The organism is Luteimonas lutimaris (assembly GCF_039537065.1).
Taxonomy (GTDB): domain Bacteria; phylum Pseudomonadota; class Gammaproteobacteria; order Xanthomonadales; family Xanthomonadaceae; genus Luteimonas; species Luteimonas lutimaris.
Map to the genome: position 1 here is coordinate 56868 of NZ_BAAAZU010000006.1, position 54415 is coordinate 111282.

A 54415-nucleotide genomic window follows, 5' to 3' on the forward strand; every position below is an offset into this window, starting at 1 on the left:
GCCACGGCATGCCGAAGCGGATGATCGGGCCATCGACGATCCATGCGTCGGCGGCGATCGGCTTGGGCGTGTTCAGCGGCGGGTAGCAGGCAGCCGGCTTGTGGGGCATCGGCACGTCGCGCGTCGGGGAAGGGGCCATTGTCGCGTCCGTGTCGTGGACGCCGTGTCCCCGCGTCGTCCGTCGCGACGGGACGGAGTGTTCATCGCGCATTCGGCCGCGGCTATCCGCGGACCCTAGACTAGACGGGACCCACACCATCGAGCGTCGCATCGTGAGACCCTCCCGGCTCCGCCCGCTGTCGCAGCGGACCCTGCTGTCCAGCCTCGCCATCGCCTGTCTGCTGCCGGCCGCCTGCCGCAAGGCGCCGGAGCCGGCACCGCAGCCGGAAGTGCCCAGGACGGTGGTGGCCAGCGGCAGCGAGGATGCGGGCGCGGTCAGCAGCGACGCCAAGCCGCCCAGGGCCGCGCAGGCCGACCTGCTCAAGGGCACCCAGTGGCCGCAGCTGCGGCTGGTGTCGGGGCAGGCGTGGATCGACTGCGACCTGCCCGGCGCGCCGCCGCCGGGCACGATGGGCGCCATGTCCGCGACCCCCGCGCCGGCGCGGGATGCCGCCGCGACGCCGGGCCGCGACCTGGCCGCCGCCGCGCTGGGTGTCGCCGACGCCGGGGCGCAATCGCGGGACGCGACGCCGGCGCCGGAAGCCGGCGCGGAAGAAGCGGCCGCGGCCGACGACCGGCGAACCGTCGATGCGGGCGGCGACGCCAGCGACGACGCGGGTGACGAAGCAAACGCCGGCGATGATGCGGCCATATCCACGGACGTGGCCGCGGCGCCGGTCGACGAGCCGCGGGAACTGGTCGACCTGGACTTCGACGACTTCCACAACGCGATGTCGCCGTGCCGCGAACGCGGCGCGATGCGGCTGCGCTACGAGGGCAAGGTCAGCGGCGACTTCACCGCACTGGTGCAGCGCGCCGCGGCGATGGCCGATCGCCTGGAGATCCCGGTGCGCGTGCTGGACATCAACTCGACCGGCGGCCGGGTCGAGGATGCAATGCCGGCCGGCGACTCGATGGCCGGCGCGCACTGGACGATCCGCGTGCGCCCCGATTCGATCTGCCACAGCGCCTGCGTGCTGGTGCTCGCCGCCGGCGACCACCGCGAGATCGCCGGCAAGGTCGGCATCCACCGCATGGTGCGCGTCGGCTCGCAGGCCACCACGCGCGCCGAGCTGAGTCAGGAGCTGCGTGAGGTCTACGGCGAGATCAAGGATTACCTGGAGCGCAACGGCGCATCGGCCGCGGTGGCCGACCTGATGATGACCGTGCCCAACCGCAGCCTGCGCCTGCTCGACAAGGCCGAGCTGCGCGAATACGGGCTGTCCGGCGACAACGCGGTGCAGGACGACCTGGACCGCATCATCCTCGCGCGCAAGTGCGGCGATGATTTCGTCAAGCGCCGCGACGCCTTCCTGCGTGCCTACGCCACCCGCTGCAAGGTCGCCGGCGGCGACCCGCTCGCGGTACACGGCTGCGGGCTGGCGCTGCGCGGGGAATACGGATTCCCGGACGAGAAATGCGAAGCCGACGGTCCGCTGGCGCACATGCCCATGCCGCCGGGGCTGTCAGCGTCCACCCCCGCCGCCACCCCCGCCCCCGCCGCCGGAGAAGCCGCCGCCCCCGCCGCCGGAGGAACTGCCGGGCGGGGTGGCTGACGAGGCGATCTGCGAGGCCAGGTTGTTGCCGATTGCGTGGCTCAGGCTGCCGAGGTCGCTGGCGCTGCCGCCCTGGTACCAGCTGATCGCGGCGGTGGCCGCCGCCGCGGTGGCCGCACCCACGGCAAGGGTGAACTTCTTCGTCCACGCGTCCTCGACGTCCAGCGCCACCGCGTACGGCAGCAGGCGCTCGTAGCGTCCGGCGTCGAGCGCCGGGGGCGCGTCGGGGCCCTGCATGGCGGCCAGCTCGTCGCGCTCGGCCACGCCGAGGTAGCGTCGGAAGCCTTCGATTGCGTCAAGTAGCTGACGGCCTTCCTGCGTCGGCGCCTTGACCACGGTCCCGAACACGATCACCACCAGCAGCATCGCCATCGCGACCGGCAGCACCAGCAGGAAGCCGGCGCCAAGCAGCAGCATGCTGGCGCCCAGTGCTAGCACGATGGTGGCGACCATGATCAGCACCGCGACCACGATGCTGCGGCCGTTGCGCCGGAACATGCGTGGATTGAAGCGGCGCTCCAGCTGCGCGGCGTGGCCGTCGCGCGCCTTGCGGATGGTGGATGCGTTGGACTTGTCCAGCTCCAGCATTTTCCCGTCCGCGAACAGCGCCGACAGCAGCGTGCGCAGGCCGGGCAGCTTCGCGTCGCCCGGGTAGGCCGTGGATTCCAGCCGCCACTTGTCCGACAGCAGGTGCTTGTCGCGGTGGATCCGCACCAGCCCGTCGACTGCGCCGGCCAGCAGGTCCGACGAGAAGCAGCGGTTGCCGTAGTTCATGCGCTCGATGTAGCGCAGGTCGGCCGGCGAGTAGCCCTCGGGCGGGTCGTAGCGCACCACCACCACGCCCGGCGCGGGGTCGCGGCCGACCGCGCGCCAGCGTCGCAGGCAGAACACCAGCAGTACGGCCAGCCCGCACAGCGCGATCCATCCGGGGCTGTTGTCCTTCAGCAGCCACCACAATTTGCGCGTGCCCGCGGGTTCGGCCACGACGCCCTTCGGGAACGAGAGCACCACCGTCATGCCCTCGCCGGGCGCGAGCGGCCGGGTGAGCGTCCAGCGCGCGACACCCGGTGCGGTGGCCTGGGCCTGGAAGTCGCGTGCCTTCGAGCCGTAGCCGCCGGTGTAGGCCTCGGTTTCGAGCTGGCCGGCGGGCACCGGGCTGGGCAGGCGCACCTCGACGCTGTCGCGCTCGACCGCGAAGTCCCAGCCGGTGCCGATGGCGTTGAAGTACAGCTCGTCGTGGTCGTCGAAGAAGCCCAGCTGGCGATCGGTGCGGTAGCGCAGCGTGTAGGTGTAGTCCGCCGGTACGGGCAGGAAGTCGTCGTTGCCGGTGTTGATGCGCACGCCGCCGCCGGGGTGGCCGGTGAACCAGGGCTCCGGCTTGCCGTCGCGCTCCACGCCGAGCACTTCGAACCCGACCATCACGCGGTTGCCGAAGCGGTCCTTGTAGCGGGTCGGGAAGTCCCGGTAGATGCCGCGGCGGATGGCCTTGCCTTCGGCATGCACGCGGATGTGCTCGGTGATGTCGAGGCTGCCGTCGGCCTGGACCTCGATCACGCTGTCGTAGGACAGGATGCGTTCCTGCGCATGGACCGCCGCGAACGCCGGCAACAACAGGAACAGGCAGGCGAACGCGGCGCGGATCATCGCGCCAGCCCCACCTTTACCGCCGGGCGCGCCTCGCCGTCGGCCTGGAAGAATTCCGCGCCATCGAAGCCGAAGCTGCGCGCCACCAGCAGGTCCGGCACGCGCTGCACCGCGTCGTTGTAGTCGCGTACCGCGCCGTTGTAGAAGCGTCGCGCGTACTGCAGCTTTTCCTCCACGTCGACCAGGTCGCGCTGCAGTTGCAGGAAGTTCTGGCTGGCCTTGAGGTCCGGATAGGCTTCCTTGAGCGCGACCAGCCGCCCCAGTGCCTGCTCGAGCTGGCCCTCGACCTCGCCCAGCCGCCCGGGCGTGCGCTCGGCGGTGGCCCGTGCGCGCAGCGTGGTGACCGCTTCGAGCACGCTTTCCTCGTGGCCGGCATAGGCCTTTACCGCGGAGACGAGCGCGGGCACCAGGTCATGGCGGCGGACCAGCTGCACGTCGATGTCGGCCCAGGCGGTACGCACCTGGTTGCGCAGGCGCACCAGGCGGTTGAACAGCATCATCCCCCACAGCAGCAGGGCAACTGCGGGGATCAGCAACAGCAGGATGGATGTCGTCACGCGTGCGGTCCCGGCTGCAGGAAAGCCGACGATACCGCAACGCCGGCGCCGCCCGGTCGTCCCCTCGCGCGCGAGGGTGGCGTCAGCCCGCCACCACGTCGATGCGCACGTCGCCGACCTCCACCCGCTGGCCGGCCCGGATCTTGCAGGTCTTGCGGGTTTCGACCACGCCGTCCACGTGCACGTCGCCACTGGCCACCAGCGCCTTGCCGGCGCCGCCGCTGTCGCACAGACCGGCGAGCTTGAGCAGCTGGTTGAGTTCGACGAAGTCGCGTTCGAGCTGGAAATCGAGTTGTTGCATGGCGGCGGAGGCGGAGGGTGCGTCAGCGTCGCAGCGTCCGCCCGCGGCTGCAAGCGGGTACGCCGCCCTCACCGCGGTGTTCGCCCGAGGTCGTCCCGGGCGGACCGCCGTCTGGCCGCCGCCACGGCGTGCCCGGCCCCGGAATTCCCCGTTCAGCGAACACGCTGCACGGGCGGATGCCCGGCGTGAAGGACGCCCTTGCGGCCCACACCACGGCTTGCCGTAGACTTGGCCGACATCCAATTTCCACCCGAGGAACCCGCATGAACCATCGTCTCCTGCTGTCCGCCGCCCTCCTGGCCGCCATCGGCACCGCCTCGGCGCAGCAGCAACAGGCAAGCCCGTCGCAGCCCGCGCCGCAGCAGCAGGCACAGCAGCAGCAAGCGCAGCCGGTGCAGCAGCAGCTCACCCCGCAGCAGCAGGCGCAGCTGGCCAAGCAGAACGCCGACATGAGCAACGCCGCGCTGCAGGTCATGCAGATGGTCGACGCCAACCAGATCGGCGAGATCTGGGACAACGGCTCGGCGACGATGAAGCGCCTGGTCACGCGCGACGACTTCATCAAGCAGATCACCATCGACCGCAACCGGCTGGGCACCGCCGGCACGCGCGGCAAGCCGGAGGTGAGCCGCTCGCAGTTCCCGGCCGGCGCAGACGTCCCGGAAGGCCTGTACCTCAACGTCGCGGTGCCGACCACGTTCTCCAAGTCGAACGCGCCGGTGCGCGAGCTGGTGTCGTTCCGCCTCGACGAGGACAAGACCTGGCGCGTGTCGGGCTACAGCCTGCGCAGCCCCAACGGCGCCCAGTAAGCCGGGGCCCGAAGCATGACGGGCGGGGCCGGGAAACCGGTCCCGCCTTTTTCATGCCTGCCGCTGGCAGCCGGGGCCGGAGAATGCACCCGCAGGTCGAAGCCGACCGGGGACGCGAGCATCACCAGGGTCACGGGGATCCACAGGATCCACTGCGCCAGGCCGGGCGCGCCACAGCTGCGCGACCTATTCGATCGCGGCCTTGTTCTCGCCGGTCGCCAGCACTTCGGGATGCGCGATCCGCCGCGGCCGGTTGAACAGCGGGTACGCCAGCACCGCGCCGAGGATGATCGCAACGCCGAGGTAGAACTGCCCTGACAGCTCGTGCTGCTCGCCGAGCAGGACGATGGCCAGCACGATCGCGTACACCGGCTCCAGGTTCACCGCCAGCTGCGCGGCGAAGGCGCTCATGTGCCGCAGCGCCACCAGCGACAGCGCGAACGGGAACAGCGTGCAGGCCAGCGCCAGGGCGAGCAGCAGGCCCAGGTCCCGGGAATCGGGAACCGCGAACAGCGTGCCGGAAAAAATCGGGAACAGCAGCGGCATCAGCGGCGCCAGCGCGGTCAGCAGCAGGGTGCCGGCGCCGAGTTCCAGTGCGGTGATCGCCAGCGGTTCGCCGCGGTCGACGAAGCGCTTGTTGAGCGAGCCGAACAGCGCCACCAGCAGCGCCGACAGCGCGCCCACCGCGACTCCCAATTGCATCCCGTCGGGTACGCCGCCGACCACGAGCGCCACGCCCGGCAGCACGGCGATGCCGAGCAGCACGTCGCGCCACGAGAAGCGCCGCCCGGCAAGCCACGGTTCCAGCAGCGCGGTCATCGGCGTGCCCAGCGCGATGCAGGTCGCGCCGACCGAGGCATTGGAGAGCTTGATCGCGCCGTAGAACGTCAGCCAGTGCAGGGCCACCAGCGCGCCGATGCCGGCGTAGGCCAGCAGCAGCCGCGGCGACATCGCGCGCAGCCCGCGCCAGACCTTCGGCACCAGCGCCAGGGTGGCGGTGACCAGCAGCATCCGCCACCACACCAGCGGCAGCGCGGGCAGGGTGATGAGCTTGCCGAGGATGGCGGTGAAGCCCCACAGCGCGACGCAGAGGTGGATCTGCCACTGGGCCTTGGCGGTCGGGGTCATGGGGGTGTGGTGGGGAGGGCTGCGCTGCGCGCATTATCGCCTCGCAGCACCCTGCAGGAGCGGCTTCAGCCGCGAGCGCTTGGAAGGCCGGGACTCGGGACTCGGGACTCGGGACTCGGGGATCGGGACTCGGGACTCGGGGATCGGGGATCGGGACTCGGGAGTCGGGAATCGGGGCTGGGGACCGGGTAGATGCTGCAAGCAGTGCCATGGGTTGTCATCCCGAGCGCAGCGAGGGATCTGCTGGCTGAGTAAAAGCAGATCCCTCGCTGCGCTCGGGATGACGGGCTTTTGGGGTTGCAGGGTCGGTCGTCGGTTGCCGGCAGCCGGCTGCCGGAAACAGTCTTTCGCTTCTTCCCCCTTGAACAAGGGGGTATGGGGGATTTGCGCTTGATCCGACCTTCAGAATCCCGCGGCTGAAGCGGCTCCCACGCGATCGCCGGTGTGCACCCGGCCGGTGTGGCGTCGCCGGTCGCCTCCGGGACAAAATGCCGCATGCACGACGTCGCCAGCGCTTCCGCCGCCCCGCCACGCCCCTTCGACCGCCGCGATGCCAGGACGCTGACGCTGTCGGCGCTGGGCGGTGCGCTGGAGTTCTACGACTTCGTCGTGTTCGTGTTCTTCGCCAAGGTGCTGGGTGCGCTGTTCTTCCCGCCCGACACCGCGCCCTGGCTGGCGCAGCTGCAGGCCTACGGCATCTTCGCCACCGGTTACCTGGCGCGGCCGCTGGGCGGGATCGTGATGGCGCACTTCGGCGACCTGGTCGGGCGCAAGCGTATGTTCACGCTCAGCGTGTTCCTGATGTCGGTGCCGACGCTGCTGATCGGCCTGCTGCCGACCTATGCACAGGCCGGCGCGCTGGCGCCGCTGCTGCTGTTGCTGCTGCGGGTAGTGCAGGGCATCGCGGTTGGCGGCGAGGTGCCGGGGGCGTGGGTGTTCGTGGCCGAGCACGTGCCGCGCGGACGGGTGGGCTTCGCCTGCGGCAGCCTGACCTCGGGGCTGACCGCGGGAATCCTGGTCGGCTCGCTGCTGGCAGCGTGGATCAGCGCGCACTACAGCCAGCAGCAGGTACACGACTGGGTCTGGCGCGCGCCGTTCCTGCTCGGCGGCGTGTTCGGCTTCCTCGCGGTCTGGCTGCGCCGGTGGCTCAGCGAGACCCCGGTGTTCGCCGAACTGCGCGAGCGCAAGGCGCTGGCTGAAGGCTTCCCGGTGCGCCAGGTGCTGGCCGCGCATCGCGGCGCGGTGGTGCTGTCGATGCTGGCGACCTGGATGCTGACCGCGGCGATCCTCGTCGTCGTGCTGATGACGCCCACCCTGGTGCAGGCCTCGTTCGCGATACCGCCGGCGCTGGCCTTCAACGGCAACAGCGTTGCCACGGCGGCGCTGATGCTCGGTTGCCTGGCATTCGGCTGGGGCGCCGACCGGTTCGGCCCGGCGCGGGCGCTGCTGGTGGGCGTGGCGGGGCTGGCGGCGAGCACGTACGCGCTGTACCTGCACCTGGCGTCGGGCGGCACCGCGCACTTCCTGCTGCTGTACGCCGTCGCGGGCGGTTTCACCGGCGTGGTCGGGGTGGTGCCGACGATCATGGTCGCCGCGTTCCCGCCGGTGGTGCGGTTCTCGGGGCTGTCGTTCTCCTACAACATCGCCTACGCGATCTTCGGCGGGATCACGCCGCCGCTGGTGGGCTTTCTGTCGGCGCGCTTCGGCGGACTGGCGCCGGCGCACTACGTGGCGCTGGCCTGCGCGGTGGGAGCGGGCGTCGCGGTGCACCTGCTGCGGCGAGGCGCGGCCGCGCGCCCGGCCTCGCCCTTGTAGGAGCGGCTTCAGCCGCGAGCTTTTGTTCTTCTGCGCCCCGCCGGCAAGAGCTCGCGGCTGAAGCCGCTCCTACAAATTCATGGGGGGATTGCTCAGGCGCCGAGTTCGCGCAGCAGCGCCATCGCCGCCGCCGGGTTGCGTTCCTTCGCCGCGCTGATGAAATAGATGAAAACGTCGCGCCTGGCGGCGGGCTTCGCGGGCGCCGGGCCGATCCGCGGCAGGTCATCGGGCTCCCCGCCGGCTGCCCACTGGCGCCCACGTGCGGCCCACTGCACCAGCTCGTCGCGGGAATAGCCGGTGCCGACCTCGGCGCGTGCGCGCATCAGCCGCGCATAGACGAAATCCGCGGTGACGTCGGCGAACGACGGATGTTCCGGCGAATCGGTGAAAACCGTCGCCATGCCGTGCATGCGCGCGAGCGCGAGGTAGCTTTCGTCGACGAAGTCAGGGTCGCGCACGTCGAGCACGTGCCGCAGCCTGCGTCCGCCTGCCTTCTTCGGCAGCAGGTCGAGGAAGGCGGCGAAGTCGTCGGCATCGATCTTCGTGCCGCGGTCGAACTGCCAGACCAGCGGGCCGAGCCGGTCGCCGAGTTCCGCGATGCCGCCGATGAAGTCCTCGACCTGCGCGCCGGCCTTCGCCAGTACCTTCGAGGCCATGATCCGCTTCGGTGCCTTGGCCGAGAACACGAAGCCTTTCGGCGTCTCGTCGCGCCACTTCGCGTACGTCGCGGGCTTCTGCGTGCCGTAGTAGGTGCCGTTGATCTCGATCGCGCTGAGGTGGCGGCTGGCGTACTCCAGCTCGCGCCGCTGCACCAGCCCGGCCGGATAGAAGTTCTTGCGCCAGGGCGCGTACGTCCAGCCGCCGATGCCGGCGCGGATGCCGTCGACGGCCTGCGGCGGCTGCGCGTCGAACAGGCCGTCAGTCATGGCCCTTCCACGGGTCGTAGCTGCCGAACCACCACAGGTGGCCCTCGATGTCGCGGCATGAATAGCCGCGACCGCCGTAGTCCTGGTCGGCGATGTCCATGACGATGGTCGCGCCGGCGGCCTTCGCCCGCGCGTAGTGCGCGTCGGTGTCGGCAACGATCACGCAGGGACTCTGGGTCTCGCGCATGCCGATCTCGTCGGGCTGGGCGACCTGCCGGCCCCATTCGCTGGCGTTGTCGGCCGAGCCGAGCATGACCATGCCGTTGCCGAAGACCAGTTGCGCGTGGTGCACGATGTCGCCATCGGCGTACACGGCCTGCTTCTCGAAGCCGAAGGCGCGGCACAGCCACTCGATCGCGGCGTGGGCGTCGCGGTAGCGCAGGCAGGGGATGATGGTGGAGATGGTGTCGGCGGCGTCTGTCATCGCGGACTCCGTGGTTCGGGGGAACCCCGAATTTACGACTTCCCGCCGCCTGCGTCGCGTGCCGGCGTCCGCCGCGCGGTCTGTCTACAATGCGGCGGTCACTCCATCGGGGAACCGCATGACCGCCGCCACGACGCGCCTTCGCCGCGCCTGTCTCGTCCTGTCCCTCGCCGCCTGCTGCGGCGCCAGTTTCGCAGAGCCGCCCGCAGTGGCGGATGCACCCGCCGCCGCCGCCGAAGCCACGGCGATCCCTGCCGAGCTGCAGGACCTCGACGCCTACGTCGAAAGCGTGCGCGAGCAGTTCGACGTGCCCGGCATCGCGGTCGCCATCGTCAAGGATGGCGAGGTCGTCCTCGAGCGCGGCTACGGCGTGCGCAAGCTCGGCGAGCCTGCGAAGGTGGATGCGCACACGGCGTTCGCCATCGCGTCGAACACCAAGGCCTTCACCGCGGCCTCGATCTCGATCCTCGCCGACGAAGGCAAGCTCAAGCTCGACGACCGCGTGATCGACCACCTGCCGTGGTTCCGCATGTCCGATGCCTACATCACCCGCGAGATGCGCATCCGCGACCTGCTCGCGCACCGCAGCGGGCTGGGCCTGGGTGCGGGCGACCTGCTGTTCTGGCCCACCACCACCTACAGCGCGCGCGAGGTTGCCGAGCACCTGCGCGACGTGCCGATCAGCGGCGGCTTCCGCGAACGCTACGCCTACGACAACATCCTGTTCGGCGTCGCCCAGCAGGTGATCGAGGCGGCCAGCGGGATGAGCTACGAACAGTTCCTGCGCACCCGCATCTTCGGGCCGCTGGGCATGGCCGAGACGCGCTTCAACGCCGACTCCATCAAGCCCGGCGACAACGTCGCCACCGGCCACGCCAAGTTCGACTTCAAGGACCTGCAACCGGTCGCGCCGCTGACCTGGTCGAACGTCGCCGGCGCCGGCGGCATCTACTCCAGCGTCCACGACCTGTCGAAGTGGATGCGCGTGCAGCTCGCCGGCGGGGTGATGTCGGGCGAGGGCGACGACGCGAAGCGGTTGTTCAGCCAGAAGCGGCAGCAGGAAATGTGGTCGGTGCTGACGCCGATCCCGATTTCCGAGCCGTCGGTGCCGGAGCTGGCGGCGACCAAGCCCAACTTCCTCGGCTACGGCGAGGGCTGGGTGCTGACCGACTACCGCGGCAGCAAGCTCGTCTACCACACCGGCGGCTGGCCGGGCATGGTCTCGCGCCTGACCCTGGTGCCGGAGCAGAAGCTCGGCGTGGTGGTGCTGACCAGTGCCGAGGCCGGTTCGGCGTTCAACGCGATCACCATGCGCGTGCTCGACGCCTACCTCGGCGCACCCCGCACCGACTGGGTGGGCGCTTACGCCGCAGCGGTGGCCAAGTCGCAGGCCAAGGCCGACGAGAGCTGGGACAAGCACGTGGCGGCGCGCGACGTGAACTCGAAGCCATCGCTGCCGCTGGACAAATACGCCGGCACCTATCGCGACCCGTGGTACGGCGATGTCGTGGTCAGCCGCGGCGGCAAGGGCCTGCAGATCCAGTTCTCGAAGACCGCGCAGCTGCTCGGCGACCTGGAGCACTGGCAGCACGACACCTTCATCGTGCGCTGGCGCGACCGCGGCCTGAATGCGGATGCCTTCCTGACGTTCTCGCTGGATCCGGACGGGAAGATCACGCAGGCGCGGATCGTGCCGATCTCGCCGCTGACCGATTTCAGCTTCGACTTCCAGGACCTGCGGCTGGTGCCGGTGGAGGAGGAGTAGCTAGCACCGCCTGTGGGAGCAGCCATGGCTGCGATGGGCCTTGCGGGCCAGTCATCGCGGCCATGGCCGCTCCCACCAGGCTTGGCGGCAAGGCGGTCGCGGCTTCCGCCGCTCCCGCATGGGCACGGATTTACTCGATCGGCTGGTCGAGCATCAGCTGCCGCACGAAGCGCACCGGCGGGGCGCCGTAGGACAGGACCTTGTCGTGGTAGGCCTTGAGGTCGAACTGGTCGCCCAGTTTTTCCTCCACCGCCTTGCGCGTGTCGAAGTGTTCCTGCACGCCGACGAAGTAGGTCGGCAGCTGGGCCGAGGTCAGCTGCGCACGCACCCACTTGCCGGCGGCTTCGCTTTCCTGCTGGAAGGCGTCGTGCGTCATCAGGTGCATGGCCTGCTCGCGGCTCCAGCCGTCGACGTGCACGCCCTGGTCGAGGATCGCGTTGGCGATCGTGCGCAGGTAGAACTTCAGCTGCACGAGGCGGAACAGCGGGTCGCCGTCGAGGTAGCCGGCGTCGGTCATCATCTTTTCGGTGTAGACCGCCCAGCCTTCCGCGAATGGCCCCGAACGCAGCACCGCGCGCAGCGTCGACGGGAACTGCGCCGAGTGCGCGCCCTCCAGGTAGTGGCCGGGCATCGCCTCGTGGATCGCCAGCAGGTCGATCATGCGCGAGTTGTATTCGCGCAGGAACGACGTGGCCTGTTCGTCGCTCCAGTCGTCGGGGATCGGCGAGATCGCGAAGTAGGTGTCCAGGCCCTTGTCGAGCGGGCCGGGCGAGTCGCAGTAGGCGACCGCGACGCCGCGCTGGAACTCGGGCATCAGGATGATCTTGACCGGGTCGTCGGGCACCGTGACCAGGTCCTTCTGCTTCACGAACGCGGTGGCGTCGGCCAGCGCCTGCTTGGCGGCGTCGACCACCTCGCTGCGCGCAGGACGATCTGCGTAGGCCAGCTCCAGCGCGGCCTCGATTGCAGCCTGCCGCTGGTCATCGGTGGGCGCGTCCGGCATCTCCGGTGCATCGGCTTTGTCCTCGAGCACGGTGCGGGCGATGCCGTACATCTCGTCGCGCACGCGCGTGATTTCCGCGCGGGCGCGCTGGCCGATCTCCTCGCGCGACAGCGATGCGTTGAGCGAGAACTTCAGCTTCTGGTCGTACAGCTGCGCGCCGATGCGGAAGTCGCCCTTCGCGTTCGGCACCAGGGTCTTGTCGAGCCATTCCTGCTGTTCGCCCACCGCCTTGCGCAGCGTGGCGACGGCGTCGTCGAGCTGCTTGCGGTCGTCGCCGGACAGCTGGTCGGCATTGGGGGTGATGAACTGGTCCACCAGCTGCAGCAGGCCGGCGTTCTGCCTGGCCACGGTCTCGGCATGGATCTTCGGCACCCGCGCCGGATCGAGGTTCTCGCGCATCTGCGCGAACAGGGCCGGGATCTGCTGCATGCGCGCGGCCGCCGATTTCAGGCGCTCCGGCATCGGCGCGAACTCGCGCGCCATAACGCCGTAGATCGCGCCGCCGGCCAGGCCGCTGTAGGCCTGCGGATCCCAGGCCCAGGACTGCAGGGTCTCGACGTTCCAGATGTCGCCCTCGACCTGGTTGCGCAGGATCAGCGCGTCGACCTGGTTCTCGCGCGAAAGCGTGGACGTATCGATGGCGTCGAGCTTGGCAAGAATCGCCTTGTTGAAGTCGACGGTCGCCTGGCGACCGTCGGCGCCGAGGTCGTCGACCTGGTCGTCGTACTGGTGGTCGCCGATCTGGGTGGCGTAGACCGGGTTGAGCCGCAGCCAGCCGTCGAGCCATTCCTGCGAGAGCGCGGCGAAGGCGGTGTCGGCGGGCGAAGTGGCCTGTCCGGCCGCGGCCTCCGGCGGCGCGGCGGCGTCGGTCACGGGTGCCGGGGACTGCGGCTGGCAGGCGGCAAGGGCGAGGGCGAGGACGGCCAGGGGAAGCTTGCGTTGCATGGCATTCACGTCGATGGGGAAGGAAGGGGTTCGGCTGTACCGGCGGGCGCGGCGGGCGTCGGCTGCGTGCGCGCGGCGGCGTCCGCGGCCAGGTCGGCCAGTCCGTACAGGCGCGCGATCTTGCCCCAGGCCAGGGCCAGGACGATGCCCTGGGTCAGCAGGATGCCGAGCAGGTAGGCACCGGTGCCGGGGCCGTCCAGCCGCAGCCGCAACCAGGCGAACAGCAGCGCCACGAGCAGGCTGAGCACGGTCGCGCCGAGGTAGACGCCCAGCGTCGCCAGCGGGCGCCGCACGAGCAGTTTCAGCCCGCGCCACCAGGCGCGCAGCACCGAACGCAGGCCGGCGTCGGCGCCGAGCCAGCCGCGGCCGGCCTCGACGCTGGCATGGAGCACGACGAAAACCAGTGCAGCCGCGCACAGCGCGAGCCGGAAGGCGCTTTCGACGTCCGCGGCGAGGATCGCGTGTTCGGTGGACTTGGTCGCGAAGCCCGTTACCGCGCCGGCGAAGACCAGCGCGGTGCCCAGCGGCACGATCGACCACAGCAGCATGCGCAGCATCCGCCAGTACTGGCCGCAGCCGCCGGCGACGAGTTCGGCGAAGCCCAGGCGCCGCCCGGCCCGCAGCGAGGCGACGATCATCGCGGGCAGGAAAGGCGCGAGCAGCAGCATGGGCACGCTGGCGGCGAGCAGGCTGGTGAAGACCACGCCGGACGAGTGCTGGCCGATGTTGCCCAGCCCCTGCAGCAACAGGCCCATGCGCTGGCCGCTGGCGATCTCGCCGGCATGGAAGCTGTGGCCGAACTGCGCCTGCAGGGCGTCGCCCAGCGGCAGTACCGCCAGCAGCGCGGGCACCAGTGTCGCGAGCAGCCACAGCAGCAGCAGGCGCCACTGCAGCGCGGCGCCGAGCGCGGCGCCCAGGGCGCGGAATCCGCGGCGTGGCGCGGCCTGGGTTGCGCGGGCGTTGTCGGTCACGGCGTTCATAGGCTCACCAGCAGGCTGTAGAGGGTCTGCAGCAGGCTCGTGGCCTGCCCGGACAGGCGACGCGCCACCGATGCATCCGGTTCCAGCGTGCGGCTGTCATCGAGCTTGTCCGCGTCGAGGTTGATCGCGCCCTGCGGGTCGAGCTCGGCCGACACCGCCTTGCTGTGCAGCGTCCAGGTGAAACGCTGCCACGGACGCGTGCCGGAGAAGCGCACGCTGCGGGTGCTGCCATCGGCGAAGGTCACCTTCAGCACCTGCGGCACGTCGGCGCCGCTGCGCCGCACCAGCACGCGGGTGCGGTACGGGAACGGGCCTTCGCCCGGCTTCGCGTCCGGATGGGCCTTCTTCCAGGCCGCGCGCTTGTCCGAGACCGCCTTGTCGATCGCCGCGGAAGTCAGCTCCACGCGCTTGCCATCGTGGACCACCTGGCCCGGCTGCGGCAGCACCTCGCGGCTGGAGAACGCCTCGATGCGGTCGTTGACCGGCTGCACGCCGTAGACCTGCTGCGCGAACACGCGTCGTACCACGTCCGGCCGGCCCGTGCCCTCGGCCATGGCCTGTTCGAAGTCGGCGATCGAGGGATGCCGGAACTTCCAGCGCGCGTAATAGAGCTTGAACGCGCGCTCCAGCGCCGGCGTGCCGACTTCCGCCTCCAGGTCGTGCATCGTGGTCGCGGTGCGCGAATACACCGTGCCGTAGCTGCCGCCGGACATGCGGTTCCAGGCGTTCTGGCCGAGCGGATCGGCGGGGGTCCGGTTCATCGCCGCCATGCGCTCGTAGTCGAACACCGGTAGGCGCAGGTCGATGCCGAGCTTCTTCAGCAGTGGCGAGGTGAGGTGGATGTCGCGCTTGTGCGAGACCAGCATGCGCTGGTCCCAGAACTCGTTGAGGCCCTCGTCCAGCATCGGTTCCTCGAACTCGTTGGAGGCGAGGATGCCGTAGAAGTAGCCGTGGCCGAACTCGTGGATGGTGACGAAGTCGAGCAGGTCGCGCGTCATCGTGCCTTCATCGACGCGGGCGAAGCTTGAGGCGGTGAAGAACGTCGGGTACTCCATGCCGCCGGCCTCGGCCGCGTTGTGCGGCGGGATCACGACCGTGACGGTGCGGTACGGATACGGCCCCAGCGTGCGCGAGAAGTATTCCAGCGAGTCGATGGTCGCCTGCAGCGCGGGCGCGGCATTGTTCTCGTACTCGGGCGTGTACAGCACGCGCACGGTGACCTTCGGGCTGCCGGGGCCTTCGTAGTAACCGACCAGCGGCTTCGCGTAGCGATTGTCCGCGGTCCAGGCGAAGTCGTGCACGTCGTCCTGCACGAAGCGGTGGGTGACCTTGCCGTCGCGCTTGACCGGTTCGCCGGTCTCTTCGCCGGTCGCCCCCACGGTGTAACCCTCGGGCACGGTGATGCGCACGTCGTACTCGCCGAAGTCGGCATAGAACTCGCTGTGGGCATGGAACTCGTGCGCGTTCCAGCGCGGGGTGGTCGCACCGCGCTCACCGGGCAGCTCCAGCACGCCGATCTTCGGGAACCACTGCCCGACCAGGTGGAAGCTGCCGTAGTAGCCGGTGCGCGCCACCACCCGCGGCAGCTGGCCGAGGAAGTCGATGTCCAGCGTGGTGCTGGCGCCGGGAGCCACCGGCTGCGGCAGGTCCAGGCGGACGACGGTGCGGTCGGTGGACGGGCCGCCGTCGGGCTGCACGAACGTCGATTTCACCGGCGCGCCGCCCTGGGCCACCTTGTCCAGTTTGATGTAGCCCCATTCGCCGTCATGCGAGGCGACATCGCTGCGGAAGCGGTCGCTGTTCTCGCGCAGCTCGGTCATGAACGTGCTGCCCGGACCCTCGAACGCATTGAGGTACAGGTGCAGGTACACGCTGCAGACCGGTTGCGCGCTGCGGTTGCGCCAGGTCAGCCGCTGTTTGCCGGTGACCGTGTGCTTGTCGGGATCGAGGGTGGCGTCGATCTCGTAGCGCACCACGCGATCGGACAGCGATGCCTCGCTGCCCGTGCGCGGGCCGCCCCAGGCGTCCGGCGCGCTGGGCGTGCGCACCGCGGCGGCGTCCGCGCCGGCCAGCGGGATGCTGGCGCAACTGGCGGGCGCCGGGGGCGCATCGGCCCAGGCATTGGCGGTCGCGGCCAACAGCGCCGCCGCCACGAACGTGCGGATGTGAACCATGGCGATCCCTGGGACACGAAAATCCAAGCATGCGTGAAGCAGCGGCGGGCGGCAATCGTGACCCCCGGCGCATGCGCGGCCGCGCGCATCGGGTTATGTTGCGCGGTCACATTCCGAACGGAGCATGGCCATGACCCACCACGGAAGCTGCCACTGCGGCGCGGTTGCCTTCGACCTGGAAGGCGAAGTGACGCAGGCGATCGACTGCAATTGCTCGATGTGCCGCCGCCGCGGCGGCCTGCTCGCGTTCTTCCCGCGCGAGGCGCTCACGCTGAAGACGCCGGAGGCGGACTACGGCACCTATCGTTTCAACAAGGAACAGATCGCGCACCACTTCTGCACCACCTGCGGCATCTCGCCGTTCAGCGAGGGCGCGGACCCGAAGACCGGCGCGAAGATGGTCGCGGTGAACGTGCGCTGCCTGCCGGACGTGGACCTGGCGGCACTGGAAATCTCGCAGGTGGACGGCGCGAGTTTCTGAGCCCGGCAACCCCGCGCGGCGCGCATGGGCGTTGGCCATCCCGCCGCAGCCCCGCGGTGCACGACGGAGTGAAGCGATGACGTACGCAAGCACGCGATGGATGGGCGCCGCCTTGCTGGCGCTGGCGCTGGCGGCCTGCTCGCACCAGGGGCAGCAGGAACCGGCGGCCGGCGGCAGCGGCGCATTCGCGCCTGCGCCGGCGGCGCCGCGCGCGCGTTCCGGCGATGCCGGCGGCGACATGCAGGCGATGCTGGCCTACGAACACCAGGTCGGGGTGGTACTGCCCGCGGACGAAATCGAGCCGCGCATGCAGGCGGCGAAGGCGGCCTGCGAGAACGGCCGCTTCGGCGCCTGCGTGGTCCTCGATGCGCGCACCCGGTCGGGCGACCGGCCCAACGCCAGCCTGGGCATGCGCATCGTGCCGGCGGGCGTGGAGCCGATGATCGCGCTGGCCGCCAGGGACGCGCGGCTGGGCACGCGCAGCACCCACGCCGAGGACCTGGCCGTGCAGGTGCGCGACAACGCGCTGGTGCAGGAGCGGCTGCACAACGAGATGGCGCGGCTGCAGGAATTCCAGCAGCGCCGCGACCTGGCCGTGGCCGACATGATCGCGCTCTCGCGCCAGCTGGCCGAGGCGCAGGCGCAGCTCGACGCCGCCGAACGCGAAGGCGCGCAGCACAAGCGCCGGATCGATACCCAGAAGCTGACCCTGGACTTCAGCCCGCCGTCGGCGGAAAGCGGTCGCGGCGAAATCGGCCAGGCGCTGCGCGACTTCGGCGGCACCCTCGCCAGCGGCCTGGCATGGACGATCCGCGCGCTGGCGTTCCTGCTGCCGGTGCTGGTGGTCGTGGTGGTGCTTGTTGCGCTGTGGCGCAAGATGCGCAGCGGGCGGGCGAAGAAGATCCATTAGAACCCTTCTCCCGCCCCAGCGGAGAAGAGCGAGGGTTCGTCGCAGGACGAAACGCCTTTGCCCGTCATTCCCGCGCAGGCGGGAATCCATGGATGTTCACCGGCTGAAACCAAAGTCACTGGATGATCAGGCGTTCGTCTACGGAAAACTCCGCCTGCGCGGGAATGACGACAAGGTTTCAGCCGCCCTTCCTGGCTGCCTTCCCGCGACCTCCGGACAACACCTGGACCTCCGCCTCTGCAACCGTCATCCCCCGCGCCTCCTCGCGCAACCACTCGATGAACGCCGCCGCCGGCGCCCGCGGCCTGCGATGCGCCGGGTGGACGATGTAGTAGGCAAAGCGCGTTTTCAGCGCCGGTCCCGGCAGGCGCTGCAGTTCGCTCCGCTGCAGCCAGGGCGCGACGATGTGCTGTCGCGCCAGGCCGATGCCGATGCCCACCGCCGCGGCGCGCATGACGTCGGTGCTGTCGTTGAACATGTGCATCTCCGGCAGCCGCTGCCCGCGCAGGCCCGCCGCGCGGAACCACTCCGGCCAGCCCTGCAGCGCGAGGTCGGAGAGCAGCGGGAACGCCAGCAGGTCGCCGGGGCCGGCGATGCCGGCGATACCCGGCAGCAATGGTGCCGCCACCGGGAACAGTGCGTCGTCCATCAGGTGGCGCGCGCGCAGGCCCGGCCAGTGGCCGGCGCCGTGGCGGATGGCCATGTCCGGGCCGCCGTCGTCGAAGCGGGCCAGCGACATGTCGGTGTCGAGGCTGATGCGCAGGTCGGGATGCATCGACAGGAAGCGAGGCAGCCTCGGCAGCAGCCAGCAGTGCGCCAGCGAGTGCAGGGTATTGACGCGCAACCGCTGGCGGTCGTCGTTACGGCCCAGTGACTGCGCCACGGCATCCAGGTCGGAGACCGCGGCCGCCGCGGCGTCGGCCAGCAGCCTGCCTTCGCCGGTCAGCGTGACCCCGCGCGCGTGGCGCCGGAACAGCGCCACGCCGAGGCTCGCTTCCAGCTTGCGCACATGGTGGCTGACCGCGCTGGCGGTCAGGTGCAGCTCGTCCGCGGCGTGGGCGAAGTTCTGGTGCCGGGCCGCGGCGGCGAACACGCCCAGCGACGGCAGCAGGGCGGGGCGCAGGTTCATCGTCGACCTCCTCGAGACACAAGCCAGATTTGTGGCTTGGACGCAAAGTATGCGCTTGCCGGTGCCCCGGTGGCCCGGAGAATACCGGGCAGTCCTTCAACAGGATTGCAGGCATGGCGACACTCGAGTGCACCACGACGACCGCCGACGGGCTGGCACAGGCCACCCCGCGCGACTGGATGACTCCGCTGGAGCTGACCCTCCTCGGCGCGATCTGGGGCGCCTCGTTCCTGTTCATGCGGGTGGCGGCGAACGACTTCGGCGCCGTGCCGCTGGTCGAGATGCGGCTGGCGCTCGGCGCGCTGGTGCTGCTGCCGTTCCTGTGGCGGGCGCGTGCGCGGTTCCCGGCGCGGTTGTGGCCGAAGCTGGCGCTGATCGGCGCGATCAATTCCGCGGTGCCGTTCGTGCTGTTCGCATGGGCGGCGCAGCGCGCGCCGGCCGGCATCGGCGCGATCGCCAACGCGATGACGGTGCTGTTCACCGCGCTGGTCGGCTTCCTGTTCTTCGGCGAGAAGATCGGCGCACGGCGTTCGCTGGCGTTGCTGGCGGGGTTCGCCGGGGTGGTGGTGCTGGCCAGCAGCAAGGTCGCCGGCGCCAGCATCGGCTGGGCCGTGGCCGCCGGTGCGACCGCCGCGTTCCTGTACGGCATCGGCATCAACCTGGTGCGCCGCCACCTGACCGGGCTGCCGCCGGCCGCGGTGGCGGCGGCAACGCTGTCGGCATCGGCGCTGCTGGTGCTGCCGTTCGCGGTCGCGGCCTGGCCGCGGCACGCCATTCCACTGCAGTCGTGGCTGTCCGCATCGACGCTCGGCGTACTGTGCACGGGCATTGCCTTCGTCATGTACTACCGGCTGATCGGTCGCGTCGGAGCCAGCCGTGCCTCCACCGTGACCTACCTGGTGCCGCTGTTCGGCGTGGCCTGGGCGTGGATGCTGCTGGGCGAACCACTGACCTGGCCGATGGCCGTCGCCGGCGCGATGATCCTGGGCAGCGTAGCCATCAGCCAGCGGAGTGCGCGATGAAGCCCGGGTCCGGACACGGCGCGCGACCGTCCGGTCCGACGGGAGAGCAGACGACGCACAGGCTCTTCGTCTATGGAAGCCTCGCTCCGGGACATCCCAACGCCCACGTCCTGGCGGGCGTCCCGGGACGCTGGGAACCGGCGACCGTGACCGGCACGTTGCACGGGGACGGGTGGGGCGCGGCGATGGGTTATCCCGGCATCGTGCCGGGCGCGGCAGGCGGCGACGTCGAGGGCGCGATCTTCAGCTCGCCGTACCTGCCGCTGCACTGGGATGCGCTCGATGCGTTCGAGGGTGAAGGCTACGAGCGCGTGATGACGGACGCACGGCTGGGAGACGGCACGAGCGTGGACGTCCATGTCTACGCGCTTCGCACGACCGCCTGCCATCCGCTGCGCGGGGAGGCCGGCAATGCGTGAGACCGAATACAGGGTGGTCTTCGACTTCGAGATCGAGTTCACCAATGGCGGTAGCCTGCGCGGCCACGACTTCCGCCTCGACATCGACGGCAACGACATCGACGACGCGGCGCTGGTGGAGCACATCGTGCGCGACCTGCGCCTGCTGATGGTCGGGCCGGCGCGGATCAGCAACAAGCGCATCGTCGCCGAACCGCACAGGCGCGGCCGTGCCGGCGATGCATCCGCGGGCGGCGGGCGCGGCGCGGCGTGCGGCTGGGTCGACCTGAGCCACGTCATCGAGGACGGGCTGGTGACGTACCCCGGCCTGCCGGCCGTGCACGTCTGCGACTACCTGGGCCGCGAGCAGTCGCGCGCGCACTACGAGGCGGGCACCGAGTTCCAGATCGCCTCGATCGAGATGGTCGCCAACACCGGCACCTACATCGATTGCCCGTTCCACCGCTATGCCGACGGCGCCGACCTGTCGCAGGTCGGGCCGGCCGCGTTCGCCGACCTCGACGGCCTCGTCGTCCGCGCGGGACACGGCAACGACGGGGCCATCGATGCGTCGTTCTTCCGCGGCCGCGAGCTGCGCGGCCGCGCGGTGCTGGTGCACACCGGCTGGGACGCGCACTGGGCGACGCCGGCCTATGCCGAAGGGCATCCGTACCTCACGGCGGACGCCGCCGACTACCTGCGCGATTGCGGCGTGGCGCTCGTGGGCATCGATTCGATGAACATCGACGACACGCGCGGCAGGGCGCGGCCGGTGCATTCGACCCTGCTCGGCGCCGGCATCCTGATCGTCGAGCACCTGTGCAACCTGGCCGCGCTGCCGGACGAGGGCTTCGACTTCAGCGCGGTGCCGCCGAAGTTCCGCGGCGTGGGCACGTTCCCGGTACGCGCGCTGGCGCGGCTGCGGTAACCCGGCCGCGCGGGACGGACGTCACTCGTCCTCGTCGTCCTCGAATTCCACCAGCGCGTCGAGGTCGAACGCCAGCGCGTCCACTGCCTCGCGCACCTTGCGGCCGGTGGACTCGTTGGGGATGTCGATCTCGATCTCGTGCAGCTGCGGTCCCCCGACGTCGCTCAGGCCGGCGGAACTGGAGTCCGCGTCGTCCATGTGCGACATCAGGTCCCCGACTTCCTCGACGTGCTCGATGCCGTCGAGGCCGAGCAGCAGGTTCATCACCGCGCGGGCGGCATCGTCGCTGCCGGTCAGGCGGATGCGGAGCAGGGCCATGTCGGGGTTCCTTGTGCGCGTTGGGGGACGCGGGCAGGCTAGCCGCGGGAAAGCTAAACGCGCGTGACGGAACGGGTCAGTGCGCCGGTGGTTCGCGGGTGGGGAGGGTGACGTTGCACAGGTCGATGTGGCCGGCCGGGCGCTTGTACCAGTCGTCGCGGCGGTTGCGGCGCGACTCGACCACGGCGTCGAACAGCGGCGTGCCGGTGCGCAGCACTTCCAGCTTCGTGCGCTGCGCCTCGGGCACGTCGGCGGCCAGGCGGATGGCCTTGATCGGCACGCGCTGCGCGGCGTCTTCGTAGAAGCCCAGCGGGCCGGTGCCGCGCGGCAGCACGCTCAGCAGTTCCATGCCCTCGACCACGCGCCCGACCAGGGTGATGTTGCGGTCGAGCTGGCGCGGCGACTGGCCGTCGACGACGTAAAGCTCGGTGCCGTCGCTGGAGTCGGCGGCCACGTCGCGGCCGGCGCCCACCGCGCCGTAGCAGTGGGCCAGCCACGCCTTGCCTTCGGCCGGGTCGCGCGCGGCGGGGAAGCCGTCGGCGAAGCCGACCTCCGGCGCCCAGCCATCCCGGTCCGGCAGGGCGTGGAAGTCGAGGCCGGCGGCGTCGCGCTCGAATTCGGCGGGCAGGTGCGCCTTCGCGTCGCCCAGCGGCTTGCGCGGCTGGCCTTCCTCGGCCGGGTCGCCCCACTGCACGACGAAGTTGTCCTGCGAGCGGTTGATGCTCATGCCGTTCCAGTAGCCCTCGTGGGCGAGGGTGCGGATGTTGGCGACGTGCTGCGGCGCGAAAGCGGGTGCCAGTTCGATCACCACGCGGCCGGTCGCCAGTTCCAGGTACAGCGTGCTGGCCGGGTCGAGCGCACGCCAGTCCGACGGCTGCGAGGCATCGAGCAGCTCCTGCGTGGTCCTGGGCTTCTGCGCCTCGTCGGCGGCGACGGCAAGCGCCGGCAGGGCGGCGGCAACCAGCAGGGCGAGCAGGGCAGGACGCATGCGTGGACCTCGTGCGGATGGAAGATCCGCCGAGTGTAGACGCTGGTGGCCGCGGCCGCCCTAAAGCAGCGCCGGCTGCTCCTGCCGTGCCGGCGTGGCATGCGCGGCGATGAAGTCGCGCACCTGCGGGTAGACCTGCTCGCGCCAGCGGCGGCCGCTGAAGATGCCGTAGTGGCCGGCGCCCGGCACGGTGAGGTGCTGGCGGTCGGCGTCGGCGATGCCGGTGCACAGCTTGTGCGCGGCACGGGTCTGGCCTTCGCCGGAGATGTCGTCGAGTTCGCCCTCGATGGTCATCAGCGCAGTGTCGTGGATCGCCGCCGGCCGGACCCGCTCGCCGGCGACGTCCCACAGGCCGCGCGGCAGCAGGTGTTGCTGGAACGCGACGCGCACGGTGTCGAGGTAGTAGCGCGCGGGCATGTCGAGCACGGCGTTGTACTCGTCGTAGAAGCGGCGGTGCGCTTCGGCGTCTTCGAGGTCGCCCTTGAGCAGGTCCTGGTAGAAGTCCCAGTGCGACTGGAAGTGGCGCTCGGGGTTCATCGCCATGAAGCCCGCGTGCTGCAGGAAGCCCGGGTACACGAGGCGCCCGCTGCCGGGATAGTTGGCCGGCACGGTGTGGATGACGTTGTTCTCGAACCACCACAGCGGCTTCTGGGTGGCCAGGTTGTTGACCGCGGTGGGCGACTCGCGGGTGTCGATGGGCCCGCCCATCATCACCAGCGAGCGCGGCGTGGCCTCGCCGCGCGCGGCCATCAGCGACACCGCGGCCAGCACCGGCACCGTGGGCTGGCAGACGCTGACCACATGCAGGCGCCCGGCGCCGATCAGGCGGATGAAGTCCTCGATGTAGCCGACGTAGTCGTCGAGCGTGAACGTGCCCTGTTCCTTCGGCACCATGCGCGCGTCGATCCAGTCGGTGACGTAGACCTTGTGGTCGGGCAGCAGGGTGCGCACGGTGTCGCGCAGCAGGGTGGCGTGGTGGCCGGACAGCGGCGCGACCACCAGCACCGTGGGGTCGGACTTCATGTCCTTGATGTTGGCCACGTCGTCAGCGTAGCGCTTGAAGCGCAGCAGCCTGCAGAACGGCTTTTCGGCGACGACCTTCTCGACCACCGGCACGTCGTGGCCGGAGACCTTGACCGCGTGGATGCCGAATTCCGGCTTCTCGTAGTCCTTGCCGATTCGGTACAGCAGCTCGTTGCCCGCCGCCAGGCGCGCGGCGCCGGGGACCGCGGACAGCCAGCTGTCGCGCGCGGAGAACATGCGGGCGTTGGCCTCGGCCCAGTAGGTGAGCGGCGCCATCCAGGCGCGGCCGAGTTCGTGCATCTGGTAGAGCAGCATTGGGAAGCCGGTAGCGGTGCTGCGGCGCAGCATAGCGGATGACGGGAAGGGACCGTGAACGACCCTCGCGGAACCCCCGCAGGAGCGGCGGAAGCCGCGATCGCGGCAAGGTTGGACGGCGGGTCGCGGCTTCCGCCGCTCCTACGAAGCTTCCAGGGCCGTCGCGGCGGGGGCGATTGCCGGCGACAGCCAGCAGTGCGAGCCGAGCTGACGGAAGCCGGCGGCCTCGAAGCGGCGCCGGTAGAACGTCGCCGGCCGTTGCTTGAAGTCGTGCTCGTCGCCCTCGGCCTGGTCCTCGCGGCCGAAGGTCTCGAGGAAGGCGACCCCGCCGCACAGTTCGGCCAGGCCCGGCAGGCCACGGTCGAGTTCGCGCGCGGGCAGGTAGTGCAGCACGTCGCTGCACACCAGCAGGTCGACCGGCGGGCACGGACGCAGCTGCTCGAAGTCGGCGAAGCGCGCGAAGTGCAGGTTGCGGCTGCGGCCGTAACGCGTGATCGCGTACTCGCTGCTGTCGAAGCCGAGGTACTGCAGCTTCGGCCGCAGCTTCAGCAGCGGCGCGCGCCACGCGCCCTCGCCGCAGCCGACGTCGAGCACGCTGCGCAGCGGGCGCTCGAGGTGGTATTCGGCGGTGGCCACGGCCAGCGCCACCTTGCGCGCCAGGCGTTGCCTGCCGCCGATGTCGCCGTGGCGGTACCAGCGGTCGAAGTATTCGCGGTCGTATCGCTTCTCCATGCGCGGCACGATACCCGCCCATGCCACGTACACCAACGATTGCGACGTGGGACTCAGTTGCGTTCGGCGGCGAACACGGGCCGCAGCAGCACCGCGAACACGATCATGGCGACCGCCGCGAATGCCGTGGGGATTGCGGCGGCGGTCCAGCCCGAGGCCTGGACCACGCTGCCATACAGGGCCGGGCCCGCCACCTGTCCCAGGTAGCTGCCCTGCATGAGCAGCCCCATGGCGATCGCGAGCAGTCGAGGGTCGGCCACGATGCCGGCCACCCCGCCGATCGCGGCAGCGGGGATGAGGCCGCCGGCGGCATAGAACAGCAGGCAGAGCGCCAGCAGCAAGGGCAGGGGCAGCGAAGACGCCAGCACCAGCGATGCGCAGGCGCCGGTTGCCGCGCTTGCCGCGGCGACCAGCATCCAGCGCGGCACGCCGCGCGAGAGCAGTGGCGTGCTGGCGAGGTTGCCGATGACGTTGCAACCGATCGCCAGTGCGACCAGCAGGCCGGCCGCGGCCGGGGCCAGATGCATGCGTTCGCCCAGCAGCGTCGGCAGGAAGCTCGACAGCGCATAGAACTGGAGCGCGTACATCGCGAACGCCAGGGCCAGCAGCAGTGGTCCCCGCGAGCGCGCAACCGACAGTGCATCGCGGGCAATTGCGCGCCAGCGGGCCGCGGTCGCGGATCGCGTTCCGCCCGGCACGCAACGGAACACCGCCGCCGCCGCTCCCAGGCACAACACGGCATTGGCGGCCCAGAACCCGCGCCAGTTCGGGAACACGGGGCCGATCGCCAGCGCGATCGCCATTCCCGCCGGCAGGTAGCAGCTCAGCGCGGAGAACACGAGGTTGCGGTGGCGGGCCAGCACGAGCCGCTGCACCACGCTTGCGGCGGAAACGGCGAACAGTAGGAAGCCGGCGCCTTCGAGCACGCGCGTGGCCAGCAGCCCCGACGCGCTTCCGGCAAGCGCGCCCAGCCCGCTGCCCGCGGCCATCGCCGCCAGGCCCGCAAGTTGCAGCCTGCGGTCGCCGAAACGCGACACCAGGGCGCCGGCCGGCACGCTGGCGAGCACGCCCAGTATCCCGAATACCGCGATCAGCCAGCCGCCGGCCCGCAGGTCGAGGGCGAGGTCGGCACGGATTTCACCGAGCACCGGTGCGACCTTGCCGATCTGCAGTGCGGCCACGAGGCCGGCGGTGAGCACCGCGACGATGCCGGGCCAGTGCGTCGCGGCACCGGTCGCTGCGTGCGGGTGCACGGCCGGACCCGAGGCGGTGGGTGCCGTGGAAGGCGCCATCGTGCATCTCCATGACCGAAGTTGCCCGGCATGGTGGAACCTCGACATTGCTTGAGGTCAACCTGGCCGACCTGCAACGCTGCATTCCAGGGCAATCGTGCGTGCCGTCGCGCGCAGGGATCTGCTACGGCGTCCCGATCAGCAGCGAAGTCATCGCCATCGAGCCGCGCACGTCGTCGTTGAAGAAGGCGACGACGTCTCCCTCGCGGGCGTTCGCCAGCGCATACAGCAGCGGGATGTAGTGTTCGGGCGTGGGGACCGCCAGCGCTGCATCCGGCAGCGACGGCCAGTCGGCGACGGCGGCGTGGCGGCCGGCACGGATGTGGTCGGTGACGAGGTCGCGGAAGCGGACCGCCCACGGCTCGCCGACCGTGGCGTGGTAGTCGAACAGGCGCAGGTTGTGGACGATGTTGCCGCTGCCCACGACCAGCACGCCCTCGTCGCGCAGCGGCGCCAGCCGGCGGGCCAGCGCGTAGTGCCAGTCTCCGGGGCGCCGGGTATCGATGCCCAACTGGACGATGGGGATGTCGGCATCGGGATACATCGGCAGCAGCACGCTCCAGGCGCCGTGGTCGAGCCCGCGCCGGGGATCGATGCGCGCGCCGGCGTCCTCGCCGAGCAGTTCCGCCGCGCGCCCGGCCAGGGCGTGGTCGCCGGGCGCGCGGTACTGCACGTCGAACAGCGCCTGCGGGAAGCCGTAGAAGTCGTGGATCGTCTCCGGCTTGCCGTTGCCGGTGAGCTTGGGGCCGGCGGTTTCCCAGTGCGCGGAGATGCACAGGATCGCGCGCGGGCGGCGCAGCCTCTGGCCGAGCTCGCGCCAGGTGCGCGACCAGGGGTTGTCCTCGATCGCGTTCATCGGCGAACCGTGGCCGAGGAACACGACCGGCATCGGCAGGCTGGACATGGCGCGTGCTCCACGGTGGCGACCGTGCGATCCTACCGCGAGCCCGCGCAACGCCGCGCAACGGAGTCGCCAGCCGCATGCAAGCCTACCTGTGGACCAAGACCGCGCACATCGTGTTCGTGGTCGCGTGGATGGCGTCCGTGTTCTACCTGCCGAGGATCCTGGTCAACATCGGCGAGGTCGGCGACGCGCCGGCGGTGCGCGCGCGGCTGGTGCTGATGGGGCGGCGCCTGTACCGCTTCGGCCACATGATGTTCGGCTTTGCCGTGGTACTGGGCCTGGTGCTGTGGCTGCATTTCGGCATTGCCGGCGCGTGGCTGCACGCCAAGCTGGCGCTGGTCGTGCTGCTGCTGGCGCACTTCACCGTCGCCGGGCGCTGGCTGAAGGGCGTGGACAAGGGGCGCGCGCTGCCGTCGTCGAAGGCGTTGCGCTGGTTCAACGAGGCGCCGGTGCTGCTGCTGGTCGGCGTGGTGTACCTGGTGCTGGCGAAGCCGTTCTAGGGCACGTAGGGCAGCCTTGTGGGAGCAGCTTCAGCCGCGAGATTTTGGCAAGAGGGTCAGTCGTTTCAAAAGCTCGCGGCTGAAGCCGCTCCCACAAGATCGTGGTTGGCCGCCCTACTGCATGAACCAGCCGTGGCTCACGACCAGGCTCTGCCCGGTCAGCGCGTTGGTTTCGAACGCGGCGAGCGTCAGCGCGACGTTGGCCACGTCGTCGACGGTGGTGAACTCGCCGTCCACGGTGTCCTTGAGCATCACGTTCTTTACCACCTCGTCCTCGCTGATGCCCAGTTCCTTCGCCTGCTCCGGGATCTGCTTCTCCACCAGCGGCGTGCGTACGAAGCCGGGGCAGATCACGTTGGCGCGGATGCCGTGCTCGCCGCCCTCCTTGGCCACCGTGCGGCACAGGCCGAGCAGGCCGTGCTTGGCGGTGACGTAGGGCGCCTTGAGCTTCGAGGCCAGGTGCGAGTGCACCGAGCCCATGTAGATGACCGCGCCACCCTCGCCGCGGGCCAGCATGTCCTTCATGCATTCGCGGGTGGTGAGGAAGGCGCCGTCGAGGTGGATCGCCAGCATCTTCTTCCAGTCGGCGAACGCGAAGTCGGTGACGCGGTTGACGATCTGGATGCCGGCGTTGGAGACCAGCACGTCGACCTTGCCGTAGTGCGCGATGGCCTTCGCCACGCCATCGACGACCTGGCCCTCGTCGGTCACGTCCATCGCCACGGCCAGCGCGTCGCCGCCGCGTTCGCGGATCGCATGCGCGGCGGCCTCGGCTGCGTCGAGACGCAGGTCGGCGACCACCACCTTGCCGCCCTGCGCCGCGTAGACCTCGGCGATGCGCTTGCCCAGGCCGCTGGCTGCGCCGGTGACCAGGCAGACCTTGTTGTCGAGTCGGTTCATCGAGGGTTCCTTGCGGGAAACGGGGACATCATCGCCCGCGGCGGGCGGCTGCGGCATTGTCTGTTCGTCCGATGCCGGGCCGGGCTTACTTCCCCGGCACGAACGCGTCGATCGACGGCAGCTCCACCGGCACGCCGTCGGCGTTGCAGGTGCCGGCCGCGCACAGACGTTCGCGCAGCTTCGGCGTGGCCTGCACGATGACGTGGTAGATGACGTTCTGCTCCACCGAACCGCGCACCGCTTCGCTGCCCGGGCCCAGCGCCCAGATGCCGACGTCCTCGCCGCCGTGGCTCTCGCTGGACATCGGCACTGTGGACTCCTGCATGTAGTCGGGGTCGGCGGTGTCGACGTCGGTCAGGTCGGGGCGTCCGGTCGCCGGCTTGTAGCCCTTGCCCATGTGCGGGAAGCGCTTGCTGCCGGCCGGCTGTTCACTGCTGGCGCCGGTGTAGCCGGGGCCGTTGGCGTAGCCCAGCGTGGTGTAGGGCAGGCCCAGGCCGTCCTTCGCCAGTTCGCCGGGCTTGCCGTCGAATTCGCTCTTGCCGCGCACCTTGCCCAGGATCGGATTGCCGCGCACCGGGTAGCCGACGAAGTTGAGCGTGTGCGAGTGGTCGGCGGTGACCAGGATCAGCGTGTCGTCGGCCGAGGTCATGTCCATTGCCGCCTGCACCGCGCGCGACATCGCGATGGTTTCGTCCAGCGCGCGGAAGGCGTTGCCGTAGTGGTTGGCCATGTCGATGCGCGCGCCCTCGACCAGCAGCACATAGCCGTCCGGATCGCGGGACAGGGTGTGGATCGCGGCGCGGGTCATCTCCTCCAACGACGGCTGGCCCTGCGGCGAGGTGTCGCGGTCGTGGTCGAATTCCATGTGGCTGCGGTCGAACAGGCCGAACAGGCGCGGCGCGTCGGCGGCATCGCGCAGCTGCTGCGCATTCCACACGAACGCACCCTGTGGATGTGCCGCGCGCCACTCGGCGGTGAGGTCGCGTCCGTCGCCGCGGCTGCCGTGCTCGTCGGCGTCGACGGGATCGGCGGTGGTTTGCGGCATGAACTCCGCGCGTCCGCCGCCTAGCGCGACGATCGGTCCGCCGAACGGCGTCTCCACGAACTGCCGGGCGATGTCGCGGCAGCCCTGCTGCACGGCCTCGGCGGGCAGGTCGGTGTCGTTCTCCCAGCCGCGGGTGGGCACGTGTGCATAGGTCGCGGCGGGCGTGGCGTGGGTCAGGCGCGCGGTACTGACGACGCCGGTGGCCATGCCCGCGCTCTGCGCCAGTTCCAGCCAGGTCAGGTTGCGGTTGTCGAGGCTGCCGGCGCAGTCGTCGTTGCGCGAGGCCGGTCCAACCGAGATCGAGCCCATGAACGTCTTCACCCCGGTGGCGATCGCGCTCATGGTGCCGGCCGAATCGGGCGTCTGCGCGTCGGTGTTGTAGGTGCGGCTCAGCGCGGTGGCGGGAAAGGTTTCCCAGGCCAGCCGGTTGCCTTCGCCGGGACCGCCCTTGCGCTGGCCGTCGAGGATGCGCGCGGCGGCGACGGTGGTCAGGCTCATGCCGTCGCCGAGGAACACGATCACGTTCTTCGCTTTCCCGCCCATCGCGCCGTTGGCGGCCGCGCGCGCGGCGCCACTGCGGTACCACCAGCCTGCGGTTTCGCCCTGTGGGTGGGCCACTTCCGGCACGGCGATGGGTGCAACCCGTGTCGTCGTGCCGGCGGGCGCCGCGTCGCGGACGTTGGTGCTGCAGGCGGCGAGCAGGGTGGCGAGGCAGGCGATCGGCAGGCAGGCGGGGGGGGGCACGCGCATTCGTGGGCTCCAGGGCGGAAAGCGCGCATTATGCCGCGACGCTTCGAATGGAATGTTGCGTCGCGCCGATGGTGCCGGGGTGGAGCGCGCGTCGCGTTATCGTCGCCGGAATGGGCGTTGCATCGCGCGGCGCCGGCAAGCGGAGCAGGCGATGAAGGATGCCAGCGGATACGAACTGGTCGAACGCTTCCCCGGCGTCGACGACTACCGGCGCCTGCGGGTCGCGACTGGCCTGTCGGCGAAGTCGGTCGAAGCCGCCGCGCGCGGGCTCGGCAACACGCTGCATGGCGTCAGCGTGCTCGACGAAGGATGCGTGGTCGGCATGGGCCGCATCGTCGGCGACGGCGGCTGCTTCTTCCTGGTCGTGGACATCGCGGTCGACCCGGGATACCAGGGGCGCGGCCTGGGCAAGCGCATCATGGCCGCGCTCGACGCCTGGCTGCGCGCGAACGCACCGGCCTCCGCGCATGTGGCGCTGTTCGCCGACGGCGCCGCGAAGCACCTGTATGCGAAGTACGGATTCGTCGAGACCGGACCGGTTTCGGTAGGGATGTGCTACGTGGTGCGCGCCTAGGCGCGCGAGTAGCGCCACGATTGCATGCGCCCGTCGCGATACGGCATCACGCCGTGGAACGGGCGCGGGTCGTCGTCGAATACCAGCGGCAGGAATTCGCGGTCGCCCTCCCACATCGGCAGCTCGTGCAGGCGGTCGATGGCGACCCATTCCAGCGTGCCTTCCGGGTTGCGCTCCAGCGGCGTGCCGGTGAACGCGGTCACCACGAACACGAAGCCCAGCCAGTCCTCGCCGTGCTTGCCGAAGCCGGGCCAGCTGATCGTGCCGCGCAGCGACAGCGCGGTGCATTCGATGCCGGCTTCCTCGGCGATCTCGCGCTGCATGCCGGCAAGCACGTCCTCGTCCGGTTCGATCTTGCCGCCCAGGCCGTTGTACTTGCCCAGGTGATGGTCGTCGGCGCGGGTGTTGCGGTGGAGCATCAGCACCTGGCGGCCGTCGGGCGAGAGCACGTAGCCCAGGGTGGCGACGATCGGCGTGTACGGCATCAGCGCGCGTCCTGCTGCTCGGCGAGTTGCGCATCGAGGGCGCGCTCGGACGCGTCGGCGTACTCGCGGCAGGTCAGCGGCGTGCCGTCGTCTTCATGCCTGCCGGCGCCGACGTGCGGGACCAGCAGCAGGTCGCAGGGCAGGGCGCGGACGACGTCGAAGCTGCGGCGGTAGTCGTCGACCAGGTGCGGGATGCGGGGGTTGCCTGCGAGCCGGTATCCGGGCGCGCTCAGGCTGTCGGCGTAGGCGACGTGCAGCGGCTGGCCGTCGCGGGTGTCGGTCCACGTCCACGCCATGCTGCCGGGCGTGTGGCCGGGCATGAAGTGGACGGTGAAGCGCATTCCGCCCAGTTCGACGACTTCGCCGTCGTGGACGATGCGGTCGGCGTGCACCGGCGGGTAGAGGATCTCGTCGCCGAAGTGGATGTCGTTGCTGCCGCCGGCGGCGAGCAGCAGCGCGGACTCGGCATTGCTCACCAGCGTGGCGCCGGTGGCGCGCCGGACGGCGGCCAGCGGGCCGGCGTGGTCGCCGTGGGCGTGGCTGTGCAGGATCAGTTTCAGGTCGCCGGGCTGCACGCCGAGTTCGCGCATGTGCGCGAGCAGCATGTCGGCCGTCTGCGGCATGCCGCCGTCGATCAGCACCGCGCCGTCGCCGGTCTTCACCAGCAGCGCGTTGATGCCCTGCGTGCCGATGCGCCAGGTGTGATCGGCGACCTGTTGCGGTGCAACAGGCTGCAGCCAGCTCTCGTCGGTCGTGTAGGCCTTGAGCTGGGGCAGGACGGGTTCGGCGGCCGTCGCGGCGGTGGCGAGCAGCAGCGAGCAGGCGAGGGCAGGCAGGCGCAGTGCGGTCATGGAAGCAGAGAGTGGGGTGGGTGCGACAGTGTCGGCGAACGGCGCCCGCGTCGCCAGAGCGGAGCGGCGCGGCATGACTTCTGGCCCGTCTGGCGCCGCGCCGGCGGCGCTACCGTGGCGGCTTCGAACGGGGAAAAGGAGACGGCCATGCGCGCGCGACACCTGTTGCTGCTCGCCGGACTTCTGCTGGCATCGGCCGCGCAGGCCGCCGGCACGGATGCGTGGGAGCTGCCCATCGCGACCAAGACGCTCGACAACGGCCTGACCGTGGTCGTGTCCGAGGACCACAGTGCGCCGGTGGTCGGCGTGAGCGTGGTCTACCACGTCGGCATGCGGCTGGAGCCGCGCGACCGCACCGGCTTCGCGCACCTGTTCGAGCACCTGATGTTCGAGGGCACGCCGAACGCGAAGGAAGGCGTGTTCGACCGCGTGATCAGCGGTGGTGGCGGCCGCAACAACGGCTCCACGCGGCCGGACTTCACCAACTACATCGAAACCGCGCCGGTGTCCGCGCTGGAGCCGATCCTGTGGCTCGAGGCCGACCGCATGAAGACCCTGGACTTCAATCCCGTCACGCTGAAGAACCAGCAGGACGTGGTGAAGGAGGAGATCCGCGTCAACGTGAAGAACCAGCCCTACGGCGGCTTCATGTGGATCGACATCGGCCAGCAGGCCTTCCAGAAGTGGGAGAATAATCACGACGGCTACGGCAGCTTCGAGGACCTGGAAACCGCCAGCCTCGAGGACGTGGCCGCGTTCCACCGCGACTACTACGGCCCCAACAACGCGGTGCTGGGCATCGCCGGCGACGTCACGCCGGAGCAGGCGTTCGCGATGGCCGAGAAGTATTTCGGCGGCATCCCCGCGCGCAAGACCCCGGCCGCGCCGGACTACCGCGAGGGCCTGAACACCGAAGAGAAGCGCGTGCAGCAGTCCGACGCGCTGGCGCAGGTGCCGGCGATCGCCGCGGCCTGGAAGATGCCCGAGCGCGGCAGCCAGGACCAGGCGCCAATGGCGGTGCTGGGCGCGCTGCTCGCCAACGGCGACGCCTCGCGCCTGTACCAGGGCCTGGTCAAGGGTCGCGAGCTGGCGCTCAACGTCGAGTCGCTGTACGGCCTGACCAGCGAATGGGAGTACGACGGCCCGACCCTGTTCACCGTGTTCGCGCTGTACAAGCCGACCACCGACGCCGATGCCGTGCTCGCCGCGATCGACGAGGAGATCGCCCGCATCGAGCGCGAGGGCGTCGACGATGCCACCCTGGCGCGGGTCAAGACCGCGATGCTGGCCGACTGGTACGACGGGCTGGAGATGTTCCTCTCCCGCGCCGACACGCTGGCCAAGCTGCAGACGATCTGGGGCGATGCCAACGTCGCCAACCAGATCCCCGGCTGGATCGAAGGCGTGACCAGCGACGACATCAGGCGCGTCGCCGCGACCTACCTGACCGATGCCAACCGCACCGTCATCGACCGAAAGCCGGCCGCCATGCTGCAGCAGCAGCCCGCCGCGCCCGCGGCGAAGAACTGAGGAGCACGGACATGAACCTCATGCACAAGACCCTGCTCGCCGCTGCCGTCTGCGCGCTGCTGCCCGCCGCCGCGCTGGCCAGGGACGTGGTGATGCCGAAGGACCTGCCGGCCTACGGTGCCGACAAGCCGCTGCCGGTGCCGGAGATCGACAAGAAGACGCTGGCCAACGGCCTGGAGGTGTGGGTGCTGCCGCGCGACGGCGTACCGCGCGTGGACTACGTGCTGGCCGTGCGCGGCGCGGGCTACGCCGCCGACGATGCGCCGGGCTTCGCCTCGCTGCTCGCCGGCCTGCTCGCCGAAGGCAGCGACCGCCACGACTCGAAGCAGATCGCCGAAACCGCGCAGGGCTACGGCGGCGGTATCGGCGCCAGCGCCAGCAGCGACGGCATCACGGTCTACGGCAACGCGCTGGCCTCGAACGCCGGCGGCATGCTGCAGCTGCTGGCCGAGGTGGCGCGCTCGCCGACGTTCCCCGACAGCGAGGTCAAGCTGGCGCAGGCCAATGCGCTGCAGGGCCTGATGGCCGCCGAGGCGCAGCCGGGCTTCAAGGCCGAGCGCGCGCTGGCGCAGGCGGTCTATGGCGACCATCCCTACGGCCATACCCAGCCGACCGAGGAGGCGATCAAGTCGGTCACGCCGCAGCAGTTCCGCGACGCCCACGCCCGCCGCTTCCGCCCCGACCACGCGCTGCTGGTGGTGGCCGGGCGGATCGAGCCGGCGAAGGCGTTCGAACTGGCGCAGGCCGCGTTCGGCGACTGGCAGAACCGCGGCGAGCCGGTGCCCGACACCCCGGAGGCCCCGGCCACGGCGACGCCGAAGTTCGTGCTGGTGCAGCGCGACGGCAGCGTGCAGTCCGCGGTGCGGCTGGGCCGGCCGGCGGTCGCCGCCACCAGCCCGGACGCCATCCCGCTGCAACTGGCGAACGCCGTGGTGGGCGGCGGCTTCAGCAGCCGCCTGATGCAGAACCTGCGCGAGGAAAAGGGCTACACCTACGGCGCGCGTTCGAGCGTGAGCACGCTGCGCGAAGGCGGCCGGATCACTGCCAGCGCCGACGTGCGCAACGAGGTCACCGGCGCGTCGCTGAAGGAATTCGTCGCCGAGTACGCGCGCCTGGGCAGCGAGCCGGTGCCGGCGCGCGAACTCGACGACACCAAGCGCTACGTCGCCGGCGGTTACCTGATCAGCAACCAGATGCAGGCCGCCGTGGCCTCGATGCTGGCCGGCAACTGGCTGGTCGGCCTGCCGCCGGAGTACCTGGGCGAATACGTGCCGAAGATCCGTGCGGTCGACGCCGCCCAGGTGCAGGCGATGGCGAAGAAGTACTACGACCCGGAGGACCAGTCGATCGTGGTCGTCGGCGACGCCGCCGAAGTCGGCGAACAGCTCGAGCCCTACGGGAAGTTCGAGGTGCGGGAGAAGTAGCCCCGCTTCAAAAGCCCTCCCCTGCAAGGGGGGGAAGCGGGCGCGCTTGCGAGCCACTGGCTCGCGCGCCCGCTGAACACCACGCGCGCTGCGCGTGGCCGGACGGGTTGGGTGGGATGGGTTTTCCCACCCGCCGCCGCAAGCAATGGTCCGCCGCAGAAGCCGGCAAGAACACCGACAAGACAATCGTGCGCGCGCGACGAGGCCCGGCCGTGCTCCCGCGAATGCAGCCCACCGCCCCCACCAACATGCACAATGCTCCCAAAAAGGGACATCGCATGAGCGGACAGCAGCGCGAACTCGAATTCCGGTTCCTCGCCGAACCCACCGACGTCAACTACGGCGGCAAGGTGCACGGCGGGGTGGTGATGAAGTGGATCGACCAGGCCGGCTACGCCGCCGCGCTCGGCTGGAGCGGCCGCTACAGCGTCACCGTGGCGGTGGGCGGCATCCGCTTCGTCGCGCCGGTGCGGATCGGCGACCTGGTGACCGTCTCGGCCAAGCTGGTCCATACCGGCACCACGTCGATGCATTTCTCCGTCGACGTGCATGCGCGCGACCCGATGGGCGGCGGCGAGCGGCTGTGCACGCACTGCGTGATCGTGTTCGTGGCCATGGACGAGGCCGAGGGCGCGCCGGTGCCGGTGCCGTCGTGGGTACCGCAGAGCGACGACGACCGCCGGCTGTCCGAGTACGCGACCCAGGTGATGGCGCTGAGCAAGGGGATCGAGCAGACCGTGGCGCGCTACCGCGACCCCGCCTGAGCCGGGCGACGGGGCCGGGATACGAGAAAGGCCGCTTGCGCGGCCTTTTATTCGTCCCGGTGGCGGCGATCAGCTGCCGGTGACGCGCCGGGCCTGCATGAACTTGTGGCTCCAGTAGCCCTCGGACAGGCTGGACACCATCACGTCCTTGCCGGTGCGCGGGGCGTGCACGAAGCGGCCGTTGCCCAGGTAGATACCGACGTGGTCGACGCGCTTGCCGCGGCGGCTGAAGAACACCAGGTCGCCGGCGCTGAGCGCGTTGCGGTCGACCTTCTCGCCGCTGTTGGCCATCTGGCGCGAGACGCGCGGCAGCTCGATGCCCAGCGCGCTGCGGAACACATAGCCGACCAGTCCGCTGCAGTCGAAGCCTTCGGTGGAGCTGCCGCCCCAGCGATACGGGGTGCCGAGCAGGGCCAGCGCGCGCTTGAGCAGCGTCTGGACGCGGCCGTCGACATCCGCCGGCAGTTCCACCTGGCCGGTGGTGCCTGCATCGATCAGCTTGTTGACGTCGTTGGCGAACAGCATGTCGCGCTGCTCGGCGGCGCCGGTGGCCGGGCCGACGGCGCTCTCGCTGAGCGGGCTGCTGGTGTGCAGCTGGTCGGCCGAATCGGCCGCCAGGCCCGTGATCGCGAACGCCGGCGAAGCGGCGGCGAGCAGGACCAGGGAGAAGATGACGGAAGACGCCGCAAGCTTGCGGCGGCGGGCGGCGGGGCGGCCTTGTCGGGCTGGATCAGGTGTCGTCACGCGGCTTTCACGACTGTCAACAGCGCGTGATGGTGCCGGACCCATCCGCCGGGATTGTTAAATCATCGTTATTCATCGCTGAATGCGGGGCCGGCCGTTGCCCGGATTTCAGTGCAGGACCCGTTTGGCGCCGCTGTAATGATCACGCCAGTAGGGGCCGTCGAGGCGGTCCAGCCGGACGGTGCCGCCGCTGCTCGGGGCGTGCACGAAGCGCCCCTCGCCGACATAGATGCCGACGTGGCTGACGTGGCCGCCGCTGCCGAAGAACACCAGGTCGGCCGTGGTGAGCCGTTCCGGTGCGATGCGCGGCCCCTGCCAGGCGGCGAGGTCGCGGGAAGTGCGCGGCAGCTTCAGGTCGAGCATGTCGCTGTAGACATAGTTGACCAGGCCGCTGCAGTCGAAACCGCCGTCGGGCGTGTTGCCGCCGTAGCGGTAGGGCGTGCCGACCAGGCTGATGGCGCGCATCAGCACGGCATTGGCGGCGGCGGGATTGGCCGGCTCGTTGTTCGGCCAGACGCGCGGCGCGACCACCGATGCCTGCGGCCGCGATGGCCGGGCCGGTTCGTGGCCGCAGCCCGACAGCAGCCCGGCGAGCAGCGCCAGTGCGGCGGCCGGGAGGCGCCAGGTTGGCGCGGCGGCGGGCGAGCCGGGATAATGCGCAGCTTCCATCACGGCTGCATCTTGGCCGAATCCCCGCAAGGCTGACAAGCGACCGCCCGTCGCGCGTCCGCTCGCCTGCCCGCAACGAGAGCCCCATGAGCACCGAAGCCCTGAAGATCGAGAAAGACCGCGTCGTCCGCTTCCACTACACCGTGTCCGAGCAGGGCCAGGAACCGCTGGAGACCTCGAAGGAGCGCGACCCGCTGGCGATCCTCGCCGGCCACGGCAACATCATCCCGGGCCTGGACAAGGCGCTCGAAGGCCACGTCGCCGGCGACAGCTTCGGAGTGGACGTGGCCGCGGCAGACGCCTACGGCGAGCGCCGCGACGGCCTGACCCAGCGCGTGCCCAAGAAGCACTTCAACGAGCAGAAGCTGGCGCCGGGCATGCAGGTGGTGCTCAACACCAACTTCGGCCCGCGCGCGGTGACCATCCAGAAGGTGGGCATGAGCGTGGTCGACGTCGACCTCAACCACCCGATGGCCGGCAAGGACCTGCACTTCGACATCGAAGTGGTCGACGTGCGCGAAGCCAGCAAGGAAGAGATCGAGCACGGCCACGTCCACGGCGACGGCGGCCACGAGCACTGATCGCGCGCACTGTTCGCACACCGGCCGCGGGCGCGCCCGGGGCCTTCGGTTTCCTGTTGCAGGGGCATAGACTTTCGCCATGAGCGAACGCGTTGATGTGCTGGTGGTCGGTGGCGGGGTGATCGGGCTGGCCAGCGCATTGGCGCTGCTGGAGGCCGGGCGCAGCGTATGCGTGCTGGAGGCCGGCACCGCCGGCTGCGGCAGTTCGCACGGCAACTGCGGGACCATCACCCCCAGCCACGCCGCGCCGCTGGCGGCGCCCGGGAAGGTCGCCAAGGCCCTGCACTGGATGCTGACGCCGGACGCGCCGTTCTACGTCAAGCCGAGCTTCGATCCTGCGCTGTGGCAGTGGCTGCTGCGCTTCGCCTCGCGCTGCAACGTGCGCGACTGGCGCGCGGCGATGGCGGTGCGCGCGCAAATCCTGCTCGAATCGCGCGCGCAGTTGCCGCAGTGGGTCGAGCGTTATGGCCTGCAGTGCGAATACGCCGAGCAGGGCGTGGACTACGTGTTCCGCACCCGGCGCGAACTCGACCACATCGCCGCCGAACTGCCGCCGCTGGCGGAAGTGGGCGTGGCGGGCGAGGTCATCGACGGCGCCACCTACCTGCGCAACGAACCGGCCCTGCGCGAAGGCGTGGTCGGGGCGGTGCGCTTCCCCGGCGACGCGCGCCTGCGCCCGGACCGCTACGTGGCCGAACTTGCGCGCGTGGTGCGCGAGGCCGGCGGCCGGATCGAGGAGCAATGCGAGGTACGGGGCCTGCAGGAAGACGGCGACGGCGTGCGCGCGGCGACGTCGCGCGGCGAATACCTGGGCCGCGACGTGGTGGTCGCCACCGGCGCGTGGTCGCCGCTGCTGGCCAAAAGTGCGGGGCTGTCGAAGCTGCCGATCCAGCCCGGCAAGGGCTACTCGATCACCTACGACCGCCCGGCACTGGCGCCGAAGCAGCCGGTGGTGCTGTACGAGCGCAGCGTCTGCGTTACCACCTGGGACAGCGGCTTCCGGCTCGGCAGCACGATGGAATTCTCCGGTTACGACACCTCGCTCAACCGGCGCCGGCTCGACGCGCTGGAGCGCGGCGCGGCCGAGTACCTGCACGAACCGGTGGGGCCGGTGAAGCGCGAGGAGTGGTTCGGCTGGCGCCCGATCTGCGTCGACGACCTCCCGGTCATCGGCCGCGCGCCGGACCGCCACCACACCTGGCTGGCCACCGGCCATGGCATGCTCGGTGTCAGCATGAGCGTCGCCACCGCACAACTGGTCGCCGATTTGGTCTGCGCGCGCAAGCCGCGGATCGACCCCGCGCCCTATTCGCCGCAGCGGTTCGCCTAGGCATGGCGGGCGACGGACAGGAACTCGACTTCGACCTGGTCGTCATCGGTGGCGGCTCCGGCGGGCTGGCCGCGGCTTTCCGCGCCGCCGAACACGGTGCGCGCGTCGCCATGCTGGAACCCGGCGAACTCGGCGGCACCTGCGTCAACGCCGGCTGCGTGCCGAAAAAGGCGATGTGGCTGGCCGCGCGCATCGCCGGCGACATCGGGCTGGCCGCGCAGCTGGGCTTCGCTGCCGGCGCGCCGACGCTGGACTGGTGCGAATTCATCACCCACCGCCAGCGCTACATCGCCAACATCCACGCCAGCTACCGCCGCCGGCTCGATGCCGCAGGCATCGTCGCGGTTTCTTCGCGCGGCCGGCTGGTCGACGCGCACACGGTCGAATGCGTCGACGGCGTGCGCCTGCGCGCCGCGCACGTGGTGCTCGCCACCGGCGGGCGCCCGCGGCGGCCGTCGATCCCGGGCGCGGAGCTGGGCCTGGTGTCGGACGACTTCTTCCAATTCACGGCCGCGCCCGCGCGCGTGGCGATCATCGGCGGCGGCTACATCGGCGTCGAGCTGGCCGGCCTGCTGGGGATGCTCGGCAGCGAGGTCACCATGTTCGTGCGCGGTCCGCGCGTCCTGCACCATTTCGACGCCGAACTGGCCGGGCGGCTGCAGGAGAACTACCGGCAGTCCGGCATCGCGTTGCACCTGGATCGCGACGTGCGCGCGCTGTCGCGCGGACCGGGCGACAGCGTGTGCGTGGACGGCGACGGCGAAGGATTCGACGCGGTGCTCTTCGCCACCGGGCGCCGGCCCAACACCGACGGCCTGGGCCTGGAGGCGGCGGGCGTGGAGACCGACGCCGGCGGCCACGTCTGCATCGATGCCTGGCAGGACACCGGCGTCGAAGGCGTGCATGCCGTGGGCGACGTCACCGACCGCGTCGCACTGACGCCGGTCGCGATCGCCGCGGCGCGGCGGCTGGCAGACCGCCTGTTCGGCGGCGTGGCCGACGCGAAGCTCGACTACGAGGACATTCCCACCGTCGTGTTCTCGCATCCGCCGCTGGCGACCGTCGGCCTGACCGCCGACCGCGCCCGCGAACTGCACGGCAGCGACGCCGTGCACGAATACCGCGCCGACTTCCGCGACATGCTCCACGCCCTGGCCGACGTGCCGCAGCGCAGCCTGTTCAAGCTGGTCTGCGTGGGAGCCGAGCGCCGGGTGGCGGGCATCCACCTGCTGGGCGAAGGCGTCGACGAAATCCTGCAAGGCTTCGCGGTGGCGCTGAAGAAGGGCATTACCCTGGACGACCTGCGCGACACGGTGGCGATCCACCCCACCAGCGCCGAGGAAGTGGTGCTGATGCGGTAGGACCGTGGCGCGGTTAGGATTCGCCCATGGACATCTTCACCCTGCACCGCGGCACCGCACCGCTGCTGGTCAGCGTGCCGCACGAGGGCACCCGCATCCCGGCCGACATCGCCTCGCGGCTGAGCGAGTCCGCGCGCCGCGTGCCCGACACCGACTGGCACATCGCCAGGCTCTATGCCTTCGCGCGGGGGCTGGGCGCATCGATGATCGTGCCGACGCATTCGCGCTACGTGGTCGACCTCAACCGCTCCGAGGACGACGTCTCGCTGTATCCCGGCCAGAACACCACCGGCCTGTGCCCGGTCGTGCAGTTCACCGGCGAGCCGGTGTACCTCAAGGGCGGCGAGCCGGACGAGGCCGAAGTGCGCGCGCGCGTGGATCGTTACTGGCGGCCCTACCACGCGGCGTTGCGCGAAGAACTCGACCGCATCCGCGCCGAACACGGCCGCGCCGTGCTGTGGGAAGGCCACTCGATCCGCGGCGAACTGCCGTTCCTGTTCGAGGGTCGCCTGCCGGACCTCAACCTCGGCACAGCGGCCGGCGCGAGCTGCTCGCCGGCGCTGCAGGCGCGGCTGGAAGGCGTGTTGGCCGCACAGGACGACTATGGTTTCGTCGTCAACGGCCGTTTCAAGGGTGGCCACATCACCCGCCACTACGGCGACCCGGGCAATGGCATCGAGGCGGTGCAGCTGGAGACCAGCCAGCGGACCTACATGGACGAGGACAGCTACGTCTACGACAACGCCCGCGCCACGCGCGTGCAGGGGGTCATCCGGCAGTTGCTGGAGGCGACATTGCAGGCCGCTTGAGGTCCACGAAAGGCGGCGACTGTCACGACCGCCGCCGGGCGGCACCGCCGGTGCTCAGACTTCCAGCGTCGCCAGGTCGCCCTTCTCCTCCAGCCACGCCCTGCGGTCGCCCGACCGCTTCTTCGCCAGCAGCATGTCCATCAGCGAGCGCGTCTGCTCGGCGTCGTCGACGGTCAGCTGCACCAGGCGGCGGGTGTCGGGGTGGATGGTCGATTCGCGCAACTGCGAGGGGTTCATCTCGCCCAGGCCCTTGAAGCGGGTGACGCTGACCTGGCCCTTGATCTTCTCGCGCTCGACCTTTTCCAGCAGCAGGCGCTTTTCCTCCTCGTCCAGCGCGTAGAACACCTGCTTGCCCACGTCGACGCGGAACAGCGGCGGCATCGCCACGAACACGTGGCCGGCCGACACCAGCGTCGGGAAGTGCTTCAGGAACAGCGCCGAAAGCAGGGTGGCGATGTGCAGGCCGTCGGAGTCGGCGTCGGCGAGGATGATGATCTTGCCGTAGCGCAATCCCGAGATGTCGTCCTTGCCCGGGTCGCAGCCGATCGCCACGGCCAGATCGTGCACCTCGTTCGAGGCCAGCACGCCGCCGGAGGCCACTTCCCAGGTGTTGAGGATCTTGCCGCGCAGGGGAAGGATCGCCTGGAAGTCCTTGTCGCGCGCCTGGCGCGCGCTGCCGCCGGCCGAGTCGCCTTCCACCAGGAACAGCTCGGTGCGCGACAGGTCCTGGCTGATGCAGTCGGCCAGCTTGCCGGGCAGGGCCGGGCCCTGGGTGACCTTCTTGCGGGTGACCTGCTTTTCGGTCTTGAGCCGCGCGCTGGCGCGCTCGATCGCCAGCTGCGCGATCGCCTCGCCCATGCCGACGTTCTGGTTCAGCCACAGGCTGAAGGCGTCGTGGGCGGCGTTCTCGACGAACCCGGCGGCCTGGCGCGAGGACAGCCGCTCCTTGGTCTGGCCGCTGAACTGCGGGTCGGTCATCTTGATGCTGAGCACGAAGGCGACGCGGTCCCACACGTCCTCCGGTGCCAGCTTCACGCCGCGCGGCAGCAGGTTGCGGAAGTCGCAGAACTCGCGCAGCGCATCGGTGAAGCCGGTGCGCAGGCCGTTGACGTGGGTGCCATGCTGGGCGGTGGGGATCAGGTTGACGTAGCTTTCCTGCACCAGCTCACCGTCGGGCACCCAGGCCACTGCCCATTCGGCGATCTCGGTTTCCTTCTTCAACTGGCCGACGAACAGCGACGGCGGCAGCAGTTCGCGGTCCACCAGCTCGCCGCGCAGGTAGTCGCTCAGGCCGTCCTCGTAGTGCCACTCGTTCTTCTCGCCGCTGGCCTCGTCGCGCAGGCGCACGGTCAGGCCGGGGCAGAGCACCGCCTTGGCGCGCAGCAGGTGGCGCAGGGCGCGCAGATTGAACTTGGCCGTGTCGAAATATTTCGGGTCCGGCCAGAAGCGCAGCCGGGTGCCGGTGTTGCGCTTGCCGACGCTGCCCACTTCCTCGAGCTTCGAGGCGCGGTCGCCGTCCGCGAACGACATCCTGTATTCGCTGCCGTCGCGCTTGATGTACACGTCCAGCCGCTTCGACAGCGCGTTGACCACGCTGACGCCGACGCCGTGCAGGCCGCCGCTGAAGGTGTAGTTCTTGTTGCTGAACTTGCCGCCAGCGTGCAGCCGGGTGAGGATCAGTTCGACGCCGGGGATCTTCTCCTCGGGATGGATGTCCACCGGCATGCCGCGGCCGTCGTCGGCCACCTCGCAGCTGCCGTCCGGATGCAGCACCACGTCGATCTCGCGCGCATGCCCGGCCAGGGCTTCGTCCACGGCGTTGTCGACGACTTCCTGCGCCAGATGGTTGGGGCGCGTGGTGTCGGTGTACATGCCGGGGCGGCGCTTGACCGGGTCCAGCCCCGACAGGACTTCGATGTCGGCGGCGTTGTAGCGTGCATTCATGCGTATTCGGCGCGTGGCGTAGGGGGGACGCAATAGCTTACCGGGGTGGAAGGGTTAAGACTTCGTTGTTCAGTGGCCGGCAGGGGTCGGCAGGCTAGTTTCCGAAGTTCGCTGTGGGGGGCGAATGACTGGTACCACCATCTATTCCAATGGAGAAACCCATGACGAAGTCCACGATCCTGATCGCCGCCATTGCCGCGGCCCTTGCCGCCCCGGCGGCTTTCGCACAGTCGCAGACCGACGCCGCGCAGGCCGAACAGGCCGCGCAGCAGGCGCAGGAATCGGCCCAGGCCGCCGAGGCAGCTGCCACCGCCGCTGAGGCGCAGGCCGAGGCCGCGGAGTCCCAGGCGACCACCGCCATGGATGCGAGCGACGCCGCGGCCGATGCTGCCGCAGTCGACGACTCCGCGCAGCAGGCGGACGAGCCGGAGGAAGAGGAAGAGGCGAACGACCAGTAATCACCGGTCGAATCCGCGCGCAGCGCCCCGGCTTTTGCCGGGGCGCTGTCGTTTGGGCGCCCGGTCCCGGCGCCCCCGGCCGCGGCGGGGCGCGCTTTGGAGCGGATTGCCGCATGCCGGCGGGGTGATTCCGGCCCGCTCCATTCACGCGGCCATGAACTACCGGTAAAATGCCGTTTTCCAGCGCCATGGCCGCCATGACCTCCACCGGTTCCACGCCTTCCCTCGTTTTCGTCACCGGCGGGGTGGTCTCGTCCCTCGGCAAGGGCATCGCCGCCGCCTCGCTGGCGGCCATCCTCGAGGCGCGCGGGCTGCGCGTGACGATGATGAAGCTGGACCCGTACATCAACGTCGACCCGGGCACGATGAGCCCGTTCCAGCACGGCGAGGTCTACGTCACCGACGACGGCGCCGAGACCGACCTGGACCTCGGCCACTACGAGCGCTTCGTCAACACGCGTCTGTCGGGCAAGAACTCGATCACCACCGGCAAGATCTACGAGAACGTGATCCGCAAGGAGCGCGCCGGCGACTACCTGGGCGCGACCGTGCAGGTGATCCCGCACATCACCGATGAGATCAAGCGCTGCATCGACACCGCGACCAACGGCTTCGACGTGGGGCTGGTGGAAATCGGCGGCACCGTCGGCGACATCGAATCGCTGCCGTTCCTGGAGGCGATCCGCCAGATCCGCACCGAGCGCGGGCAGGACAAGGCGCTGTTCATGCACCTGACCCTGGTGCCGTTCATCGCCGCCGCCGGCGAACTCAAGACCAAGCCCACCCAGCACTCGGTCAAGGAACTGCGCTCGATCGGCATCCAGCCCGACGTGCTGCTGTGCCGCAGCGAGCAGCCGCTGCCCGACAGCGAACGCCGCAAGATCGCCTCGTTCACCAACGTGTCCGAGAAGGCCGTGATCTCGGTCATGGACCTGGACAACATCCACAAGATCCCGATGTGGCTGCACGCGCAGGGGCTGGACCAGATCGTGGTCGAGCGCCTGGGCCTTTCCGATCGCGCGGCGCCGTCGGCCGACCTGTCCGAGTGGCTGGACGTGGTCGAGGCCGCCGAATACCCGATCGACGAGGTCACCATCGGCATCGTCGGCAAGTACGTCGACCACAAGGACGCCTACAAGTCGGTCGGCGAGGCGCTCAGGCACGGCGGCATCCGCCAGCGCACCCGCGTGGACCTGAAGTGGATCGAGTCGCAGGACATCGAGCGCGATGGCGCCGAGAAGGTGCTGGCCGGGCTCGACGGCCTGCTGGTGCCGGGCGGCTTCGGCGACCGTGGCTTCGAGGGCAAGGTACTCACCGCGCAGTACGCGCGTGAAAACGGCATCCCGTACTTCGGCATCTGCTACGGCATGCAGGCCGCGGTGGTGGATGTGGCCCGTCACCTGGCCGGGCTGGAAGACGCCAACAGCACCGAGAACGACAAGCGTACGCCGCATCCGGTAATCGGCCTGATCACCGAATGGCGCACCCAGTCCGGCGAGATCGAGCGCCGCAGCGAGGACAGCGACCTGGGCGGCACCATGCGCCTGGGCCTGCAGGAGCAGCGCCTGAAGCCGGGCAGCAAGGCGCGCGAAATCTACGGCAGGGACGTGGTCGCCGAGCGCCACCGCCACCGCTACGAGTTCAACAACCGCTACCGCACCCAGCTCGAGGAAGCGGGTCTTCTGATCAGCGCCAAGTCGATGGACGACCTGCTGGTGGAAATGGTCGAGCTGCCGGAGCATCCGTGGTTCATCGCCTGCCAGGCGCACCCGGAATTCCTGTCCACGCCGCGCCACGGGCATCCGCTGTTCATCGGCTTCGTGCGCGCCGCACGTGAGCACAAGGCCGGCGGGCGATTGCTCAAGGACGCGTCGGCATGAACATCCGTATCCCGTGCAGGAGCGGCTTCAGCCGCGGGCTCCTGATTCACACAAGCGACAACGAAAAGCTCGCGGCTGAAGCCGCTCCTGCAGGAGAGCGAACATGAAGCTTTGCGGGTTCGACGTCGGCCTCGACCAGCCGATCTTCCTGATCGCCGGTCCCTGCGTGATCGAATCGATGCAACTGCAACTCGACGTTGCCGGCCAGCTCAAGGAGATCACCTCGGCGCTCGGCATCCACTTCATCTTCAAGTCCAGCTTCGACAAGGCCAATCGCACCTCCGGCACCAGCTTCCGCGGCCCCGGCCTGGAAGAGGGCCTGAAGGTGCTGGCCGAGGTGAAGAAGCAGATCGGCGTGCCGGTACTGACCGACGTGCACGAGTACACGCCGATGGACGAGGTGGCCAGCGTCGTCGACGTGCTGCAGACGCCGGCCTTCCTGGTGCGCCAGACCGACTTCATCAGGAAGGTCTGCGCGGCCGGCAAGCCGGTCAACATCAAAAAGGGCCAGTTCCTGTCGCCGTGGGAAATGAAACCGGTGGTCGACAAGGCGAAGTCCACCGGCAATGCCGACATCATGGTCTGCGAGCGCGGCGCCAGCTTCGGCTACAACAACCTGGTCAGCGACATGCGTTCGCTGGCGGTGATGCGCGACACCGGCTGCCCGGTGGTGTTCGACGCCACCCACTCGGTGCAGCTGCCGGGCGGGCAGGGCGGCAGCAGCGGCGGCCAGCGCGAGTTCATCCCGGTGCTGGCGCGCGCCGCGGTGGCGGTCGGGGTCAGCGGCCTGTTCATGGAAACCCATCCGCGCCCGGAAGAAGCGCTCAGCGACGGCCCCAACGCCTGGCCGCTGCCGAAGATGCGCGCGCTGCTCGAAACCCTGCTTGAACTCGACCGCACTACCAAGCAGAGCGGATTCATCGAGATGGCATAGCAGCCCCGGCCGTCATTCCGGCCAGATCGACACGGTTTTTTTGCCCCGGATCAACGCGGATCACACGGATGCGGCAAAACCACTATAAGAAACATTATCCGCGCTCATCCGCGAACTTCACGGCCAGGACTTCTTTCCAACCCAAGTGATACGACCAGACATGACCAGCATCGCCAGGATCCACGCCCGCGAAATCCTCGACTCCCGTGGCAATCCCACGCTCGAAGCCGAAGTCACGCTCGACGATGGCAGCTTCGGCCGTGCGATGGTGCCGTCAGGCGCTTCGACCGGTTCCAAGGAGGCGGTCGAGCTGCGCGACGGAGACAAGACCCGCTACCTCGGCAAGGGCGTGCTCAAGGCCGTGGAGAACGTCAACACCACCATCGCGCAGGCGCTGCAGGGGTTCGACGCCGCCGACCAGACCGCGCTCGACAAGCGCCTGATCGACCTCGACGGCACCGAGAACAAGGGCCGCCTGGGCGCGAATGCGCTGCTGGGCGTGTCGCTGGCGAACGCGCACGCGGTGGCCGCATCGAAGAAGGTCCCGCTGTGGCAACTGCTCGCCGGCGATCGCGCACCGGTGCTGCCGGTGCCGATGATGAACATCATCAACGGCGGCGCGCACGCCGACAACAACGTCGACCTGCAGGAGTTCATGGTCCTGCCGGTGGGCTTCGACTCGTTCTCCGAGGCCCTGCGCGCAGGCGCCGAGATCTTCCATGCGCTCAAGTCCGTGCTCAAGGGACATGGCCTGTCGACCGCAGTTGGTGACGAGGGCGGCTTCGCACCCGACCTGCGCAGCAACGTGGAAGCGCTCGACACCATCCTGGAAGCCATCGGCAGGGCCGGCTACCACGCAGGCGAGGACATCCTGCTCGGGCTCGACGTGGCCTCCAGCGAGTTCCACGACAACGGCAAGTACCACCTGGTTGGCGAGGGCAAGCGCCTGACCAGCGAACAGCTCGTCGACTTCCTCGCCGGCTGGTGCGACGAGTACCCGATCATCACCATCGAGGACGGCATGGGTGAGGACGACTGGGACGGCTGGCAGGGGCTGACCGAACGCCTCGGCGGCAAGGTGCAGCTGGTCGGCGACGACCTGTTCGTCACCAACCCGCGCATCTTCAAGGAAGGCATCGAGCGCGGCGTGGGCAACGCGATCCTCATCAAGGTCAACCAGATCGGCACCCTGAGCGAAACCCTGGAAGCCATCGCGATGGCCGATGCGGCCAACTACGCGGCGGTGATCTCGCATCGCTCCGGCGAAACCGAGGACACCACCATTGCCGACATCGCCGTGGCCACCACCGCCACCCAGATCAAGACCGGCTCGCTGAGCCGCAGCGACCGCGTGGCCAAGTACAACCAGCTGCTGCGCATCGAACAGGCGCTGGGTGCGGGTGCGCGCTACGCCGGCCGCGATGCGTTCGTGTCGCTGAAGCGCTGACGGGCTCCCGCCGATGCGCATGCTGCGGATCACGGCGCTGGTACTGATCGCGCTGCTGGCGTGGCTGCAGTACCGCCTGTGGTTCGGGCACGGCGGCGCCGGCGACGTGCGCGTGCTGTCGCAGCAGGTCCACGGCCAGGAGCGCGACAACGAAGGGTTGAAGCAGCGCAACGACGCGCTGGCCGCGGAAGTGGCCGAACTCAAGAGCGAGGACGGTGGCGCCGCCGTCGAGGAAAGAGCGCGCAGCGAGCTGGGCATGATCAAGCCGGGCGAGACGTTCTACCGCGTCGTCGAGACGCAGCCCGCGCCGCCGCCGGCCACGCCGGACGCGCCGGCGCCGGAGGGCGGCCAGTGACGCCGGACCAGGTCCGCGGCCTCTGGGCCGTGGTTCCCGCCGCCGGGCGCGGCGCGCGCTTCGGCGGCGACGTGCCCAAGCAGTACCTGGAAGTCGGCGGCGAACCGCTGCTGGCGCACGCCCTGCGCGCCCTGTTCGCACATGCCGCGGTAAGCGGCGCGGTGGTGGTGCTGGCCGAAGGCGACGGACGCTGGCCCGGCTGGAACGAGTTCGCCGGCAAGCCGCTGCGCACCTGCGCGGGCGGCGACTCGCGCGCGGACTCGGTGCTGGCGGGCCTTGCGGCACTGCCCGACGACGTGCGCGCGGACGACTTCGTGCTGGTGCACGATGCGGCGCGCCCGAACCTCGGGGTCGACGACCTCGGCCAGCTGCTCGAGCGCGGCCGCAACGATCCGGTCGGCGCAATCCTCGCCGCGCCGGTGCGCGACACCCTCAAGCGCGCCGGTGACGACGGTGGCATCGACCGCACCGAACCGCGCGAGCGCCTGTGGCGCGCGCTGACGCCACAGCTGTTCCGTCGCCTGCAGCTGTCGCGCGCGCTGGAAAATGCGCGCGACGCCGGTATCGCGATCACCGACGAGTCGATGGCGATGGAGCGCCAGGGCCTGCGTCCGCTGCTGGTCGAGGGCGCGGAGGACAACATCAAGGTCACGACGCCGGCGGACCTGGCGTATTTCGAGTTCCTGCTGCAGCGCAAGGAGCGGCATCCGGCATGAGTATCCGCATCGGCCTCGGCTACGATGTCCACGCATTCGGCGATGGCGACCACGTCATGCTCGGCGGCGTGCGCGTGGCGCACGATCGCGGCGTGCTGGCGCACAGCGACGGCGACGTGGTGCTGCACGCGCTGTGCGATGCGATGCTCGGCGCGCTGGCGCTGGGCGACATCGGCCGCCACTTCCCGCCGTCGGATCCGCGCTGGAAGGATGCCGACAGCCGCGCCTTCGTCCGCCACTGTGCCGACCTGCTGCGCGAACGCGGCTGGAAGCTCGGCAATGCCGACGTCACCGTGGTCTGCGAACGCCCGAAGGTCGGTCCGCACGCGGACGCGATGCGCAGGCTGATCGCGCAGGACACCGGCGTCGAAGTCGATGCGGTCAGCGTCAAGGCCACCACCAGCGAGACGCTGGGCTTCACCGGCCGCGGTGAGGGCATCGCCGCGCAGGCCGCCTGCCTGCTCGTACGCGATGCGCCCTGAGGGCGCAGGCGCGCGGGACCGCGCGTGACTGCCATCGACCTGCCGCGCGCGCACGGCCCGGCGGTGCTGTCGGCCACGATCCGCGGCGTGCCCGAGGATTTCCAGGTCGAGGAAATCGACGCCTTCGCACCGAGCGGCGCCGGCGAGCACCTGCTGCTGACGATCGAGAAGCGCGGCATGAACACCGCCTTCGCCGCCAGGCTGCTCGCGCAGTGGGCCGGTGTTGGCGAGGCGGCGATCGGCTACGCCGGTCTCAAGGACCGCCACGCCCTGACCCGGCAGCGCTTCAGCGTGCAGCTGCCCGGGCGCGACGCACCCGATACCGCAGCACTGGAGGCCGCGGCGGCCGCATCCGGAGCGGGGCAGGCGCTGCGCGTGCTCGACCAGGCGCGCCACGCAAGGAAACTGCCGCGCGGGGCACTGGCCGGCAACCGCTTCCGGCTGGTGCTGCGCGAGGTGCTGGGCGGGCGTGACGCGATCGACGCGCGCCTGCGCGACATCGCCGGCCACGGCGTGCCGAACTATTTCGGCGAACAGCGCTTCGGCCGCGACGGCGCGAACGTCGCCAACGCGCTGGCGATGTTCGGCGGCCGGCGCGTCGCCCGTACCCAGCGCACCCACCTGCTGTCCGCCGCGCGTTCGGCACTGTTCAACCGGGTGCTGGCCGCGCGCGTGCGCGACGGCTCGTGGAACCGGGGGCTGGAAGGCGAGGTCTGGATGCTGGATGGCAGTCGCAGCGTGTTCGGTCCGGAGGACTGGAGCGAGGCGCTGGGCGAACGCCTGGACCGCTTCGACATCCATCCCACCGGTCCGCTGTGGGGACGCGGTGCGCTGCGTTCGACCGGTGACGCGCGGCGGGTGGAGGAAGACGCGCTCGCAGATGAGCAGTCATCGGCCCTGCGCGCCGGGCTTGAGGCGGCCGGCCTGCGCCAGGAGCGCCGTGCGACGCGGCTGCGCCCCGATGGGCTCGGGTGGGAGTGGATGGACGGCGACGCGCTGGTGCTCGAATTCAGCCTGCCGCCCGGCGCCTACGCGACCACCGTGCTCGCGGCGCTGGGCGAGGTGCGCGAGCCTGCCTGAGCCCGCCCGGCGACCGTTCGTCGGAAATGCAATGCCTGCACTGGCAGCCCCGATGCCGCGGGTATACACCCGACGTGGGTGCCCGGCATGGTGCCGGTGTCGCCCGCGACAACCATCAGGAGACCGCCATGAACGCCAGTCTTCGGATCTTCATCCTCGCCCTGTGCGCTTTCGGCCTGGCCGCCTGTGCGGGCACGCAGGATCGTACGGCTTACGCGCCGCCCGGGCAGGTCGGATCCGCCCCGGTCAATACCGGCTACGTAAGCAACGTCGAGCGGATGGCCCGCGCGCAGGGGATCAAGGTCACCTGGGTCAACATGCCGGTGAAGCGGTCCGCGCAGGCGGACACCAGCACTGACGACCTCTAGCCCCGCGGCCTAGCGCTGGCGGCCGGCCGACGCCAGCAGCACGAGCACCGCGCCGCCGCCGCCCTGCGCGGCGGGCGCGGAATGGAACGCCAGTACGTCCGCGCGCTGGCGCAGCCGCCGGTCGACCAGGTTCTTCAGCGGCGGGATGCGGCTGTCCGAGTGCAGCCCCTTGCCGTGGATGACACGCACGCAGGCCAGGCCGGCGTCGCGTGCCTCCTTCAGGAATCCGCGCAGCAGCGCCTCGGCCTGGGCGCTGTCGGCATGGTGCAGGTCGAGTTCCTCCTGCACCGCGTACTCGCCGCGCGCCAGCCGCCGCAGCACCCGCGGCGGCACTTCGTCGCGGCGGTAGCGCAGCACGTCCCCGGTTTCCAGCGCCCCCGCGTCGAGCATGCGCTGGAATTCGCTGCGTGCCTCGTCCTCGTCGCGCCGGGCCATGCGCGGCACCGGGCGCGGCTTCGGCGCGGCGGGCGGCGGCGGGGCCGCGGGCAGTTCGCGCACCGGGCCAACCGCGCTGCGGAACAGCGCGGCATCGTCGTCCGGCGGCGGGCTTGCAGGCGGTTCGCGGCGCTTGCTCATCGGCCAAGCCTAGCGTCGCATCGCGCGGCCTGCACGGCCGGCCGGTGGCCCGTGTGCATCCGCTATCATGGTGCGCATTGCACGGCGACGGGGCACGGAAAGAGGTTCATGCGCGTACTGGTGAGCAACGATGATGGCGTGGATGCGCCCGGCATCCGGATCCTGGCCGAAGGGTTGCGCGCAGCGGGCCATGAAGTGCTGATCGTCGCCCCGGACCGCGACCGGTCCGGCGCCAGCAACTCGCTGACGCTCGACGCGCCGGTGCGGGTGGTTCAGGTCGACGACGCCACCTGGCGCGTCCACGGCACGCCCACCGACTGCGTCCACGTCGCCATCACCGGGATGCTGGAGGACGAGCCGGACATCGTGGTCTCGGGCATCAACAACGCCGCCAACCTCGGCGACGACGTGATCTATTCCGGCACCGTGGCCGCGGCGATGGAGGGGCGCTTCCTCGGCCTGCCCGCGGTGGCGGTGTCGCTGGTCACCGCCGACCACGCTGGCCGCCACTACGAAACCGCCGCGCGTGCCGCGGTGGAGATCGTCGCGCGGCTGGCCGCCGACCCGCTGCCGGCCGATACCATCCTCAACGTCAACGTGCCGGACCTGCCGTGGGAAGAGGTGGCCGGGTTCGAGGTCGCGCGCCTGGGCAACCGCCACCGCTCCGAGCCCTGCGTGCCGCAGCAGGACCCGCGTGGCCGCGACTGGTGGTGGATCGGCCCGGCCGGCCCGGAGCTCGACAGTGGCGCCGGCACCGATTTCCACGCCGTGCGCACCGGCCACATCTCGATCACGCCGATCAACGTCGATCTCACGCGCTACCAGGCGCTGGAGCAGGTCGCCAGCTGGGTCGATGGCCTGGCCAGCGAACTGCGCGGGGAAGCGGCATGACCGCGCGCATGCGCTTGCATCCGGAGGCGATCGGGGTCGGCATGACCTCGCAGCGGGTGCGCGACCGCCTGATCGGCCGCCTGCGCGACAACGGCATCGTCGACGAGCGCGTGCTCAACGCCATCCGCACCGTGCCGCGGCACCTGTTCGTCGACGAGGCACTGGCGACCCGCGCCTACGAGGACACCGCGCTGCCGATCGGCCACGGGCAGACGATCTCCCAGCCCTGGGTGGTGGCGAAGATGACCGAGGCGCTGTTCGCCAACGGCGCGCAGCCGAAGAAGGTGCTGGAGGTGGGCACCGGTTCCGGCTACCAGGCCACGATCCTGGCCGCGCTGGGGTTGGAGGTGCACACGGTCGAGCGCATCGGCGAACTGCTGCGCACAGCGCGCAAGCGATTCCGCGCGCTGGGGTTCAACGTCCGCAGCAAACACGACGACGGCCGCATCGGCTGGCCGGAAAACGGCCCCTTCGATGGCATCGTGGTCACCGCCGGCGCGCCGGCGCTGGTCGACGCATTGACCGACCAGCTCGCCCCCGGTGGCACGCTGGTGGCGCCGGTCGGCGCCAGTGGCGCGCAGTCGCTGCTGTGCCTGCGCAGGGAGGCGGACGGGACGCTCAGCCGGGCCGAACTGGGGCCGGTGGTGTTCGTGCCGCTGCTGTCCGGCATGATCGACTGACGATGCCACCGCCCCTTTCCGGATCCGCGCGTGCCTGCACCGCGTCCGCCTGCCGCAAGCGGGCAGGGGCGGGCGGGCGCCGTGCAGTCGCTGCCCCAGCGATGGCGCTCCATCGCCGGGGGGCGTTTTCTTGAAGCTGTTCGCACCGCTCTACGAGCGCACGCTCGAACTCGCGCGCCATCGCCGTGCGCCGGCGATGCTCACCGGGCTGAGCTTCATCGAGGCGATCTTCTTCCCGGTGATGCCGGAGGTAATGCTGGCGCCCATGTGCCTGTCGCAGCCGCGGCGCGGGTTCTGGTTCGCCACGCTGAGCCTGGCCGGGTCGCTGGCCGGGGCGCTGGTGGGCTACATGCTCGGCCACTACGCCTATGAACTGGTCCGCCCGCTGCTGGCCGCGCTGGGCTGGATCGACCGCATCGACGCCGAGGTCGCGGCGTTGCGCGAGGTGGTGGCGCACTCGCCATGGAAGGCCTTCTGGCTGCTGGTGCTGGCGGGCTTTTCGCCCATCCCGCTGAAGATCTTCACCTGGGCTTCGGGCGTGGTCGGCGTGCCCTTGCTACCCTTTGTCGCGAGCATGGCGGTCGGGCGCGGCAAGCGCGTGTACCTGGTCGCGCTGGCCATCCGCCTGGGCGGCGAGCGCGCCGAACGCGCGCTGCACCGCTACATCGAGCCGGTTGGCTGGGCCGCCCTGGTCCTGCTCGTGGCCGGCATCGGCTACGTTGCGTTCAGGGCCCATGCGGCATGAAGCATTTGGAGATGGACATCGGAAACTGCGGGAAACAGATGATGTTGCGTGCAATCCTGATCACGGCCTGCGCCTGCCTGCTGGCCGCCTGTTCCAGTACCGTCGTGCGCGAAGGCGGCACGCGGGCGTCGACCCCGAAGTACGGCGCCACCGTCGTGGTCAAGCGCGGCGACAACCTGTACCGGATCGCGACCAACAACGGCATCAGCACGCTGGACCTGGCGACCTGGAACAACATCCCGCCGCCGTACACCATCTACCCGGGCCAGCGCCTGCGGCTGTACCCGGCGGACGGGCGCCGCACGGCTTCGACGTCGTCGCGCCCCGCTGCCGGCGCCTCCGGTCCGAAGACGACGACTTCCACCAGGCCTGCGGCCACGACGACACCCGCGCCGGCCGCGTCGAAGCCCGCCGCCAGCCCGTTCACCTGGCGCTGGCCCACCGACGGCCAGCTGGTGGGCACCTATGCCGCCGGCGACCCGACCCGGCAAGGCATCGACATTGCCGGCAAGCTCGGCCAGCCGGTGCGCGCGGTGGCGGACGGGGTCGTGGTGTATTCGGGCTCCGGCCTGGTAGGCTACGGCGAGCTGGTCATCGTCAAGCACAACGACGAATGGCTCTCGGCCTACGGCCACAACCGGGCGCGGCTGGTCAACGAGGGCCAGGTGGTGAAGGCCGGCCAGCAGATCGCCGAGATGGGCCACAGCGGCGCCTCGCGCGACATGCTGCACTTCGAGATCCGTTACAACGGCAAGCCCGTCGACCCCTTGGCATATTTGCCCAGGCGCTGAAGAGCAGGGCCGGCGCCTGCGACCTCGCAGGCGCGGCTCCAGTCGCGAGCTCCTGGGCTTTGCGCCCGCCCGCGAACGCGGAAAAGACCGCGGCTCGCAGTGATGCCGACGCTCGGACCTGTCCC

The 54415-nt window shown here is 70.3% G+C and carries 56 protein-coding genes (1 of these 56 running past the window's edge); 31 read left to right on the plus strand and 25 right to left on the minus strand.

Annotation, left to right across the window (positions count from 1 at the left end; all coding sequences use genetic code 11):
- Positions 1-139, minus strand: partial view of a DUF4336 domain-containing protein gene (locus ABD679_RS06720; protein ID WP_344759199.1) — the start only. 641 nt of this gene lie to the left of the window's left edge; only the first 139 of its 780 coding nucleotides appear in the window; the start codon lies at positions 137-139; its stop codon lies off the left edge, out of view.
- Positions 140-272: 133 nt separating this feature from the next.
- Here ABD679_RS06720 and ABD679_RS06725 point away from each other — a divergent pair, with 133 nt between their 5' ends.
- On the plus strand, positions 273-1715 hold the full coding sequence (locus ABD679_RS06725) for a hypothetical protein (RefSeq protein WP_344759200.1): 1443 nt from the start codon (positions 273-275) through the stop codon (positions 1713-1715).
- On the opposite strand, the gene ABD679_RS06730 is transcribed toward ABD679_RS06725, so the two are convergent.
- The 3 genes from ABD679_RS06730 to ABD679_RS06740 all read right to left on the minus strand — a co-directional run bounded on the left by ABD679_RS06730 (position 1626) and on the right by ABD679_RS06740 (position 4217).
- Positions 1626-3359, minus strand: coding sequence for a DUF2207 domain-containing protein (locus ABD679_RS06730; protein WP_344759201.1), 1734 nt, complete (start codon positions 3357-3359; stop codon positions 1626-1628). The genes ABD679_RS06725 and ABD679_RS06730 overlap by 90 nt on opposite strands.
- A complete protein-coding gene (locus tag ABD679_RS06735; RefSeq protein ID WP_344759202.1) occupies positions 3356-3916 on the minus strand; it encodes a LemA family protein in 561 nt (186 codons plus the stop codon). Before ABD679_RS06735 ends, ABD679_RS06730 begins: the two co-directional genes overlap by 4 nt.
- Positions 3917-3998: 82 nt before the next feature.
- On the minus strand, positions 3999-4217 hold the full coding sequence (locus tag ABD679_RS06740) for an RNA-binding S4 domain-containing protein (protein WP_344759203.1): 219 nt from the start codon (positions 4215-4217) through the stop codon (positions 3999-4001).
- Between the two features lie 263 nt (positions 4218-4480).
- Here ABD679_RS06740 and ABD679_RS06745 point away from each other — a divergent pair, with 263 nt between their 5' ends.
- Positions 4481-5026 carry a DUF4019 domain-containing protein gene (locus ABD679_RS06745; RefSeq protein ID WP_344759204.1) on the plus strand — a complete coding sequence of 182 codons (546 nt, stop codon included), beginning with the start codon at positions 4481-4483 and terminating at the stop codon, positions 5024-5026.
- A 186-nt stretch (positions 5027-5212) separates the two neighbouring features.
- Here ABD679_RS06745 and ABD679_RS06750 read toward each other — a convergent pair whose 3' ends face one another.
- Complete coding sequence (locus ABD679_RS06750) at positions 5213-6154, minus strand: DMT family transporter (RefSeq protein WP_344759205.1); 942 nt, start codon at positions 6152-6154, stop codon at positions 5213-5215.
- Positions 6155-6649: 495 nt separating this feature from the next.
- Between ABD679_RS06750 and ABD679_RS06755 the strand changes: the two genes are divergently transcribed.
- Positions 6650-7969: an MFS transporter gene (locus ABD679_RS06755; RefSeq protein WP_344759206.1), complete on the plus strand. Its 1320-nt coding sequence runs from the start codon at positions 6650-6652 to the stop codon at positions 7967-7969.
- A 92-nt stretch (positions 7970-8061) separates the two neighbouring features.
- On the opposite strand, the gene ABD679_RS06760 is transcribed toward ABD679_RS06755, so the two are convergent.
- Positions 8062-8895: a DUF72 domain-containing protein gene (locus ABD679_RS06760; protein ID WP_344759207.1), complete on the minus strand. Its 834-nt coding sequence runs from the start codon at positions 8893-8895 to the stop codon at positions 8062-8064.
- Complete coding sequence (locus ABD679_RS06765; RefSeq protein ID WP_344759208.1) at positions 8888-9319, minus strand: VOC family protein; 432 nt, start codon at positions 9317-9319, stop codon at positions 8888-8890. Before ABD679_RS06765 ends, ABD679_RS06760 begins: the two co-directional genes overlap by 8 nt.
- Positions 9320-9437: 118 nt before the next feature.
- On the opposite strand from ABD679_RS06765, the gene ABD679_RS06770 reads away from it, so the two are divergent.
- On the plus strand, positions 9438-11084 hold the full coding sequence (locus ABD679_RS06770) for a serine hydrolase (RefSeq protein WP_344759209.1): 1647 nt from the start codon (positions 9438-9440) through the stop codon (positions 11082-11084).
- 130 nt (positions 11085-11214) lie between these two features.
- Here ABD679_RS06770 and ABD679_RS06775 read toward each other — a convergent pair whose 3' ends face one another.
- The 3 genes from ABD679_RS06775 to ABD679_RS06785 are packed head-to-tail and all read right to left on the minus strand — an operon-like array spanning position 11215 to position 16186.
- The gene (locus ABD679_RS06775; protein WP_344759210.1) at positions 11215-13032 is read right to left on the minus strand and encodes a DUF885 domain-containing protein; all 1818 of its coding nucleotides are present in this window, start codon (positions 13030-13032) and stop codon (positions 11215-11217) included.
- Between the two features lie 5 nt (positions 13033-13037).
- Positions 13038-14003: a hypothetical protein gene (locus ABD679_RS06780; protein WP_344759211.1), complete on the minus strand. Its 966-nt coding sequence runs from the start codon at positions 14001-14003 to the stop codon at positions 13038-13040.
- 5 nt (positions 14004-14008) lie between these two features.
- Positions 14009-16186 carry a M1 family metallopeptidase gene (locus ABD679_RS06785; protein WP_344759212.1) on the minus strand — a complete coding sequence of 726 codons (2178 nt, stop codon included), beginning with the start codon at positions 16184-16186 and terminating at the stop codon, positions 14009-14011.
- A 130-nt stretch (positions 16187-16316) separates the two neighbouring features.
- On the opposite strand from ABD679_RS06785, the gene ABD679_RS06790 reads away from it, so the two are divergent.
- Positions 16317-16667, plus strand: a complete 351-nt coding sequence (locus ABD679_RS06790; RefSeq protein ID WP_344759213.1) for a GFA family protein — start codon at positions 16317-16319, stop codon at positions 16665-16667.
- Between the two features lie 76 nt (positions 16668-16743).
- Positions 16744-17577, plus strand: coding sequence for a DUF4349 domain-containing protein (locus ABD679_RS06795; RefSeq protein ID WP_344759214.1), 834 nt, complete (start codon positions 16744-16746; stop codon positions 17575-17577).
- 178 nt (positions 17578-17755) lie between these two features.
- Here the strand turns inward: ABD679_RS06795 and ABD679_RS06800 are convergent, their stop codons facing one another.
- A complete protein-coding gene (locus ABD679_RS06800) occupies positions 17756-18706 on the minus strand; it encodes a LysR substrate-binding domain-containing protein (protein ID WP_344759215.1) in 951 nt (316 codons plus the stop codon).
- A 113-nt stretch (positions 18707-18819) separates the two neighbouring features.
- Between ABD679_RS06800 and ABD679_RS06805 the strand changes: the two genes are divergently transcribed.
- Genes ABD679_RS06805 through ABD679_RS06815 form a run of 3 tightly spaced genes read left to right on the plus strand, consistent with a single transcriptional unit; the run spans position 18820 to position 21054 of the window.
- Entirely contained in the window at positions 18820-19728 is a 909-nt protein-coding gene (locus ABD679_RS06805; RefSeq protein WP_344759216.1) for a DMT family transporter, read from the plus strand.
- Entirely contained in the window at positions 19725-20147 is a 423-nt protein-coding gene (locus ABD679_RS06810) for a gamma-glutamylcyclotransferase family protein (protein ID WP_344759217.1), read from the plus strand. Before ABD679_RS06805 ends, ABD679_RS06810 begins: the two co-directional genes overlap by 4 nt.
- Positions 20140-21054 carry a cyclase family protein gene (locus ABD679_RS06815; RefSeq protein ID WP_344759218.1) on the plus strand — a complete coding sequence of 305 codons (915 nt, stop codon included), beginning with the start codon at positions 20140-20142 and terminating at the stop codon, positions 21052-21054. The genes ABD679_RS06810 and ABD679_RS06815 overlap by 8 nt, the downstream gene beginning before the upstream one ends.
- Positions 21055-21075: 21 nt before the next feature.
- Here ABD679_RS06815 and ABD679_RS06820 read toward each other — a convergent pair whose 3' ends face one another.
- From ABD679_RS06820 to ygiD, 6 genes are all read right to left on the minus strand, one after another.
- Complete coding sequence (locus tag ABD679_RS06820; protein WP_344759219.1) at positions 21076-21372, minus strand: hypothetical protein; 297 nt, start codon at positions 21370-21372, stop codon at positions 21076-21078.
- A gap of 76 nt (positions 21373-21448) precedes the next feature.
- Positions 21449-22360: a peptidylprolyl isomerase gene (locus ABD679_RS06825; protein ID WP_344759220.1), complete on the minus strand. Its 912-nt coding sequence runs from the start codon at positions 22358-22360 to the stop codon at positions 21449-21451.
- Between the two features lie 60 nt (positions 22361-22420).
- On the minus strand, positions 22421-23695 hold the full coding sequence (locus ABD679_RS06830) for a polyhydroxyalkanoate depolymerase (protein WP_344759546.1): 1275 nt from the start codon (positions 23693-23695) through the stop codon (positions 22421-22423).
- A 144-nt stretch (positions 23696-23839) separates the two neighbouring features.
- Positions 23840-24430 (minus strand): class I SAM-dependent methyltransferase, encoded by a 591-nt coding sequence (locus ABD679_RS06835; protein ID WP_344759221.1) that lies wholly within the window; start codon positions 24428-24430, stop codon positions 23840-23842.
- 53 nt (positions 24431-24483) lie between these two features.
- Positions 24484-25722 (minus strand): MFS transporter, encoded by a 1239-nt coding sequence (locus ABD679_RS06840; RefSeq protein ID WP_344759222.1) that lies wholly within the window; start codon positions 25720-25722, stop codon positions 24484-24486.
- A gap of 124 nt (positions 25723-25846) precedes the next feature.
- Positions 25847-26626: a 4,5-DOPA-extradiol-dioxygenase gene (gene ygiD, locus ABD679_RS06845; RefSeq protein WP_344759223.1), complete on the minus strand. Its 780-nt coding sequence runs from the start codon at positions 26624-26626 to the stop codon at positions 25847-25849.
- A gap of 77 nt (positions 26627-26703) precedes the next feature.
- Between ygiD and ABD679_RS06850 the strand changes: the two genes are divergently transcribed.
- Entirely contained in the window at positions 26704-27126 is a 423-nt protein-coding gene (locus tag ABD679_RS06850; protein WP_344759224.1) for a CopD family protein, read from the plus strand.
- 114 nt (positions 27127-27240) lie between these two features.
- Here the strand turns inward: ABD679_RS06850 and ABD679_RS06855 are convergent, their stop codons facing one another.
- Together ABD679_RS06855 and ABD679_RS06860 are read right to left on the minus strand one after the other, a co-directional pair.
- Entirely contained in the window at positions 27241-28026 is a 786-nt protein-coding gene (locus ABD679_RS06855) for a 3-hydroxybutyrate dehydrogenase (RefSeq protein ID WP_344759225.1), read from the minus strand.
- Positions 28027-28111: 85 nt separating this feature from the next.
- Positions 28112-29821 carry an alkaline phosphatase gene (locus tag ABD679_RS06860; RefSeq protein WP_344759226.1) on the minus strand — a complete coding sequence of 570 codons (1710 nt, stop codon included), beginning with the start codon at positions 29819-29821 and terminating at the stop codon, positions 28112-28114.
- Positions 29822-29972: 151 nt separating this feature from the next.
- On the opposite strand from ABD679_RS06860, the gene ABD679_RS06865 reads away from it, so the two are divergent.
- Positions 29973-30395 (plus strand): GNAT family N-acetyltransferase, encoded by a 423-nt coding sequence (locus ABD679_RS06865; RefSeq protein WP_344759227.1) that lies wholly within the window; start codon positions 29973-29975, stop codon positions 30393-30395.
- On the opposite strand, the gene ABD679_RS06870 is transcribed toward ABD679_RS06865, so the two are convergent.
- Together ABD679_RS06870 and bla are read right to left on the minus strand one after the other, a co-directional pair.
- The gene (locus ABD679_RS06870; protein ID WP_344759228.1) at positions 30392-30880 is read right to left on the minus strand and encodes an NUDIX hydrolase; all 489 of its coding nucleotides are present in this window, start codon (positions 30878-30880) and stop codon (positions 30392-30394) included. The genes ABD679_RS06865 and ABD679_RS06870 overlap by 4 nt on opposite strands.
- Entirely contained in the window at positions 30880-31722 is an 843-nt protein-coding gene (gene bla / locus ABD679_RS06875) for a subclass B3 metallo-beta-lactamase (RefSeq protein WP_425561869.1), read from the minus strand. The genes ABD679_RS06870 and bla overlap by 1 nt, the downstream gene beginning before the upstream one ends.
- Positions 31723-31878: 156 nt before the next feature.
- Between bla and ABD679_RS06880 the strand changes: the two genes are divergently transcribed.
- The 3 genes from ABD679_RS06880 (at position 31879) to ABD679_RS06890 (ending at position 35449) form a co-directional block, all read left to right on the plus strand.
- Positions 31879-33261 (plus strand): M16 family metallopeptidase, encoded by a 1383-nt coding sequence (locus ABD679_RS06880; protein WP_344759230.1) that lies wholly within the window; start codon positions 31879-31881, stop codon positions 33259-33261.
- A gap of 11 nt (positions 33262-33272) precedes the next feature.
- On the plus strand, positions 33273-34685 hold the full coding sequence (locus ABD679_RS06885; protein WP_344759231.1) for a M16 family metallopeptidase: 1413 nt from the start codon (positions 33273-33275) through the stop codon (positions 34683-34685).
- 278 nt (positions 34686-34963) lie between these two features.
- Positions 34964-35449, plus strand: coding sequence for an acyl-CoA thioesterase (locus ABD679_RS06890; protein WP_344759232.1), 486 nt, complete (start codon positions 34964-34966; stop codon positions 35447-35449).
- Between the two features lie 69 nt (positions 35450-35518).
- On the opposite strand, the gene ABD679_RS06895 is transcribed toward ABD679_RS06890, so the two are convergent.
- Positions 35519-36238 carry a C40 family peptidase gene (locus ABD679_RS06895; protein ID WP_425561858.1) on the minus strand — a complete coding sequence of 240 codons (720 nt, stop codon included), beginning with the start codon at positions 36236-36238 and terminating at the stop codon, positions 35519-35521.
- A gap of 63 nt (positions 36239-36301) precedes the next feature.
- Positions 36302-36862 (minus strand): C40 family peptidase, encoded by a 561-nt coding sequence (locus tag ABD679_RS06900; RefSeq protein WP_344759234.1) that lies wholly within the window; start codon positions 36860-36862, stop codon positions 36302-36304.
- A gap of 101 nt (positions 36863-36963) precedes the next feature.
- Here ABD679_RS06900 and ABD679_RS06905 point away from each other — a divergent pair, with 101 nt between their 5' ends.
- The 4 genes from ABD679_RS06905 to hutG all read left to right on the plus strand — a co-directional run bounded on the left by ABD679_RS06905 (position 36964) and on the right by hutG (position 40943).
- The gene (locus ABD679_RS06905; RefSeq protein WP_344759547.1) at positions 36964-37443 is read left to right on the plus strand and encodes an FKBP-type peptidyl-prolyl cis-trans isomerase; all 480 of its coding nucleotides are present in this window, start codon (positions 36964-36966) and stop codon (positions 37441-37443) included.
- A gap of 79 nt (positions 37444-37522) precedes the next feature.
- Positions 37523-38773 carry an NAD(P)/FAD-dependent oxidoreductase gene (locus ABD679_RS06910; protein WP_344759235.1) on the plus strand — a complete coding sequence of 417 codons (1251 nt, stop codon included), beginning with the start codon at positions 37523-37525 and terminating at the stop codon, positions 38771-38773.
- Between the two features lie 2 nt (positions 38774-38775).
- Positions 38776-40134 (plus strand): glutathione-disulfide reductase, encoded by a 1359-nt coding sequence (gorA, locus tag ABD679_RS06915; protein ID WP_344759236.1) that lies wholly within the window; start codon positions 38776-38778, stop codon positions 40132-40134.
- A 26-nt stretch (positions 40135-40160) separates the two neighbouring features.
- Positions 40161-40943: an N-formylglutamate deformylase gene (gene hutG, locus ABD679_RS06920; protein ID WP_344759237.1), complete on the plus strand. Its 783-nt coding sequence runs from the start codon at positions 40161-40163 to the stop codon at positions 40941-40943.
- Positions 40944-40997: 54 nt separating this feature from the next.
- Here hutG and parE read toward each other — a convergent pair whose 3' ends face one another.
- Entirely contained in the window at positions 40998-42887 is a 1890-nt protein-coding gene (gene parE / locus ABD679_RS06925; protein ID WP_344759238.1) for a DNA topoisomerase IV subunit B, read from the minus strand.
- Positions 42888-43048: 161 nt separating this feature from the next.
- Between parE and ABD679_RS06930 the strand changes: the two genes are divergently transcribed.
- From ABD679_RS06930 to ABD679_RS06970, 9 genes are all read left to right on the plus strand, one after another.
- Entirely contained in the window at positions 43049-43345 is a 297-nt protein-coding gene (locus ABD679_RS06930) for a hypothetical protein (protein WP_344759239.1), read from the plus strand.
- Positions 43346-43542: 197 nt separating this feature from the next.
- A complete protein-coding gene (gene pyrG, locus ABD679_RS06935; protein WP_344759548.1) occupies positions 43543-45225 on the plus strand; it encodes a CTP synthase in 1683 nt (560 codons plus the stop codon).
- A 103-nt stretch (positions 45226-45328) separates the two neighbouring features.
- Positions 45329-46159: a 3-deoxy-8-phosphooctulonate synthase gene (kdsA, locus tag ABD679_RS06940; RefSeq protein WP_344759240.1), complete on the plus strand. Its 831-nt coding sequence runs from the start codon at positions 45329-45331 to the stop codon at positions 46157-46159.
- Positions 46160-46319: 160 nt separating this feature from the next.
- A complete protein-coding gene (eno, locus tag ABD679_RS06945) occupies positions 46320-47606 on the plus strand; it encodes a phosphopyruvate hydratase (protein ID WP_344759241.1) in 1287 nt (428 codons plus the stop codon).
- A 13-nt stretch (positions 47607-47619) separates the two neighbouring features.
- A complete protein-coding gene (ftsB, locus tag ABD679_RS06950; protein ID WP_344759242.1) occupies positions 47620-47961 on the plus strand; it encodes a cell division protein FtsB in 342 nt (113 codons plus the stop codon).
- Complete coding sequence (gene ispD, locus ABD679_RS06955; RefSeq protein ID WP_344759243.1) at positions 47958-48677, plus strand: 2-C-methyl-D-erythritol 4-phosphate cytidylyltransferase; 720 nt, start codon at positions 47958-47960, stop codon at positions 48675-48677. The genes ftsB and ispD overlap by 4 nt, the downstream gene beginning before the upstream one ends.
- On the plus strand, positions 48674-49159 hold the full coding sequence (gene ispF / locus ABD679_RS06960) for a 2-C-methyl-D-erythritol 2,4-cyclodiphosphate synthase (protein ID WP_344759244.1): 486 nt from the start codon (positions 48674-48676) through the stop codon (positions 49157-49159). The genes ispD and ispF overlap by 4 nt, the downstream gene beginning before the upstream one ends.
- A 24-nt stretch (positions 49160-49183) precedes the next feature.
- Complete coding sequence (gene truD / locus ABD679_RS06965; RefSeq protein ID WP_344759245.1) at positions 49184-50239, plus strand: tRNA pseudouridine(13) synthase TruD; 1056 nt, start codon at positions 49184-49186, stop codon at positions 50237-50239.
- Between the two features lie 128 nt (positions 50240-50367).
- Positions 50368-50607: a hypothetical protein gene (locus ABD679_RS06970; RefSeq protein WP_344759246.1), complete on the plus strand. Its 240-nt coding sequence runs from the start codon at positions 50368-50370 to the stop codon at positions 50605-50607.
- 9 nt (positions 50608-50616) lie between these two features.
- Here the strand turns inward: ABD679_RS06970 and ABD679_RS06975 are convergent, their stop codons facing one another.
- Entirely contained in the window at positions 50617-51183 is a 567-nt protein-coding gene (locus ABD679_RS06975; RefSeq protein ID WP_344759247.1) for a Smr/MutS family protein, read from the minus strand.
- Between the two features lie 108 nt (positions 51184-51291).
- On the opposite strand from ABD679_RS06975, the gene surE reads away from it, so the two are divergent.
- From surE to ABD679_RS06995, 4 genes are all read left to right on the plus strand, one after another.
- Positions 51292-52074, plus strand: coding sequence for a 5'/3'-nucleotidase SurE (gene surE, locus ABD679_RS06980; protein ID WP_344759248.1), 783 nt, complete (start codon positions 51292-51294; stop codon positions 52072-52074).
- Entirely contained in the window at positions 52071-52754 is a 684-nt protein-coding gene (locus ABD679_RS06985; protein ID WP_344759249.1) for a protein-L-isoaspartate(D-aspartate) O-methyltransferase, read from the plus strand. Before surE ends, ABD679_RS06985 begins: the two co-directional genes overlap by 4 nt.
- Before the next feature lie 130 nt (positions 52755-52884).
- Positions 52885-53499 carry a YqaA family protein gene (locus ABD679_RS06990; protein WP_344759250.1) on the plus strand — a complete coding sequence of 205 codons (615 nt, stop codon included), beginning with the start codon at positions 52885-52887 and terminating at the stop codon, positions 53497-53499.
- A gap of 38 nt (positions 53500-53537) precedes the next feature.
- Positions 53538-54290 carry a peptidoglycan DD-metalloendopeptidase family protein gene (locus tag ABD679_RS06995; RefSeq protein WP_425561870.1) on the plus strand — a complete coding sequence of 251 codons (753 nt, stop codon included), beginning with the start codon at positions 53538-53540 and terminating at the stop codon, positions 54288-54290.
- Positions 54291-54415 lie beyond the last annotated feature (125 nt).

Excerpts from the sequence above, each read along its gene's own strand:
- hutG (WP_344759237.1), top strand. The coding sequence starts at position 40,161 with ATGGACATCTTCACCCTGCACCGCGGCACCGCACCGCTGCTGGTCAGC.
- gorA (WP_344759236.1), top strand. The coding sequence starts at position 38,776 with ATGGCGGGCGACGGACAGGAACTCGACTTCGACCTGGTCGTCATCGGT.
- ABD679_RS06880 (WP_344759230.1), top strand. The coding sequence starts at position 31,879 with ATGCGCGCGCGACACCTGTTGCTGCTCGCCGGACTTCTGCTGGCATCG.
- ABD679_RS06760 (WP_344759207.1), bottom strand. The coding sequence starts at position 8,895 with ATGACTGACGGCCTGTTCGACGCGCAGCCGCCGCAGGCCGTCGACGGC.
- ABD679_RS06815 (WP_344759218.1), top strand. The coding sequence starts at position 20,140 with ATGCGTGAGACCGAATACAGGGTGGTCTTCGACTTCGAGATCGAGTTC.
- ABD679_RS06865 (WP_344759227.1), top strand. The coding sequence starts at position 29,973 with ATGAAGGATGCCAGCGGATACGAACTGGTCGAACGCTTCCCCGGCGTC.
- ABD679_RS06805 (WP_344759216.1), top strand. The coding sequence starts at position 18,820 with ATGGCGACACTCGAGTGCACCACGACGACCGCCGACGGGCTGGCACAG.
- ABD679_RS06855 (WP_344759225.1), bottom strand. The coding sequence starts at position 28,026 with ATGAACCGACTCGACAACAAGGTCTGCCTGGTCACCGGCGCAGCCAGC.
- ABD679_RS06840 (WP_344759222.1), bottom strand. The coding sequence starts at position 25,722 with ATGGCGCCTTCCACGGCACCCACCGCCTCGGGTCCGGCCGTGCACCCG.
- ABD679_RS06755 (WP_344759206.1), top strand. The coding sequence starts at position 6,650 with ATGCACGACGTCGCCAGCGCTTCCGCCGCCCCGCCACGCCCCTTCGAC.
- ABD679_RS06810 (WP_344759217.1), top strand. The coding sequence starts at position 19,725 with ATGAAGCCCGGGTCCGGACACGGCGCGCGACCGTCCGGTCCGACGGGA.
- ABD679_RS06800 (WP_344759215.1), bottom strand. The coding sequence starts at position 18,706 with ATGAACCTGCGCCCCGCCCTGCTGCCGTCGCTGGGCGTGTTCGCCGCC.
- ABD679_RS06795 (WP_344759214.1), top strand. The coding sequence starts at position 16,744 with ATGACGTACGCAAGCACGCGATGGATGGGCGCCGCCTTGCTGGCGCTG.
- ABD679_RS06790 (WP_344759213.1), top strand. The coding sequence starts at position 16,317 with ATGACCCACCACGGAAGCTGCCACTGCGGCGCGGTTGCCTTCGACCTG.
- eno (WP_344759241.1), top strand. The coding sequence starts at position 46,320 with ATGACCAGCATCGCCAGGATCCACGCCCGCGAAATCCTCGACTCCCGT.
- kdsA (WP_344759240.1), top strand. The coding sequence starts at position 45,329 with ATGAAGCTTTGCGGGTTCGACGTCGGCCTCGACCAGCCGATCTTCCTG.
- ABD679_RS06820 (WP_344759219.1), bottom strand. The coding sequence starts at position 21,372 with ATGGCCCTGCTCCGCATCCGCCTGACCGGCAGCGACGATGCCGCCCGC.
- ftsB (WP_344759242.1), top strand. The coding sequence starts at position 47,620 with ATGCGCATGCTGCGGATCACGGCGCTGGTACTGATCGCGCTGCTGGCG.
- ABD679_RS06835 (WP_344759221.1), bottom strand. The coding sequence starts at position 24,430 with ATGGAGAAGCGATACGACCGCGAATACTTCGACCGCTGGTACCGCCAC.
- ABD679_RS06750 (WP_344759205.1), bottom strand. The coding sequence starts at position 6,154 with ATGACCCCGACCGCCAAGGCCCAGTGGCAGATCCACCTCTGCGTCGCG.
- ABD679_RS06995 (WP_425561870.1), top strand. The coding sequence starts at position 53,538 with ATGATGTTGCGTGCAATCCTGATCACGGCCTGCGCCTGCCTGCTGGCC.
- ABD679_RS06825 (WP_344759220.1), bottom strand. The coding sequence starts at position 22,360 with ATGCGTCCTGCCCTGCTCGCCCTGCTGGTTGCCGCCGCCCTGCCGGCG.
- ABD679_RS06900 (WP_344759234.1), bottom strand. The coding sequence starts at position 36,862 with ATGGAAGCTGCGCATTATCCCGGCTCGCCCGCCGCCGCGCCAACCTGG.
- ABD679_RS06765 (WP_344759208.1), bottom strand. The coding sequence starts at position 9,319 with ATGACAGACGCCGCCGACACCATCTCCACCATCATCCCCTGCCTGCGC.
- ABD679_RS06970 (WP_344759246.1), top strand. The coding sequence starts at position 50,368 with ATGAACGCCAGTCTTCGGATCTTCATCCTCGCCCTGTGCGCTTTCGGC.
- ABD679_RS06870 (WP_344759228.1), bottom strand. The coding sequence starts at position 30,880 with ATGCCGTACACGCCGATCGTCGCCACCCTGGGCTACGTGCTCTCGCCC.
- ABD679_RS06740 (WP_344759203.1), bottom strand. The coding sequence starts at position 4,217 with ATGCAACAACTCGATTTCCAGCTCGAACGCGACTTCGTCGAACTCAAC.
- ABD679_RS06730 (WP_344759201.1), bottom strand. The coding sequence starts at position 3,359 with ATGATCCGCGCCGCGTTCGCCTGCCTGTTCCTGTTGTTGCCGGCGTTC.
- ABD679_RS06895 (WP_425561858.1), bottom strand. The coding sequence starts at position 36,238 with ATGGGTCCGGCACCATCACGCGCTGTTGACAGTCGTGAAAGCCGCGTG.
- ABD679_RS06975 (WP_344759247.1), bottom strand. The coding sequence starts at position 51,183 with ATGAGCAAGCGCCGCGAACCGCCTGCAAGCCCGCCGCCGGACGACGAT.
- pyrG (WP_344759548.1), top strand. The coding sequence starts at position 43,543 with ATGACCTCCACCGGTTCCACGCCTTCCCTCGTTTTCGTCACCGGCGGG.
- ABD679_RS06985 (WP_344759249.1), top strand. The coding sequence starts at position 52,071 with ATGACCGCGCGCATGCGCTTGCATCCGGAGGCGATCGGGGTCGGCATG.
- ABD679_RS06930 (WP_344759239.1), top strand. The coding sequence starts at position 43,049 with ATGACGAAGTCCACGATCCTGATCGCCGCCATTGCCGCGGCCCTTGCC.
- ispF (WP_344759244.1), top strand. The coding sequence starts at position 48,674 with ATGAGTATCCGCATCGGCCTCGGCTACGATGTCCACGCATTCGGCGAT.
- ABD679_RS06785 (WP_344759212.1), bottom strand. The coding sequence starts at position 16,186 with ATGGTTCACATCCGCACGTTCGTGGCGGCGGCGCTGTTGGCCGCGACC.
- parE (WP_344759238.1), bottom strand. The coding sequence starts at position 42,887 with ATGAATGCACGCTACAACGCCGCCGACATCGAAGTCCTGTCGGGGCTG.
- ABD679_RS06890 (WP_344759232.1), top strand. The coding sequence starts at position 34,964 with ATGAGCGGACAGCAGCGCGAACTCGAATTCCGGTTCCTCGCCGAACCC.
- ABD679_RS06745 (WP_344759204.1), top strand. The coding sequence starts at position 4,481 with ATGAACCATCGTCTCCTGCTGTCCGCCGCCCTCCTGGCCGCCATCGGC.
- ABD679_RS06770 (WP_344759209.1), top strand. The coding sequence starts at position 9,438 with ATGACCGCCGCCACGACGCGCCTTCGCCGCGCCTGTCTCGTCCTGTCC.
- ABD679_RS06910 (WP_344759235.1), top strand. The coding sequence starts at position 37,523 with ATGAGCGAACGCGTTGATGTGCTGGTGGTCGGTGGCGGGGTGATCGGG.
- ABD679_RS06775 (WP_344759210.1), bottom strand. The coding sequence starts at position 13,032 with ATGCAACGCAAGCTTCCCCTGGCCGTCCTCGCCCTCGCCCTTGCCGCC.
- ABD679_RS06885 (WP_344759231.1), top strand. The coding sequence starts at position 33,273 with ATGAACCTCATGCACAAGACCCTGCTCGCCGCTGCCGTCTGCGCGCTG.
- surE (WP_344759248.1), top strand. The coding sequence starts at position 51,292 with ATGCGCGTACTGGTGAGCAACGATGATGGCGTGGATGCGCCCGGCATC.
- ygiD (WP_344759223.1), bottom strand. The coding sequence starts at position 26,626 with ATGTCCAGCCTGCCGATGCCGGTCGTGTTCCTCGGCCACGGTTCGCCG.
- ABD679_RS06850 (WP_344759224.1), top strand. The coding sequence starts at position 26,704 with ATGCAAGCCTACCTGTGGACCAAGACCGCGCACATCGTGTTCGTGGTC.
- ABD679_RS06860 (WP_344759226.1), bottom strand. The coding sequence starts at position 29,821 with ATGCGCGTGCCCCCCCCCGCCTGCCTGCCGATCGCCTGCCTCGCCACC.